General features: G+C 58.2%; 51 protein-coding genes, 1 tRNA gene, 1 other RNA gene and 3 pseudogenes (2 of these 56 only partly in view). 24 read left to right on the top strand and 32 right to left on the bottom strand.

Annotated elements, in window-relative coordinates:
- Both AC0L7L_RS03005 and AC0L7L_RS03000 read right to left on the bottom strand, forming a co-directional pair.
- A protein-coding gene (locus AC0L7L_RS03005; protein WP_473511843.1) for an ATP-binding protein crosses the window boundary here: on the bottom strand, positions 1 to 1,971 show its 5' portion. It extends 222 nt beyond the left edge of the window; the window shows 1,971 of its 2,193 coding nt (coding positions 1–1,971); its start codon is at positions 1,969 to 1,971; its stop codon lies off the left edge, out of view.
- Positions 1,972 to 2,030: 59 nt separating this feature from the next.
- The gene (locus AC0L7L_RS03000; RefSeq protein ID WP_272210217.1) at positions 2,031 to 2,267 is read right to left on the bottom strand and encodes a helix-turn-helix domain-containing protein; all 237 of its coding nucleotides are present in this window, start codon (positions 2,265 to 2,267) and stop codon (positions 2,031 to 2,033) included.
- Between the two features lie 205 nt (positions 2,268 to 2,472).
- Here AC0L7L_RS03000 and AC0L7L_RS02995 point away from each other — a divergent pair, with 205 nt between their 5' ends.
- On the top strand, positions 2,473 to 2,673 hold the full coding sequence (locus AC0L7L_RS02995; protein WP_272210215.1) for a hypothetical protein: 201 nt from the start codon (positions 2,473 to 2,475) through the stop codon (positions 2,671 to 2,673).
- A 779-nt stretch (positions 2,674 to 3,452) separates the two neighbouring features.
- Here AC0L7L_RS02995 and AC0L7L_RS02990 read toward each other — a convergent pair.
- From AC0L7L_RS02990 to AC0L7L_RS02975, 4 genes are all read right to left on the bottom strand, one after another.
- A complete protein-coding gene (locus tag AC0L7L_RS02990) occupies positions 3,453 to 4,676 on the bottom strand; it encodes a tyrosine-type recombinase/integrase (RefSeq protein WP_473511839.1) in 1,224 nt (407 codons plus the stop codon).
- Between the two features lie 66 nt (positions 4,677 to 4,742).
- Complete coding sequence (locus AC0L7L_RS02985) at positions 4,743 to 4,952, bottom strand: hypothetical protein (protein ID WP_272210213.1); 210 nt, start codon at positions 4,950 to 4,952, stop codon at positions 4,743 to 4,745.
- Between the two features lie 128 nt (positions 4,953 to 5,080).
- The gene (locus AC0L7L_RS02980; protein ID WP_473511837.1) at positions 5,081 to 5,362 is read right to left on the bottom strand and encodes a helix-turn-helix transcriptional regulator; all 282 of its coding nucleotides are present in this window, start codon (positions 5,360 to 5,362) and stop codon (positions 5,081 to 5,083) included.
- Positions 5,363 to 5,461: 99 nt separating this feature from the next.
- Positions 5,462 to 6,775 carry a tyrosine-type recombinase/integrase gene (locus tag AC0L7L_RS02975; protein WP_473511834.1) on the bottom strand — a complete coding sequence of 438 codons (1,314 nt, stop codon included), beginning with the start codon at positions 6,773 to 6,775 and terminating at the stop codon, positions 5,462 to 5,464.
- A gap of 131 nt (positions 6,776 to 6,906) precedes the next feature.
- Here AC0L7L_RS02975 and AC0L7L_RS02970 point away from each other — a divergent pair.
- Positions 6,907 to 6,980, top strand: a tRNA-OTHER gene (locus AC0L7L_RS02970).
- 163 nt (positions 6,981 to 7,143) lie between these two features.
- Here the strand turns inward: AC0L7L_RS02970 and AC0L7L_RS02965 are convergent.
- Positions 7,144 to 7,566, bottom strand: a complete 423-nt coding sequence (locus tag AC0L7L_RS02965; protein WP_272210211.1) for a hypothetical protein — start codon at positions 7,564 to 7,566, stop codon at positions 7,144 to 7,146.
- A gap of 29 nt (positions 7,567 to 7,595) precedes the next feature.
- Positions 7,596 to 7,994: a hypothetical protein gene (locus tag AC0L7L_RS02960; RefSeq protein ID WP_473511831.1), complete on the bottom strand. Its 399-nt coding sequence runs from the start codon at positions 7,992 to 7,994 to the stop codon at positions 7,596 to 7,598.
- 148 nt (positions 7,995 to 8,142) lie between these two features.
- On the opposite strand from AC0L7L_RS02960, the gene AC0L7L_RS02955 reads away from it, so the two are divergent.
- Positions 8,143 to 8,964, top strand: coding sequence for an AraC family transcriptional regulator (locus AC0L7L_RS02955; RefSeq protein ID WP_272210209.1), 822 nt, complete (start codon positions 8,143 to 8,145; stop codon positions 8,962 to 8,964).
- Entirely contained in the window at positions 8,921 to 9,817 is an 897-nt protein-coding gene (locus AC0L7L_RS02950; RefSeq protein WP_473511827.1) for a diguanylate cyclase domain-containing protein, read from the top strand. The genes AC0L7L_RS02955 and AC0L7L_RS02950 overlap by 44 nt, the downstream gene beginning before the upstream one ends.
- Before the next feature lie 185 nt (positions 9,818 to 10,002).
- Here the strand turns inward: AC0L7L_RS02950 and AC0L7L_RS02945 are convergent.
- From AC0L7L_RS02945 to AC0L7L_RS02925, 5 genes and pseudogenes are all read right to left on the bottom strand, one after another.
- Positions 10,003 to 10,802: pseudogene (locus AC0L7L_RS02945) on the bottom strand (TIGR00282 family metallophosphoesterase).
- A gap of 156 nt (positions 10,803 to 10,958) precedes the next feature.
- On the bottom strand, positions 10,959 to 11,519 hold the full coding sequence (locus AC0L7L_RS02940; protein ID WP_473513752.1) for a 5-formyltetrahydrofolate cyclo-ligase: 561 nt from the start codon (positions 11,517 to 11,519) through the stop codon (positions 10,959 to 10,961).
- Between the two features lie 61 nt (positions 11,520 to 11,580).
- Positions 11,581 to 11,742: non-coding RNA, 6S RNA (ssrS, locus tag AC0L7L_RS02935), on the bottom strand.
- A gap of 106 nt (positions 11,743 to 11,848) precedes the next feature.
- Positions 11,849 to 12,214, bottom strand: a complete 366-nt coding sequence (locus AC0L7L_RS02930; RefSeq protein WP_272210205.1) for a cell division protein ZapA — start codon at positions 12,212 to 12,214, stop codon at positions 11,849 to 11,851.
- A gap of 22 nt (positions 12,215 to 12,236) precedes the next feature.
- Positions 12,237 to 12,518, bottom strand: a complete 282-nt coding sequence (locus AC0L7L_RS02925) for a DUF4164 domain-containing protein (protein WP_272210204.1) — start codon at positions 12,516 to 12,518, stop codon at positions 12,237 to 12,239.
- A 564-nt stretch (positions 12,519 to 13,082) separates the two neighbouring features.
- On the opposite strand from AC0L7L_RS02925, the pseudogene tkt reads away from it, so the two are divergent.
- The 3 genes and pseudogenes from tkt (at position 13,083) to AC0L7L_RS02910 (ending at position 17,513) form a co-directional block, all read left to right on the top strand.
- Positions 13,083 to 15,066, top strand: a pseudogene (tkt, locus tag AC0L7L_RS02920) (transketolase).
- A gap of 246 nt (positions 15,067 to 15,312) precedes the next feature.
- On the top strand, positions 15,313 to 16,314 hold the full coding sequence (gene gap, locus AC0L7L_RS02915) for a type I glyceraldehyde-3-phosphate dehydrogenase (protein WP_272210203.1): 1,002 nt from the start codon (positions 15,313 to 15,315) through the stop codon (positions 16,312 to 16,314).
- 194 nt (positions 16,315 to 16,508) lie between these two features.
- Positions 16,509 to 17,513 carry an LLM class flavin-dependent oxidoreductase gene (locus AC0L7L_RS02910; RefSeq protein WP_272210202.1) on the top strand — a complete coding sequence of 335 codons (1,005 nt, stop codon included), beginning with the start codon at positions 16,509 to 16,511 and terminating at the stop codon, positions 17,511 to 17,513.
- 62 nt (positions 17,514 to 17,575) lie between these two features.
- Here AC0L7L_RS02910 and AC0L7L_RS02905 read toward each other — a convergent pair whose 3' ends face one another.
- Both AC0L7L_RS02905 and AC0L7L_RS02900 read right to left on the bottom strand, forming a co-directional pair.
- Complete coding sequence (locus AC0L7L_RS02905) at positions 17,576 to 18,322, bottom strand: YebC/PmpR family DNA-binding transcriptional regulator (RefSeq protein ID WP_272210201.1); 747 nt, start codon at positions 18,320 to 18,322, stop codon at positions 17,576 to 17,578.
- Positions 18,323 to 18,444: 122 nt separating this feature from the next.
- A complete protein-coding gene (locus AC0L7L_RS02900) occupies positions 18,445 to 19,254 on the bottom strand; it encodes an MBL fold metallo-hydrolase (protein WP_473511821.1) in 810 nt (269 codons plus the stop codon).
- Positions 19,255 to 19,453: 199 nt separating this feature from the next.
- Between AC0L7L_RS02900 and AC0L7L_RS02895 the strand changes: the two genes are divergently transcribed.
- A complete protein-coding gene (locus AC0L7L_RS02895) occupies positions 19,454 to 20,263 on the top strand; it encodes an ion transporter (RefSeq protein ID WP_272210198.1) in 810 nt (269 codons plus the stop codon).
- Positions 20,264 to 20,296: 33 nt separating this feature from the next.
- On the opposite strand, the gene ppx is transcribed toward AC0L7L_RS02895, so the two are convergent.
- The 4 genes from ppx to AC0L7L_RS02875 all read right to left on the bottom strand — a co-directional run bounded on the left by ppx (position 20,297) and on the right by AC0L7L_RS02875 (position 26,025).
- Positions 20,297 to 21,820: an exopolyphosphatase gene (ppx, locus tag AC0L7L_RS02890; protein ID WP_473511819.1), complete on the bottom strand. Its 1,524-nt coding sequence runs from the start codon at positions 21,818 to 21,820 to the stop codon at positions 20,297 to 20,299.
- A gap of 11 nt (positions 21,821 to 21,831) precedes the next feature.
- Entirely contained in the window at positions 21,832 to 24,018 is a 2,187-nt protein-coding gene (locus AC0L7L_RS02885) for an RNA degradosome polyphosphate kinase (protein ID WP_473511817.1), read from the bottom strand.
- Between the two features lie 181 nt (positions 24,019 to 24,199).
- Entirely contained in the window at positions 24,200 to 24,895 is a 696-nt protein-coding gene (gene hdaA, locus AC0L7L_RS02880; RefSeq protein ID WP_473513750.1) for a DnaA regulatory inactivator HdaA, read from the bottom strand.
- A 2-nt stretch (positions 24,896 to 24,897) separates the two neighbouring features.
- Positions 24,898 to 26,025, bottom strand: coding sequence for an AI-2E family transporter (locus AC0L7L_RS02875; protein ID WP_272210190.1), 1,128 nt, complete (start codon positions 26,023 to 26,025; stop codon positions 24,898 to 24,900).
- 322 nt (positions 26,026 to 26,347) lie between these two features.
- Between AC0L7L_RS02875 and purM the strand changes: the two genes are divergently transcribed.
- Together purM and purN are read left to right on the top strand one after the other, a co-directional pair.
- The gene (purM, locus tag AC0L7L_RS02870) at positions 26,348 to 27,421 is read left to right on the top strand and encodes a phosphoribosylformylglycinamidine cyclo-ligase (RefSeq protein ID WP_272210188.1); all 1,074 of its coding nucleotides are present in this window, start codon (positions 26,348 to 26,350) and stop codon (positions 27,419 to 27,421) included.
- Positions 27,418 to 28,068: a phosphoribosylglycinamide formyltransferase gene (purN, locus tag AC0L7L_RS02865; RefSeq protein ID WP_473511813.1), complete on the top strand. Its 651-nt coding sequence runs from the start codon at positions 27,418 to 27,420 to the stop codon at positions 28,066 to 28,068. The genes purM and purN overlap by 4 nt, the downstream gene beginning before the upstream one ends.
- Positions 28,069 to 28,078: 10 nt before the next feature.
- Here the strand turns inward: purN and AC0L7L_RS02860 are convergent, their stop codons facing one another.
- Positions 28,079 to 28,726 carry an MBL fold metallo-hydrolase gene (locus AC0L7L_RS02860; RefSeq protein ID WP_473511811.1) on the bottom strand — a complete coding sequence of 216 codons (648 nt, stop codon included), beginning with the start codon at positions 28,724 to 28,726 and terminating at the stop codon, positions 28,079 to 28,081.
- 158 nt (positions 28,727 to 28,884) lie between these two features.
- Here AC0L7L_RS02860 and AC0L7L_RS02855 point away from each other — a divergent pair, with 158 nt between their 5' ends.
- The 3 genes from AC0L7L_RS02855 (at position 28,885) to AC0L7L_RS02845 (ending at position 31,552) form a co-directional block, all read left to right on the top strand.
- Positions 28,885 to 29,424, top strand: coding sequence for a MarR family winged helix-turn-helix transcriptional regulator (locus tag AC0L7L_RS02855; protein WP_473511809.1), 540 nt, complete (start codon positions 28,885 to 28,887; stop codon positions 29,422 to 29,424).
- The gene (locus AC0L7L_RS02850; RefSeq protein WP_272210186.1) at positions 29,405 to 30,100 is read left to right on the top strand and encodes a response regulator; all 696 of its coding nucleotides are present in this window, start codon (positions 29,405 to 29,407) and stop codon (positions 30,098 to 30,100) included. Before AC0L7L_RS02855 ends, AC0L7L_RS02850 begins: the two co-directional genes overlap by 20 nt.
- A 105-nt stretch (positions 30,101 to 30,205) precedes the next feature.
- Positions 30,206 to 31,552 carry an ATP-binding protein gene (locus AC0L7L_RS02845; protein WP_473513748.1) on the top strand — a complete coding sequence of 449 codons (1,347 nt, stop codon included), beginning with the start codon at positions 30,206 to 30,208 and terminating at the stop codon, positions 31,550 to 31,552.
- A gap of 4 nt (positions 31,553 to 31,556) precedes the next feature.
- On the opposite strand, the gene AC0L7L_RS02840 is transcribed toward AC0L7L_RS02845, so the two are convergent.
- The 4 genes from AC0L7L_RS02840 to AC0L7L_RS02825 all read right to left on the bottom strand — a co-directional run bounded on the left by AC0L7L_RS02840 (position 31,557) and on the right by AC0L7L_RS02825 (position 33,910).
- A complete protein-coding gene (locus AC0L7L_RS02840; protein ID WP_272210184.1) occupies positions 31,557 to 31,898 on the bottom strand; it encodes a tRNA-binding protein in 342 nt (113 codons plus the stop codon).
- 15 nt (positions 31,899 to 31,913) lie between these two features.
- Positions 31,914 to 32,735, bottom strand: coding sequence for a pyrroline-5-carboxylate reductase (gene proC, locus AC0L7L_RS02835; protein WP_473511804.1), 822 nt, complete (start codon positions 32,733 to 32,735; stop codon positions 31,914 to 31,916).
- A gap of 1 nt (position 32,736) precedes the next feature.
- Entirely contained in the window at positions 32,737 to 33,237 is a 501-nt protein-coding gene (locus tag AC0L7L_RS02830; RefSeq protein ID WP_272210181.1) for a type III secretion system chaperone family protein, read from the bottom strand.
- Between the two features lie 409 nt (positions 33,238 to 33,646).
- Entirely contained in the window at positions 33,647 to 33,910 is a 264-nt protein-coding gene (locus AC0L7L_RS02825; protein WP_473511798.1) for an accessory factor UbiK family protein, read from the bottom strand.
- A gap of 181 nt (positions 33,911 to 34,091) precedes the next feature.
- On the opposite strand from AC0L7L_RS02825, the gene lgt reads away from it, so the two are divergent.
- The 6 genes and pseudogenes from lgt (at position 34,092) to AC0L7L_RS02795 (ending at position 40,146) form a co-directional block, all read left to right on the top strand.
- Positions 34,092 to 34,946: a prolipoprotein diacylglyceryl transferase gene (lgt, locus tag AC0L7L_RS02820; protein ID WP_272210179.1), complete on the top strand. Its 855-nt coding sequence runs from the start codon at positions 34,092 to 34,094 to the stop codon at positions 34,944 to 34,946.
- A 2-nt stretch (positions 34,947 to 34,948) separates the two neighbouring features.
- A complete protein-coding gene (locus tag AC0L7L_RS02815) occupies positions 34,949 to 36,049 on the top strand; it encodes a class I SAM-dependent methyltransferase (protein WP_473511796.1) in 1,101 nt (366 codons plus the stop codon).
- Between the two features lie 54 nt (positions 36,050 to 36,103).
- Positions 36,104 to 36,922: a peptidoglycan editing factor PgeF gene (gene pgeF, locus AC0L7L_RS02810; protein WP_473511794.1), complete on the top strand. Its 819-nt coding sequence runs from the start codon at positions 36,104 to 36,106 to the stop codon at positions 36,920 to 36,922.
- A 45-nt stretch (positions 36,923 to 36,967) separates the two neighbouring features.
- Positions 36,968 to 38,120 (top strand): annotated as a pseudogene (locus tag AC0L7L_RS02805) (M24 family metallopeptidase).
- 91 nt (positions 38,121 to 38,211) lie between these two features.
- Entirely contained in the window at positions 38,212 to 39,075 is an 864-nt protein-coding gene (locus tag AC0L7L_RS02800; RefSeq protein WP_272210173.1) for a hypothetical protein, read from the top strand.
- Positions 39,076 to 39,213: 138 nt separating this feature from the next.
- On the top strand, positions 39,214 to 40,146 hold the full coding sequence (locus AC0L7L_RS02795; protein WP_473511791.1) for a ribose-phosphate pyrophosphokinase: 933 nt from the start codon (positions 39,214 to 39,216) through the stop codon (positions 40,144 to 40,146).
- Here the strand turns inward: AC0L7L_RS02795 and AC0L7L_RS02790 are convergent.
- Positions 40,143 to 42,224, bottom strand: coding sequence for a putative bifunctional diguanylate cyclase/phosphodiesterase (locus AC0L7L_RS02790; RefSeq protein ID WP_473511789.1), 2,082 nt, complete (start codon positions 42,222 to 42,224; stop codon positions 40,143 to 40,145). The genes AC0L7L_RS02795 and AC0L7L_RS02790 overlap by 4 nt on opposite strands.
- A gap of 273 nt (positions 42,225 to 42,497) precedes the next feature.
- On the opposite strand from AC0L7L_RS02790, the gene AC0L7L_RS02785 reads away from it, so the two are divergent.
- Positions 42,498 to 43,139: a 50S ribosomal protein L25/general stress protein Ctc gene (locus AC0L7L_RS02785; protein WP_272210171.1), complete on the top strand. Its 642-nt coding sequence runs from the start codon at positions 42,498 to 42,500 to the stop codon at positions 43,137 to 43,139.
- 198 nt (positions 43,140 to 43,337) lie between these two features.
- On the opposite strand, the gene AC0L7L_RS02780 is transcribed toward AC0L7L_RS02785, so the two are convergent.
- The 5 genes from AC0L7L_RS02780 to AC0L7L_RS02760 form a co-directional block, all read right to left on the bottom strand.
- A complete protein-coding gene (locus tag AC0L7L_RS02780) occupies positions 43,338 to 44,039 on the bottom strand; it encodes a substrate-binding domain-containing protein (protein WP_473513747.1) in 702 nt (233 codons plus the stop codon).
- Positions 44,040 to 44,074: 35 nt separating this feature from the next.
- On the bottom strand, positions 44,075 to 44,365 hold the full coding sequence (locus tag AC0L7L_RS02775) for a LacI family DNA-binding transcriptional regulator (RefSeq protein ID WP_473511786.1): 291 nt from the start codon (positions 44,363 to 44,365) through the stop codon (positions 44,075 to 44,077).
- A gap of 128 nt (positions 44,366 to 44,493) precedes the next feature.
- Positions 44,494 to 45,714, bottom strand: a complete 1,221-nt coding sequence (locus tag AC0L7L_RS02770; RefSeq protein ID WP_272210168.1) for an NAD(P)/FAD-dependent oxidoreductase — start codon at positions 45,712 to 45,714, stop codon at positions 44,494 to 44,496.
- 167 nt (positions 45,715 to 45,881) lie between these two features.
- Positions 45,882 to 46,988: a TRAP transporter substrate-binding protein gene (locus AC0L7L_RS02765; protein ID WP_272210167.1), complete on the bottom strand. Its 1,107-nt coding sequence runs from the start codon at positions 46,986 to 46,988 to the stop codon at positions 45,882 to 45,884.
- A gap of 12 nt (positions 46,989 to 47,000) precedes the next feature.
- Positions 47,001 to 47,255 (bottom strand): hypothetical protein, encoded by a 255-nt coding sequence (locus AC0L7L_RS02760; protein ID WP_272210166.1) that lies wholly within the window; start codon positions 47,253 to 47,255, stop codon positions 47,001 to 47,003.
- A gap of 199 nt (positions 47,256 to 47,454) precedes the next feature.
- Here AC0L7L_RS02760 and AC0L7L_RS02755 point away from each other — a divergent pair, with 199 nt between their 5' ends.
- Genes AC0L7L_RS02755 through AC0L7L_RS02740 form a run of 4 tightly spaced genes read left to right on the top strand, consistent with a single transcriptional unit; the run spans position 47,455 to position 51,110 of the window.
- A complete protein-coding gene (locus AC0L7L_RS02755) occupies positions 47,455 to 48,081 on the top strand; it encodes a TetR/AcrR family transcriptional regulator (RefSeq protein ID WP_473511783.1) in 627 nt (208 codons plus the stop codon).
- A complete protein-coding gene (locus AC0L7L_RS02750; RefSeq protein ID WP_473511781.1) occupies positions 48,078 to 49,040 on the top strand; it encodes an HlyD family secretion protein in 963 nt (320 codons plus the stop codon). The genes AC0L7L_RS02755 and AC0L7L_RS02750 overlap by 4 nt, the downstream gene beginning before the upstream one ends.
- Positions 49,040 to 49,975, top strand: coding sequence for an ABC transporter ATP-binding protein (locus AC0L7L_RS02745; RefSeq protein ID WP_473511779.1), 936 nt, complete (start codon positions 49,040 to 49,042; stop codon positions 49,973 to 49,975). The genes AC0L7L_RS02750 and AC0L7L_RS02745 overlap by 1 nt, the downstream gene beginning before the upstream one ends.
- Positions 49,965 to 51,110: an ABC transporter permease gene (locus tag AC0L7L_RS02740; protein ID WP_272210160.1), complete on the top strand. Its 1,146-nt coding sequence runs from the start codon at positions 49,965 to 49,967 to the stop codon at positions 51,108 to 51,110. The genes AC0L7L_RS02745 and AC0L7L_RS02740 overlap by 11 nt, the downstream gene beginning before the upstream one ends.
- 73 nt (positions 51,111 to 51,183) lie before the next feature.
- On the opposite strand, the gene rpoC is transcribed toward AC0L7L_RS02740, so the two are convergent.
- Both rpoC and rpoB read right to left on the bottom strand, forming a co-directional pair.
- Positions 51,184 to 55,392, bottom strand: coding sequence for a DNA-directed RNA polymerase subunit beta' (gene rpoC, locus AC0L7L_RS02735; RefSeq protein ID WP_473511777.1), 4,209 nt, complete (start codon positions 55,390 to 55,392; stop codon positions 51,184 to 51,186).
- A gap of 191 nt (positions 55,393 to 55,583) precedes the next feature.
- Positions 55,584 to 57,671: the 3' portion of a DNA-directed RNA polymerase subunit beta gene (gene rpoB / locus AC0L7L_RS02730; protein ID WP_473511775.1), read on the bottom strand. 2,055 nt of this gene lie beyond the right edge of the window; 2,088 of the gene's 4,143 nt are visible here — the last part of the coding sequence; its start codon lies beyond the right edge, outside the window — the gene reads right to left on this strand; it ends in the stop codon at positions 55,584 to 55,586.

Here is a 57,671-nt window from a genome sequence, read left to right as displayed (position 1 = left end):
AACCACTATTGCAGGCCCCTCTTCAAAATAGTCGGTTGTTCCGATGTAGATCGCCCGCCTCTTTCTATCTTCGGAATTCTCCGGCCATTTTACCTGCAACCAATAGATCGCATTGTCGATCAAGTTAGAGAGTGCGCCAAGAATCATTCCGAATGAAACATTGACTTCGAAATCGTCCTGTTCAGCAACGAGCGGCGGGCAGGAGAAAACAACATCGTGGGCGACAAAACGGTTGTCGTTGAGGAGCTTCGACTCTCGCAAGATCGTCTTTATGCGCTGCTTCTTCTTTTTATCTTTTCGCAAGAGCGTCGAAAAGCCATCTAGTAGCTGGCTGAGGTGCTCGGCCCGGCTCAAAAGCTCGTCAGCCGGTGCCTTCCTCCGAATATCGTTTGTCAGGCCTTTGACACCCCGATCAATTTCGTGAAACAGGATTCCCAGATTCAGACCAGCATTACCAGAATGGGTCATCACCTCCTTCATTTCGTTGAACTTGCGCTCTATTGCCTTCAGGTGATTGCCCAGAGCTTCCGACAATTTTCGTTTTTCAAGCTCATCCCTCAGCGCGTTTATCGGGTCAGTAAGGTCCCCGATGGCTTTTTCTGAAGGTGTCTTGAGAATGGATTTTATGCGCTCTTTATCTTCCTGGCGAAGATTCTCAAATTCGATAAGCGCGCCAAGAACAATAGCCTTGAATTTTGCATAGGCTTCATTTTCAACGAAACCCTCTCGGTTGGTCTTCTCAATCAAGCCATGTTGCGGATTTCCGCTAGCCTCCAGCGAGACGTCAACTGCCCCGAGAATGATATTATTGCTTATGCGCCTCGTAGGAATATTGACTCGCCTCTGGTCCAATCCGAGCCAGTCATCACCTGCGGCCCGCTCGCCGTAATTGTACACGCGGACACCGTCGCGAAAGACGCGAACCCCACCATTTTCGTCCAGAAATTCGTTGAGCGATGCAGCCTCGGCCATAAACTCGAGGACGTCTCTATCTCGGTCGAATCCGTAAAACTCCCCAATCACAGGGCCAAGCTGCTCCAATGGCCCATTATCGGTCTGAAGCTTGGTGAACTCAGAATCAGCAACTGTTCGTTTAGTGAACTTGCCGTTTTCGTCGGTCGTTCCGAACAGTCTCTGATCGTGGGGAGCTAGTTTGAGGCGGGCGTCCGCTTCAGACTGTTTCTCGTTTCCTTCAATCTTAATTCCAGGCAATGGTCGAAAATTGTATGACCACTCGTACTTGCCGCGCTCGTATAAGAACACGAAGCGCCACATTGCTCGATCAAGGAAGTCCGGAGTGTCAAGTAGTCCTGCAAGCCAATCCTCGTGGTCTGGAACGGAGAGCGATACCAAAAAACTTTCTGGTGACTTGGTAGGAGATGAGATCGATTTTACATTTCTCCAAAGTCGTCGAATATCACCTCGTTTCCACGTCTCCCTCAAACCAGAGATGGTAATCTGAGTGCCGCTTGATGAAGCATCAAATTGCGGATCGGCGCTTTCAATGACCGAGACCGGCGCTTGGTCCATGTAACGGTGTTGAGAATACGAATCCCAATCTACTTCGACCGTAAATTCTGGGCCATCTTGCTTCCTGGTTCTAAGCTCGATGCGTGTACCCAGCTTATGGACCGCAAAACGCCCCACACCTTTCTCACCTAGTGGAAGGCGGAAATAGCGGGCACTGCGCTTATTTTCTTTCCGTTGCCGTTCCCGATAGTCCGCGCCTGGCTCAAGCCAAACCTCTTCAATGGTCTCGCGATCCATTCCTTCGCCATCGTCCCGAATAACGATTCGAGCGTCGGGATTGTCGAGATCATAAAAATGAATATCCACCTTCGAAGCATCCGCATCGTAAGCGTTTTTGACAAGTTCAAAAACAGCTAGACGAGCGCTTCCAATCAGTTGATCCCCCAGCAACTGAAGTAGCCGCGCTCTGGGTCGGAAGGTTGGGTTAGCTGTTTTGTCCATTTACTACTTCTTGCTCATTATTTTCCGAACCACAAGCAAACTAAAGTCTTTTGGCATTCTCACGCGGCCTCAACCTTTTTGAGCGCATTGTACGGGTCAAATCCGAGTATTTCGGCGAACTCCAAAAATTCCACCACGTCCACCCTTCGTTGTCCGCTCTCCAGTCTAGCTATAAACGACTGATACTCGCCAAGCTTTTCCGCAAGCTCGGTTTGGGTGACACCTGCCCGTTCGCGCGCTTCGATCAGGTAGGCAATCAGTGCCCTGTGCCGCGCGCTCCCGAGTGTCTTTACCACCTCGCCTACCCCATCTGATTCCCGATGGGGTCTTCAGTTATATCTGATTTTCAGTTATCTTAAATTCAGATATTCCGAGGGCTTTTCTATGGACTGGATCCAGGTGACAATTTGGGTGGTCTGCCTTTCCCCGATCTGGGGCGCATTCGCATGGGCTTTTTGGGAAGGGTCCATCCGGCCCGGCCTGGTCCCACGCAACGAGATCATGACTGAAGCTGATAGGTTGTGGGCAATCGATGATGATCGCGCCTTTGATGTGGCCTGCTCGGAAGAACACGCTGCATGGTACCGCTCCAACACTTTCGAGCAAGGCCGCTGGCGGCGGATAAGGCGCGAAATCATGCGCCGGGAACGCGCAAGGGGCACCACGTTTCGAAAGGTGCATCACGCTGCTGACTTTCAGTGAAAGCTGATGCCTTCCGGTTTGGACGTTCTATCCTCACCGGAAGGCTGATGCCGATTTCTCCCAATCGGCAAGGGTTGGGCTTTGCCTGTCCTGTCGAGCTTTCCTTGGAATACTTTCCTGCATTCTTATCCTGTTATTCTCTGCTGGATTATTGCCTGTTACCTGATCCGTTTCATGCTCGGGAGCATGAAGTAGATGCTTGGGTTGGGGTGCCGGTCCGTTACCCTGTTACTCCGCACCGATGACTGAGGCCGGCGACAACCTCGGTGGAGAGACGAAAATGGGAGTCGCATGGTGCGCACATCTCGCTCTCATGTAACGTCCATACAGACTCGATAGTCGGCACCAAATGCTGTGACTCAGGTTAGGCGAATAGATTCCGATGAATTTCACCGCAAAAACTCCCGCCCCCGAAGTCTTCGGGGCGCGCCAGCCAACTACGTGTCCTCGCCTCATATTTCTAATCCGTTTTGCCTACAGGTGGCCTTTAGAAGCGACGGGCAATGCCGACTTGCCCAGACAAAGTGGCAATGGAAGCGACCGTGTTTCCTGCCCAGGTCGTCTGTTTCTTGCCTGTTTCCTTCGGTTCCCGCCGAGAGCTGCTTCCCGGCCTTGTGGTGGTGTGACAGGCTAGTGCGCCATGTTTCTTGTTTCCCCGGACATGATTCTCGGCTACGGGCGGAATATCTTTGGCCGTGAGTCAACAAGCGTGAAAATGGCGCAATCGGTGTTTCCCGACTGCGCCATGCTGTTTTCTCCATTGGATCGGGCTGTCGGCGTTAAATCCAATCATCCATGTCTCGGATCGGTCGAGCACTCCTCCATGTCGGCAATTGCCGCATGAGATAGGAGGTCCATTCTGGCAGACCGCCCAGTTCCTTCACCATCGCATGGACCCCGCGCCGCACGTCGCCCATACCGAACCGCTTCTTGAACTCGCAAAGCTCGATAAGCTGCTCATGGATTTCCTGCCGATAGTTGAGGCAAGCGTCCTTGTGCAAGGATGCAGGCGAGGGAAAGAATGGCCCGGAAATATTCCGGTACGCGTCTAGCAGCGCCAAGGCTTCCGGCGTGAGAGACACACTTCGAAATGGTCTCCGTCGCCTAACGAAACCACCGCTGTGCTCCACGTGCCAAATGCCGCGTTTCCAGTCGATATCGCCCCCGCGCATCTTTCGCACATACTCGATGGGTTCACCGGTCAGGATCACCAGTCGAACCATATCCTGCCACGGTTGACCCAATTGCTCGGCTTCGATGTAGATCGCGCCAAGTTCATGCTTGTCCAGATTGCGCTTGGAGCGGACGGGTGGAATTTCGAGCTTGTGGTGGTGCAGCGGATTGATTTTCAAGAGACCGCGACGCACCGCCCAGCCGAGCAGCGCCTTGAGCGACTTGTGAAAGTTGATCCCGCGACTTCGCTGGTCCAAGGTAATCGTTTCAGCCAGAACAATCCATTCTTCGCGTGAGACGCCCGAGAAAGGCCGGTCACCAAATCGCGGTTCGATGTGGCTGTAGAAATAGCCCTGTACCGTCTTGAAGTGATCGGAATCGGCGGGTGAATGATCGCCGAAATACTCTACCAGCGCTTTGCTGATCGGCAGACTTCGGCGCAGCTTTGGCTCGGCGACCAGCGACGGTGAGGATGCCTCCCATTCCGCTTTGACCCGCGCTTGTTTGACCGTGTAGTCGTCTGTGCTGCCTAGCCGGATTCGGCGGGAATTTTCACCGTCTGACGCTTGGCCGTAAAAATAGAAGGTCTTTCCACCAGTCGGTTTGATCCGAACAGCGAGACTTCGATTAATGGTGTCGAACATCCACTGTTCGGTCTCAAGGCTCCGAGCCTGCGCTACAAGCTCGTCGGTCAGTTCCAGCGATGCCCCGTGAGATCGGTATTTGCGATGCCGAGCGACGGCAGGCTCGCCATCGCGTTCCGCGTCAATAATAGCTGCTGTGTCAGGGTCTATATCGTCGTAGGGAAGCCCATCAGGGTACAGAGTCATGACCTGCCTCCCCACATGGTAGCCGTGGAATGGTGCCGCCGGTCAATGCCAGCGGCACCAATGGCGTCAGCCCTCGCGGACGTGGGCGACTTCGGCCTCCAGGTATCCCGCGATCTGCGGGATGCTAGCGGTCGTGTAGACCGAGGGACCGGATTTGAGGTAGACGATGCCGCCTTCAGCACCGTTCGGGCGACCTCCGGCGATTTCGCTCCGGCGTACCAGTGCCCCGCCGCCTTTTGCCGGAATGAGAATGAAGTCGTTGGTTTCGTGTTCCATGACATGTGTCCTTTCAATGGGTTGGTGTCATGGTGAGGCACAGCGGCCTTCACCTCTAATAACAAACCAGACCCACCAGTGGTGTCAACTAATTGTTTTTGTTCAGAAAATTTTCCTTTTTGCATAGTTCAAGCCTCCTCAAACGGCATGCCGAGGCCGGATTTCTGGTAGGAGAATGCCGTTCTGCGTCGCGCTCGTTCGCTGGAGTTTTCGAAGGGGCCTTCGAGGCGCTGAAAGGTCCAAGCCTCCAGGGCGTCTGCTCGATAACGCACGGCACGACCGAATTTCCAGTAACGGGGGCCTCCGCCGGTTACGATAAGTTTGGCCAGCCAGTTGGGTGAGCAGGTGAGGCCAAGCTGTTCTCGAACGAATCTGGCCGCTTGAATGCGGGTAAGATAAATGGGTCTCATCATGTTTCTCCGTTTCTCAAAGTTGCCGGAGACGCCCTCCGGTAACTGTAGATACCGGCGTTCATGATTTGTCCCACAAAATCCGGGTGAAATATTATTCTAGCTGTCGGCGGGCGGCTTTTGCGGTGCCGCACTCAAAGCGCTCATGATGGTGTCCGCGATTTGTTCTGACGTCCTTTTCAATGGATCGTCGCCCAAATGCGCGTAACGCTGCGTGGTGGCGGTCGACCTGTGACCTAGCAGCTTGCCAAGGATAACCAACCCCATGCCGCTTTCGGCTCCAATCGACGCGTAGGTGTGCCTGAGGTCGTGCAGCCGTAGACCCTGAAGCTCTGCATGTTCGGTTATGCGCTGCCAAGGCCGTTGCAGATCGGCACGCGGCTTGTCGGGATTGTTGCCCGCGATAACATAGCAGCTCGAACGTTTGAGGCCCGAAAGGATTTCGATAGCCGCTCTTGGCACTACAATCTTTTTCTGGCCTGTTTTGCTGTCTGGAAGATTGAGAATGCCGCGCTCGAAATCCACTTCTTGCCATCGCAAATGCAGGATTTCGCGCAGGCGGCAACCGGTCAGCATCAGCAGCCGGATCGCGGCGATGACATGCGGCGAAAATATCTCCCGCTGGTTCTCGGGGCGTTTCGGTCGGTGCTTTGCCTTTCTGCCTTCTTTGAACTTCCAAGGCAGGCCCTCGGTTTCCGCAAGCTTCAAGGTTTCGCCAAGTCGGCGAAACTCCTCGGGCTTCAAAAAGCGGTCGCCTCTTCCGTCCCTATAGAGCTGCACACCCCGGCAGGGATTGTCCTGTACATAGTCGCGCCTGACCGCGTAGGTGAAGATGCCGCCTAGCAACCGCACGGTCCGCGTGGCTGTTCCTCGGCCTCCCTTCACAATCGACCGGCCCCGCTTCCCTGTCTTTTTCTCTCGGGCTGTCTTGCCCTGCGCAACATCACGCAAGAAGCGCTCAATGTCTGCGCGGGATACAGCGCCAACGCGCCTTCGACCGAGGAGGGGCCTAATGTGAGCTTCGATCCGGCTGTTGTCGCTTTGAATGGTGGTCGGCTTTTTGTGCTCGACGCCCTCCTGCATGTACTCGTCGCACAATTCGGAAACCGTCATTTCCGCTCGCTGCTTCGCGCGTTCGGCGGCAACGTCCTCGCCAAGCTGTGCCTTGGCCAAAATCTTCGATGCCTCCACACGCGCCTGATCGACGGTCAACTTTCCATAGGTGCCAATGGTGACTTTGCGCGGGACAGCGTTTCGGCCACCAGCGCGATACATGACGATAAAGGTCTTGTGCCCGTTTCCTCGAACCCTGCACCCAAAGCCCGATAGCTTTCCGCACCACTCCACATAGTCCTTCCCTGTCGCGGGCAGGCCATCGACAACCTGTTTGGTCAAGCGCGGTTTTGGCATCATCTGTTCTCTCGGGTAGCACCGGGGTAGCACATTGGCGGTAAAGCCGAGAAATCTCGAAAGTACCGCCCACCCAAAAGAAACACTATTTTTACAGCTAAATCAATATGTTAGGTAAAGACCAGATATGATGGGTAAAGTCGGGAAATAAGAAAATTTCACCCTCCGAAGGCAGAGGTCACAGGTTCGAATCCTGTCGGGTGCGCCATTCTTCTTTAAAAATGAAGACGCTGAACGGTCTGCGAAAGCAGGATGCCGCACAATATAGATGTGTTGCCGGGAGATCGCATGGCGCGTCAGCCCTCCAATTTTCGTGGTTTGGAGTCACACCCTCTCCTCCCCCATCTCTCGGGGATGGCGCAGGATATGGATCAGCGGGCATCGTTGGGCCAGGCAGTTGCAGACCCGGCGTACTCCGGCAGCAGTTTTCCGGCGATCTCCATGGCCTCCTCGCGGGTCGTGGCGAGCCTCAACGGATAGCCCCAGAATTTGGCAAAGGCCACACCGAAAGTCTTGAATGCCATACGCTTGGCGGCGTTCGGCTCAATCACGATCATCGCCAGCACGAGTGTCCGCAGTTCGGCCTTGTGTTTCTTCATCCACAGCGCGGTGCGCTTCTTTTCTTCCTGGCTGTGTTCGTGCTCTTCGCTCGGCGCGTTGTCGGTCAGGATCACGAACGGCGCGCCATGCTTAAAGCTCTCCTCCAACACGTCGAAGTCCTCGTCGTGGTCGTGATCGGGCGCTTCGTCATAGCTCATCCAGACGAGCGGGAAGTTGGTATTGTCCAAAGGCATGGTTCGTCTCCTTGCCGGGATGGATGGTTTCAATTCGAGCGGATGTGCCGCCACGACATGATCAGCGCGACCACACCCGGAAGCGTGACTGCCAACAGCTCCAGGGCAACGAGATGGCCGCCGTCTCGCAAGCCATCGAATACGCCGGTGAGCGTGCTCATGGCGAAAAGAAGACCGCCGAGAACGAGCATGGCCCAGTCGGTCGCGCGCCTTGCGGCAAGCGCCAGCAATGGCGGGACGACCCAGGCGCCGTAAAAAATGGATACGCCCCATAACGCGGCGGGGCCGAACGTAGCGGCCTGCATCGTCCCGCCGCTACCGACGTAGGCGTTCAGATAAGAGAAGCACTGGATCGCGACGAAGATTGCGGCACCGACCGCTGGGACGAGCCATGCGAGTGCGAGCTTAACTGGGTTATGTTCGATCACGTCAAAACTCCTATCCGAATGTGCGCGATTGGGCAGTTGAGCGCGCCTATTCTGCCCGAAAGTAATAAGTCAGTCGGCGAATGGCGTCATTGCGCAAGCTGGCCATTATATGTTTTAATCCGGCCAAGTGAAAATGCCGAGGATTTTGATGCATCTGGACGTCCGTAGCGATTGGCTTTCCTATGTCGATGAGGTTCCTCGCGCGCTCGTTGCGACCAACGCTGTCGCCAATCTTGAGGCCCTGGAGCAATCGCCGCGGCACCACCATCAGAAGGCGCAACTGCTTTTCACGGTCCGCGGCGTCATCAACTGCGAGGTTGAAGACGCGGTCTGGATCGTGCCGCCGCAATGCGCCGTGTGGATCCCCGGCGGGCTGCCCCATACTGTTTTTGGCTCGGGCGAGGTGGAGTGCATTTCGCTCTTCATCGAACCTCCTGAAGCTCCGAACCTGCCGAGCGAATGCTGCACGATCACGGTGTCGGGCTTTTTCCGTCATTTACTGATGCGGGCTAACGCGCTTCCGGAACTCTATGACGTTGACGGTCCGGACGGCCGCATTGTGTCCGTCATCTTCGATGAGCTGGCTGCGGCACCGGTCGAAGACCTTCGCCTCCCGATCCCCGGCGATCCGCGCCTGAAGAAGCTCACTGACCTGCTAATTGCGACGCCTGAGGATCATGCAACCGTCGCGGAGTGGGCCTCCCGCGTCGCGCTCAGCGAGCGCAGCCTGAGCCGCCTGCTGGCCAAAGAAGTGGGCGTGAGTTTCGGCCGCTGGCGCCGGCAGTTGCATGTTATCCTCGCCTTGCGACAGCTGAGCGCCGGCCAGACAGTCCAGGCCGTCGCGATGGATCTCGGCTATGAAAGCGCCAGCAGTTTCGTGACCATGTTTCGAAAGATGGTCGGCAAGCCGCCAAGCCGCTATCTGCTTGAGCGGCTTGGGCCTGCACTTCACAATCATCGAGGGCATTAGAGAGCTAGCACTTCACGACCCGCTGACCGGCCTCCCCAACCCGATGAACCTCAACGATCAAGTCGACCGCGCGCGTTCAGGGACGGCTTCGGGGCCAGTTGCTCTGCTCTATCTCGACCTCGACCTCGACAGGTTCAAACAGGTCAATGACACCCTTGGTCACCCTGCCGGTGATGCACTGATGTGTGACTTCGCGGCGCGCTTGAACGAGATCGCCAGGCCGGATGATCTGGTCGCCCGGACCGGAGGCGACGAGTTCAATGTCATGCTCTGCGGCAGAGGGGGCATTGAGGAAATTGACCGCCTCTGTCAGGCCATGATCGACGCGGCGCGCAGACCGTTCGAGATTGACGTCAGCAAGGTTTTCGTAGGCGTCAGTATCGGTGCAGCCGTATCGCCGCGAGACGGCCAAGAGCGGGTCAACCTGCTGCGAAAGGCAGACATTGCGCTCTACTACCCAAAGACAACCGGGTGCGGCCGGTATTCCTTTTCTCAATCGAGATGGATCTGCGTTTGGCCCTGCACACCGGCGACCAGTTGTCCGTGCACTATTGATGATTTCGGAACAGTTTTTTCATCGCTCGGACGCCTGCAAACCCTCAATGTCGATCAGATCAAGATCCACAGAAATTTCGTAAGGGGGCTTGGACGCCGGGGCGACGACGAAGCGATCATTCGCGCGATCGTCGATCTCGCGCACGCCAAGGGGCTCAAGACAACGGCTGGAGATGTCGAAACACGCGAACAGGATGAAAGCCTGACCAGGATCGGTTGCGACAGCCTACAGGGCTTCCTCTACTCAAAACCGCTGCCACTGGACGAGATCAGCAAACAATCAGAGCACATACTCTGAGCCTACAGCTGCAGCCATTGTGCACTACCGACTGATCAGCCGAAGCAGGGTGCCAAACCGACCATCCGCGTGAGCGGCGTGCCACCAGAGCCGTTCTGTGTTTAACGGAAGCGCGGTCGCGCTCTATCGTTTAGTTTCGCCGCATTTCGCGAACGTCAGGTGTCTCCACCGGACTGCCAGATACTCTAGAGCCAGAATTCCGGGACAGTTTCGGAAAGCCGCGGACCAAGCCGCAAGGGCGCGATCTTTTCGGCCAGGCCGGTCGCGTCGGAAATTTCGACGCCGACGCCGCAGATCGTGGCGGGGCCGGTCGCCGCCTCGAAACGGGATTTGTTCATCTTGGAAACAAATCGGCTCAGCGGCTCTTCCTTGTCCATGCCAAGAGACGAATCATAATCGCCACACATCCCGGCATCCGACATATAGGCGGTTCCACCATTGAGGATCTGGCAGTCGGCGGTCGGCACATGGGTGTGGGTGCCGACGACGAGGCTCGCCCTTCCATCAACAAAATGGCCGAAGGCCTGCTTCTCGCTGGTCGCCTCGGCGTGAAAATCGAAAATCACGGCATCGACCTGATCCTTGAGCTGGCAGGCCGCCAGAATGTCCTCGCCAGCTTTGAAGGGATCATCGAGTTCGGGGTGCATAAACACCCGCCCCATGATGTTGGCAACCAGCACGCGCGCGCCATTACGGGCATACTGGATGCTCGCCCCCTGCCCGGCGTTCCTGCAGGATAGTTTGCGGGGCGCAGGAACTGTTCATGCCGGTCGGCAAAAATGATCGCGTCTTTCTGGTCCCACACATGGTTGCCGGTGGTCACCACATCGGCCCCGGCATTGACGGTTTCCTGAAAGATGGCCTCAGTGATGCCGAAGCCGCCGGCGGCGTTCTCGCCGTTGACGATCACGAAATCGAGTTTCAGATCGCTGATCAGCCCCGGCAGGCGGTCCCATACCGCCTTGCGGCCCGTCTTGCCGACCATGTCTCCGAGAAAAAGCAAACGCATGAAAAATCCAATCTGTCCCGTGCGGCGCATGCCGGATCCATCGCTGCGCCGGCATATTTCATGACAGGCTCTAACGCTCCATCGCCGTGATGCAAATGTTTTTTTGTCGAAATCATCCGGGAAACCCGGGTTTCACGCCTCTTTGCCGGTCCACCGAAAGCCACTCTCGGTAATGATTGCATTGAGAGGCACGTCATGCGGCTCGGCGGGAACTGACGGCACTTTCTGCATGTTGAAAGCGATACCGACAAGCAGAGGGCAGATCTGACGCGCATGCAAGCGTTCAATGGCCCGGTCATAATGACCGGCGCCATAGCCAATGCGATTACCGGCTTCATCAAACACCGAAAGCGGCATCAACAGGATATCAGGGTCAACTTGCCGCGCTTTATTGCCGGGCGCCAGTGTTCCAAAGCCACCCGGTTCAAGATCCTCGCCCGAGCGAAAAGCGCGGAAGACGATTGTTTCCCGATCAATGACAGCAGGAAGCGCAAGCGATGCGCCGGCCTCTTCCAAGAGGGCCATTAGGACGCCGACATCAACTTCGGAACGGATGGGGTGGTAGCCGGCAACACATTTTCCGGAAATGTCAGGCCCGAGAGCCTCTGCGCCATGAGTGGCGAGGGCGAGGCTCTTTTCGCGACGCTCATCAAATATAAGCCCATCGCGCAGGGCAAGAATTCTGTGGCGCATGACCGGCTTGCTGTCTGGCAGGTCGTTCACAAGCGCTCCTGACTGCTTGCGTCAAAAAAATATGCGGTCCACGGCGACCGATGGAATCTGTTGGATCCTGGGCGCCTACATAAGTAGGTGGGCGCCATATAACCAAGCCCACGAGCGAGGTCAGGGACAGCTCCCTTAGGATCAAGTAAGGCCCCGGGGATTCGTTGATTCCTGTCGAGAAGCGCAGACCGTAATACCTATATAGGCTTCTCGCCGTCCACCTGCCAGAGGGAAAAACGCTTCACCGCTACGATTTCTGATCGCGCGCCAGCGCAAGCAGCCAAATGGCTGGAAAAAAGCTATTTTTCGACGCCGGAAACCTTTTTGGAAAGGCTCGAAAGCCGCTCGGCAAGGTTTTCCAATACGCTCGCCAATTCATCTTCGTGGGCAGCCTGTGCACTGTCCGCCGAGCCCGCTTTTGTGCGCAGATCATTGAGCTCTGCGGCATTGGCATCAACAAGAGCCTGGAGATCGTGCAGTTCATCCATGATCATGATGCCAGCCATAACCGTCAGCCTGAGGTCGCCAATCTCGCCAAACTGGCCGCGCAGATTGCCGATATAGGAATCGAAACGGTCCGCGAGGTCGACGAGGTGATCCTCCTGCCCCGCTTCACAGGCCATTCGATAGGCCTTGCCATCGATATTGACGGTGACTTGCGCCATATGCCCCTGTTCCTCTTGCCGCCTATTTCTCGTGATCGAGAACAGAGCGGATCGTCTCCATCGCCGTCACCAGCCTGCGGGAGACCTCGCGGTTCACCTCTTCCAGCCGGTTGGCCCGAAACTGCGCCTGGTCAAGCTCACGCGCAAGCCCGGCTCGATCCTCATGGACAATACGAACCTCGTTTTCGAGATCTTCACGGTTCTGAAGCTTGTCGGCACGGGCATCCACGGCGTTTTCCAGCCCCGAAAGCGCCTTTTCCAGCGCCTGAAGCGCATTGCCGAGCCGTCCCGTTTCCGCCACCATTGACTTTCCTCCCGAAGAGAGAGACGCGCATTGCTTGAATTATCGCGAACCCTGCCACCATCTAGTGCAAAACAGGCTTTTCGAATCGTCAAGATGCCCGAAATTTCATTATGATCTTAGGGAGTGTTAACAGCCGACGTCAACTGAGAGACAGCATTGTCAAGTGGAAACTCGGCCCCCGGACTCGTTCATCAGGGGGCGTCAGGGTCCGCAAAGCCGCGCGCAAGCTTTCGAACTGCGCTGACCCGCCCCGATTTGTCATAAAACAATGAAACGGTAATAAACCTCATATATCAATCGATTTAGAGACACGATAAACGCTGGAAAGAAGCATTGAATGCACCATATTACACCATGGCTGGTTAAGCTGTGGCGGCCCCATTTGAAATGGTGTAGTGTCCACGCGTTTTCGGGCTCGAGGTCCGTCGGGGCGCTTTCGTATTTGCCGCCTTGATTGGTTCGGGTAACTCTGTAATTTAACCGGCATCACTGCCGCCCGGCCGCATGAGCCGGGATTTCCAACGCACCACGTAATCCCTCAGAATCAAGAAAAGCGAAGAACACATGACTTCTCTTGAAAAACACAACCGGATGGCCAACGCGATCCGTTTCCTCTCCATGGACGCCGTACAGAAAGCCAATTCGGGACATCCCGGTCTGCCGATGGGCGCAGCCGATGTCGCGACGGTGCTGTTTACGCGGTTCATGCGTTTCGATCCCAAGAACCCGAACTGGCCCAACCGCGACCGCTTTGTGCTGTCTGCCGGCCACGGCTCCATGCTGCTTTATTCACTGCTTTACCTCCTCGGCTACGAGGATATGACGCTTGATGACCTGAAGAATTTCCGCCAGCTCGGCTCCAAGACCGCCGGTCACCCGGAATACGGACACGCTTCCGGCATCGAGACGACCACCGGTCCGCTCGGCCAGGGCATCGGCAACGCCGTCGGCATGGCAATTGCCGAGCGCAAGCTTGCCGACGAGTTCGGCGAAAAGTTGATGGATCACTACACCTATGCACTGTGTGGTGATGGCTGCCTGATGGAAGGTATCAGCCAGGAAGCGATCACGCTTGCCGGCCACCTGAAGCTTAGCAAGCTGATCCTGTTCTGGGACAACAACTCGATCACCATCGACGGTGCTGTTTCGCTCGCCGATCTCGACTGACCAGCATGCCCGCTTCCGTTCGGCCAACTGGCACACGATCGACATTGACGGCCACAATCCGGATGAAGTCGCTGCCGCTATTGAGGAAGCACAGAAGTCCGACAAGCCGACAATGATCGCCTGCAAGACGACCATCGGTTATGGTGCACCTAAAAAGGCCGGGACCAACAAGGCCCATGGCTCGCCGCTCGGTGACGAAGAAATCGCCGAAACCCGCAAGGCCCTTGGTTGGGAATATGCGCCCTTCGAACTGCCGGAAGACATTCTGGACGCATGGCGCGTTGCAGGACTGCGCTCCACCAAGGCTCGCGTCGAGTGGGACGAGCGCCTGAACGGCACGAAGGCCGAAATCAAGGCCGAGTTCAACCGCCGCTTTGCCGGCGAACTGCCGGGCTCCTTCGACCGTACGGTACAGAAATACAAGCAGAAGCTGGCGGACGAAAAGCCGACACTGGCTTCGCGCAAATCTTCGCAGAATGCTCTCGAGGTCATCAACGGTGCGATCCCGGAAACGCTCGGCGGCTCTGCCGACCTGACCGGCTCGAACAACACCGATACCAGCCAGACACCGTCGATCACGCCCGACGATTTTTCCGGCCGGTTCCTCCACTGGGGCATCCGCGAACACGCCATGGCTGCCGCCATGAACGGTATCGCACTCCACGGCGGGTTGATCCCCTATTCCGGCGGCTTCCTGATCTTCTCGGACTATTGCCGTACCTCGGTGCGACTGGCCGCGATCATGGGCATCCGTGTCATTCATGTCTGGACGCATGATTCGATCGGCGTCGGCGAAGATGGTCCGACCCACGAACCTGTCGAACAGATGGCTTCGCTCAGGGCAATCCCGGGCCTTTTGATGTTCCGTCCGGCAGATGCCATGGAAACGGCCGAATGCTGGCAGCTTGCACTTGAAAGCCAGCATGCCCCTTCAGGCATCGCGCTGACCCGCCAGAACCTGCCGGCCGTTCGTCTCGACTATTCCGAGAAGAACCTCTGCGCCACGGGTGCCTATGATCTGATCCCGGCCAATGAAGCCGAAGTCACAATCTTCGCCTCCGGCTCGGAAGTCGGTCTGGCTGTCGAAGCCCAGAAGATGCTTGACGGCAAGGGCATCACCACCCGCGTCGTTTCGGTGCCGTGCATGGAACTGTTCTTTGAACAGCCGGAAGACTACCAGAAGGCCATCATCGGCAATTCGCCGATCAAGGTTGGCGTCGAAGCCGCGATCAGAATGGGCTGGGACACCTTCATTGGCAATGACGGCATCTTCATCGGCATGAACGGCTATGGTGCATCCGGCAAGGGTCCCGACCTGTTCAAGCACTTCGGCATTACCGCTGAGGCGGTTGTCGAGGCGGTCGAGAACAAGCGCGCCTAAGCGGCTGATACAATGAACCGAGCAGCCCGGCCTGTTGCCGGGCTGTCTCTTGTCGAAAAGAACAGCATTTTGCCAGTCGGATGCTGAATTTCCGGCGAAAAATGTCTATATCAGGGCTGCCAGCTTACCGGTGCGCGATGGCCGATGCGCTAACAGTCTCTAAATGGATTGCTCAGCCGCCCCTAGAACGCCATCCGGCGGCTCTGCGTTTTGTAAAACTCTACTCGCGAATAGGGAGTCCCTACCATGACAGTTAAAGTTGCCATTAACGGCTTCGGTCGTATCGGCCGCAATGTTCTGCGTGCCATCGTCGAATCGGGCCGCAAGGACATCGAAGTCGTGGCCATCAACGATCTCGGCCCGGTCGAAACCAATGCTCATTTGCTGAAATACGATTCCGTTCACGGACGTTTCCCGCACGAAGTGACCGTCAAGGGCGACACCATCGACGCCGGCCTTGGCCCGATGCGCGTCACCGCGATCCGCGACCCCAAGGAACTGCCCTGGAGCGATGTTGATATTGCGCTGGAGTGCACCGGCATCTTCACCGCCAAGGAAAAGGCAGAAATGCTGCTGGCATCGGGTGCCAAGCGCGTTCTGGTTTCCGCCCCTTCCAAGGGCGCTGACAAGACGATCGTCTATGGTGTCAACCACAACACGCTGACGAACGACGATCTGATCGTCTCCAACGGTTCGTGCACCACCAACTGCCTGGCACCTGTTGCCTATGTAATGAGCAAGACGTTCGGCATCGAACGTGGTTACATGACCACGATCCACTCCTACACGGGTGACCAGCCGACGCTCGACACGATGCACAAGGACCTCTACCGCGCCCGTGCTGCAGCGCTGTCGATGATCCCGACCTCCACCGGCGCGGCAAAGGCCGTCGGTCTGGTTCTGCCAGAACTGAACGGCAAGCTTGACGGCTCGTCGATCCGCGTTCCCACGCCGAACGTCTCGGTCGTCGACCTGAAGTTCGTTCCGAGCAGGGACGTCACAGCGGAAGAAATCAACGCCGCGATCAAGGAAGCGGCCGAAGGCGAACTGAAGGGCGTTCTCGAATACTCCGACGAGCCGCTCGTCTCGCGCGACTTCAACCACGACCCGGCCTCCTCGATCTTTGCCGCCCAGCAGACCAAGGTTCTGGAAGGCAAGCTCGTGCGCGTGCTGTCCTGGTACGACAATGAATGGGGCTTCTCCAACCGCATGGCCGACGTGGCCGTTGCCATGGGCAAGCTTCTCTGAGCAAGAAAAAGGGATTTCGGATAGCCGGGACCAGCAGCAAAGCTGCAAAAGGCCCGGTGCTTGGAACCGGACAACAGAAAGGCCCGCCGATCCGTACGGCGGGCCTTTTTTTTGCATCGGCAGCCATTCTTTGCAAATCAGATGATTAATTCCTAAGTGTGGTTCAACCCCACTCTCCGGAACAGGATTTTCCGATGACTGCATTTTCGATTCTCGACCTCTGTCCCGTTGTTGAAGGCGGCACGGTTTCAGAGGCACTGGACGCCACCCGCCAGATGGCGAAACAGGCTGAAGCATCGGGCTTCACCCGCTTCTGGCTGGCCGAGCACCACGGCATGACCGGCATTGCCAGCGCGGCAACCTCACTGGTCATCTCAGAGGCGGCGCGCGCGACGGAAACGATCCGGGTCGGCTCAGGCGGCATCATGCTGCCGAACCATTCGCCACTGGTGATTGCCGAACAGTTCGGCACGCTGGAGGCGCTTTATCCCGGTCGCATTGATCTCGGGCTCGGCCGGGCACCCGGTACCGACATGAACACCGCCAGGGCGCTGCGTCGCAATCTGGAGGCCGGGGCCCAGACATTCCCCAATGACATCGTTGAATTGCAGACGCTGATGGACGACCCGGAAGAGGGCCAAAGGCTGATCGCAAACCCCGGCGCCGGTGCAAAGGTTCCGCTCTATGTTCTTGGCTCCTCTACATACAGCGCACATCTGGCTGCAGCCCTTGGCCTGCCTTACGCCTTCGCCTCGCATTTCGCGCCGGACATGCTGTTCGAAGCGCTCGATATTTACCGGTCCCAGTTCAAGCCCTCCGCCCAGCTCGACAAGCCCCATGTCATCGTCGGTGTCATGGGGGCGATGGCCGAGACGGATGACGAGGCCGAGTACCATTTCACCTCCGCGCTGCAGAGCTTCGTGGCGCTTCGCCGCAATGCCCGCGGCAAGACCCCGCGACCGGTGAAAAGCATGGACGGCCTCTGGAGCGAAATGGAGAAATTCTCGGTCGAACACACTTTCCAGTTCGCCGTTGTCGGCGGTCCGGAAAAGGCGCGCGCCAAGATGGAAGGCTTCATCGCCGACACCAGGGCCGACGAAGTGATCATCTCCGTGCCGGTGCACTCGGTGGAGGCACGACTGAAATCGGTGGCGATGTTCGGGGAGCTGCGCAACAGCCTCGCAAAGGCCGCCGCGTGATACCAAAAAGCCGCCGGCATTTTCGCCGGCGGCTTTTTGATCAGATTGGTTGTCGCGAAAGATCAGGCAGACAGCTTGGCCATAACCTCGTCATCGACCTCGAAGTTCGAATAGACGTTCTGGACGTCATCATCGTCTTCCAGATTGTCGATGAGACGCATCAGTGAGGTTGCGCGGTCTTCGTCAACGGGGATGGTGTTTTGCGGCTTCCAGATCGCCTTGACGCTTTCGGCTTCGCCGAGCGCCGTTTCCAGCGCGGAAGATACCTCGTTGATATCCTCGAAGCCACAGTAGATTGTATGGCCGTCTTCGTCGAAAACAACATCCTCTGCGCCAGCCTCGATGGCAGCTTCCATGATGGCGTCCGCATCGCCGGCTTCAGGCTTGTAGACGATTTCACCGACACGATCGAAGGAGAATGCGACCGAGCCGGTTTCGCCCATTGCGCCGCCAGCCTTCGAAAAGATCGAACGCACGCTCGACGCTGTCCGGTTGCGATTATCGGTCAGCGCCTCGACGATCACAGCAACACCGCCGGGGCCATAGCCCTCATAGCGGACCTCATCATAGTTCTCAGCATCGCCGCCTGACGCCTTCTTGACGGCGCGCTCGATGTTGTCCTTCGGCATCGATTGTGATTTGGCGTTCTGGATCGCCAGACGCAGGCGCGGGTTCATGTCCGGATCGGGCGCGCCCATTTTCGCGGCGACGGTAATTTCACGCGCAAGCTTCGAAAACATTTTCGACCGCACCGAGTCCTGCTTGCCCTTGCGGTGCATGATATTTTTGAACTGTGAATGGCCCGCCATGAGCTCCGCCCTGTCTTTATCGTTCAATGGATAGAATGGGCGCCTTATAAGGGCGAGAGGCTTCCGGTTCAAGCCCAAGAGCATGAAGCGGCCGGAAGTGTCGTGGCGAAAACCGGCCAAACCTACCAGACGCCGTCCAGCAGCACGATCTTCGGCGGGCTTGACAGCGTTCGAAGCGAGAGCGTCAGCGAACGGCTGTCTGAATAAACGACCTCGAAGCCTTCGCCCATCATATCGGCAAAGCTGCGGACGCGCGGGCCGGTACGGTGCATCGGCAGCACGATCGAGGAATACAGCCGCTCGATCACGTTGCGCATGCTTTCCGCCCCCAGAGTGAGGCCCCCGTCCACGGGCACCATGACCACATCAAGCCGACCGATCTCCATGATATGGCTGTCGGTCAGTTCATGATGCAAATGGCCAAGGTGCCCGATGCACAGGCCCGCCACCTCAAAGATGAAAATCGAATTGCCGTCTTCCTCAAAACTGCCCCAGGCACGGATATCGGTTGTGACGTTGCGAATATAGGTATCGCCGATGACAAGGTCGTGGTCGGCAGCCTCGCCCGGGCTATCACCCCAGCCGTGCAGGATCAGGCCGATCTCCGGATCGGGCGACAGGGTGAAGTGGCTCTCATGCGCCTTGTTCATGGTCGCGACATCCGGCGGACCGCCGGGAAGCAAAAAGCCGGAATAGTCAGTGGCGATCCTGACCCCGCCCGGCGTCTCGATCAGATAGGTCGAATGGCCGATGAAGGTGATCGTCACCTCCGGCGCTTCGTAGGCAATGGGAACAAAGCTGGCAAACTTCACGTCGGGCAGCCGCGCGGCTATCGCCTGGCACTGGCTGACCGGCGGGCGCGATTGCGCAGCCGCATTCGCTGCTGCGAGCACCAGAACTGCAGGAACGAGCATCGCAAGTTGACGAAGCATTGCCATTCCCCCGTTTTTGAGGATGACGGCAGAATGCGGGAGAACGTCCGAAAGGTCCATGTGAGGGCTCTGCAAACGCGTTCACACATTCGTGATGACAGTTGGCCCAGGCCTGCAAGCGCAAAAGCCCGGCAAGTCTTGCCATGTTGCCGGCCTTTCCCCATCTCGGTTGCCGGAGACAAACGGAGATCGAGACAATATGCGTGACAAGGTGCTGGCTTTGACGACGTCCCGTAACTGGGAGGCCTTTATTCTGACGGTCATCATCATCAACGCGATCACGTTGGGGTTCGAAACATCCGAGACTGTGATGCAGAGCTTTGCAGGGCCTGTCCTGCGCTTTTTCGACCGCACAGTTCTCATTATCTTCGTCATCGAAATCGCGCTGCGTCTTTATGCAAACCGGCTGCGCTTCTTCCGTGATCCCTGGAGCCTGTTCGATTTTTCGATCGTCGCGATCAGCGTGATTCCTGCTAGCGGCCCGCTGCAGGTGCTCCGCGCGCTGCGCATTCTGCGCGCCCTGAGGCTGCTTTCCATGATCCCGTCGCTGAAGCGCGTGATCGGCGGCCTCGTTGCCGCCCTTCCCGGCATGGGATCGATCATCGTGCTGATGGCGCTGGTGTTCTATATCTTCGCCGTGATCGCCACAAAACTCTACGGCGAAGCCTTTCCGGAATGGTTCGGCTCGCTCGGTGCCACGATTTATTCGCTGTTCCAGATTATGACACTGGAAAGCTGGTCAATGGGCATCGTCCGCCCGGTGATGGAGGTCTATCCCAATGCCTGGCTGTTCTTCGTACCCTTCATCCTCTCAACAGCCTTTACAGTGCTGAACCTGTTCATCGGTATCATCGTCTCGGCCATGCAGAAGGAACACGAGCAGGAACTGCTCGAGGAAAACCGCCAGGCGCGAGAGCCGGAGATGCAAATAATCTTGTCGGAGCTGAAGGCACTCAGGCAGGAGGTGGCATCGCTGAAACAGACGAAAACCACAACCGCGCCGGAATAAGGCCCGTTTCGCGAAAAGCCTCGCGTTGCGGTCTTAAACCGTCGCAATCGCCAAATTCTTACCAGTCAGTTTGGAAAGTTGCTGCAGGCGGCCTTCGACGCGTTCTCCGATGAAATCAGCATATTGCGCCGGCACCACCAGTTCGAGATCCACATCGCTGTCCTTCTTGCCCGGCAGGAAATCCAGCGCGCCGACGATCCCCGGCATCGAGGCGGAGAACAGATAGGCGACACGCAGCAGCCCGCCGAGCAATTTTGCCCTGTCGAGCAGTTCCGGCGTGGCGATGGTGCCGAGACCATTGGTATGATCGTCGTCACGCAAGCCTTCAAAGCGGTAATAATTCGCAAGCGCGACGAAGGCGCGTCCGGGATGGGTAATGCCGGTGACCGAGGAATGTGCGATCACGTTCAAAGATTGCGGCCCGCGGAAATCGGGGTGCGCGCGCCAGCTGATATCGGCAAGCAGACAGGCTGCCTGACGGTAACGCGCCTCTTCCGGTGTTTCCTCAATACCGAAGCGCCGCAGCATCAGCCCCGTCCATGCGGCAATCTCGTTGGCATGCTTGGGCGAGCGTGCGCGCAAAAGCGCAAGCTGCCGTGATGCCACCAGAAGCGGATCCTGCTGCTGATCCTCGCTGCTCAGCAGCGAATAAAGCAGACCCTCACGCACACCTTGCGCGGAAAAACAGATCGATTTCGGCTCCATGACGCTCAGCACCTCGCGCATGGCAACAGCACCGAAAGGCAGCAACATACGACGGTTTTTCGAAACCGCCTGCCAGGCCTCGTCCTTCTGATCCTCGTCCTCGCCGATCCGGTCGAGGAAATTCATCATCTCCTCATAGCCGAGCTCATAGCCCTGCATCATGGTCAACGGATAATCTGTCATTTCCATGTGCAGACGGGCGATGTTACGCCATGTGCCGCCGACCGCATAAAAGGTCCGGCCGCGTCCCTTTTCCAGAAAGCCGACCTTCTTGACCTGTTTTTTCGCGAAGTTACGCGCCTTGGTCAGCGAGCCTTCCGACAGCTCGGAAAGACGAATACCGCCGAGCGGCAGGGTGATGCCGTCACCATAGGTCTTGTCCTTGATGTCGATGAGCTCCAGCGAACCGCCGCCAAGGTCACCGGCAATGCCGTCGGGCTCGTAAAAGCCGCTGATAATGCCGTATGCGGAATAAAGCGCCTCTTCCCGGCCGGTGAGAACCCGGATCTCCATGCCGAGGATTTCTTCGGCCGATGCGATGAAGGCTGGTCCGTTTTCGGCCTCGCGCGCAGCAGCGGTGGCCAGCACATGCATGGTGCCCGAACGGGCCTGTTCGGCGAGCGCCTTGAAACGTTTGAGCGCTCTCAAGGCACGCTCAACGCCTTCCTCGTTCATCTTGCCGGTAGCGGCGATGCCGCGTCCGAGGCCGCACAGGACCTTTTCGTTGAAGAGGACCGTCGGCGCACGCGACAAGCCCTCATAGATAACGATACGAACCGAGTTTGACCCGATATCGACCACGGAGACAGGGTTTATGCCTGGAAGGCGCCCCTGTGCTTCTGACTCGACCATAAAATACCGGCTTATTTATTGTGGCCAGACAAAAGCCCGGCGATGAGCTTTGGCGCACTCGATTTCAAAGCTTCACCGCGGCCCGAAAGGCTCGGATTGGTCATGAAGTACTCCTGCGCGTTGAACGGTTCCTCGCCCTCGCGCGGCTCCACCCGACGTGAGGTTCCGTCGGGCAGTATCTCGTAGCTCTGCTGGTTGTCAATGATATTGCCCAGCATGATCTGTGAAAGCACCTGCTCATGCACAGTCGGATTGGTCAGCGGCACGATGGTTTCAACGCGCCGGTCGAGATTGCGCGGCATCAGATCGGCCGAGCCGACATAGACATGTGCATTCTCCGACGGCAGACCGTGGCCATTGCCGAAGCAGAAGATCCGAGAGTGCTCCAGGAAGCGGCCGACGATCGATTTGACCCGGATATTTTCCGAGAGTCCCGGCACCTGGGGACGCAGGCAGCAGATGCCGCGCACCACGAGATCGATCTTCACACCCTCGCCGCTGGCCCGGTAGAGCGCATCAATGATCTTGGGATCAACCAGCGAGTTCATCTTCATCCAGATCGCGCCCGGCAAACCGTTGCGAACGTGCTCGATCTCTTCCTCGATATGTTCGAGGATACGCGGGCGCATGGTGCGCGGCGAGACTGCGAGCCGCATGTTCTGTTCAAGTTCACCATAGCCGGTGATGAAGTTGAACACTTCCGCAACATCATGGGCAATCTTCGGATCGCAGGTGAAATAGGAGAGATCGGTATAGATCTTGGCCGTGATCGGATGGTAATTGCCGGTCCCCATATGGCAGTAGGTTCTCAGATTATTGTCTTCGCGGCGAACCACCAGCGACAGTTTCGCGTGGGTCTTCAACTCAATAAAACCGAAGACCACCTGGACGCCGGCGCGTTCCAGATCGCGCGCCCAGCGGATATTGGCCTCCTCGTCAAACCGCGCCTTCAGCTCCACCAGCGCCGTTACCGACTTGCCGGCTTCGGCCGCATCGATCAGCGCGCGTACGATCGGGCTATCATTGGAGGTGCGGTAAAGCGTCTGCTTGATCGCCAGAACATTCGGATCACGCGCGGCCTGGATCAGGAACTGGACCACAACATCGAAGGATTCGTAAGGATGATGGACCACGAAGTCCTTTTCGCGGATCGCTGCAAAACTGTCGCCAACATGTTCGCGTACGCGCTCGGGAAAACGCGGATTGAACGATTTGAACAGAAGGTCGGGGCGCGGCGCCTTGGTGATTTCAGACAGCGTATTGAGCGCCAGAAGCCCCGGCAGAACGGCAACGCGGTCTTCGGGAACGCTGAGTTCATGGATCACGAAATGGCGTAGAGATGCCGGCATCTCGCTGTCGGTTTCGATCCGGATCACCGATCCGCGACGCCGCTGCTTCAGCGCCGTTTCGAAGTAGCGCACCAGATCCTCGGCCTCTTCCTCAAGCTCGATATCGCTGTCGCGGATAACGCGAAATGTACCAAGCCCCTGCACCTCGTACCCCGGATAAAGCCGGTGGATGAACAGGCCGATCACGTCTTCCATGGTGATGTAGCGGATCGTGCCGTCCAGATCGGGCATGCGCACGAAGCGGTTCATAGAGGGCGGCAGGCGCAAAAGCGCATTCATCGGATCACGGCCATGGCGGCTGACAAGCTGCAGCCCCATGGTGAAACCGAGATTGGGAATGAAGGGGAACGGATGGGCCGGATCAATGGAAAGCGGGGTCAGAACCGGGAATATGCCGCGCTCGAATTCATTGGTGAGCCAGGCGCGATCCTCATCCGACAGCACGGAGGGGCGAATAATCACGACGCCTTCATTGGCCATATACTGCTGCAGCACAGCAAGCGCGGCCTGCTGTTCCATCTGCAGATTGTCTATTTCGCGCAGGATATCGGAAAGCTGCTCGGCCGGTGTCTTGCCGTCTGCCGACAGCATGGTCACGCCCTGGCGCACCTGGCCTTCCAGACCGGCGACCCGGACCATGAAGAATTCGTCGAGATTGGCCGCCGAAATCGACAGGAAGCGCACACGCTCCAGAAGCGGGTGGGCCGGGTTCAGCGTTTCCTCAAGAACACGCCGGTTGAACTGCAGCCAGGAAAACTCGCGGTTGATGAAGCGCTCGGGGCTCCGGATCAGGTCTTCGGCTCCGTTGAGATCGTTCACACCATCCACACGCGACAAAATATTTTCCATGGTTTCAGCTTTTCCCTCTCATTGGCTAAGACACGGTCACGCATCACCGCAACGATGGCGTCACCACCTGCCGAACTATCCGACTTTGGCAACGAAACTGTGACACGACACCAGAATCACCCAGTTTATCAGCGCTTGCAAGCAGGACAATGTGAATTTCGCTTGCGTTTGAATGCTAAAGCTACCGCTGGGCATTTTCGCGTTCAGAGAGCACTTCAGCGGCCAGCGCACGCGTGATCCGGCGCCCGCGTGCCAGCGCAAACCGGTCGATCTGGTCGACGATCTGGCAAGCGGCATCGAGAGAGCGTTCCATACGCGACACAAGATACGCGACCACCCGCTGATCAACTTCCAGTTGACGGTCGGAAAATAGTTTGAAGATGATCTGGCGAAGCAGTTCATCATCCGGCGCTCCGATTTCGACCAGCGTTGCCGCCTGAAGCCGTGAACGAAGATCGGCAAGCGCGACATTCCAGAGGCCCGGCGCCGAACGCGCCGTGATCAGCAGACTTCCGCCATACTGACGGACGGTGTTGATGAGGTGGAAGAGCCCGGTCTCGTCAAACTCCGCGCGATCCGCGTCCTCGAACAGAAAGGCGCCCTGCCTGTAGGGCACAGAACGCCCCATGCGCAAACTGTCGGTCACGTCACGCGCCGTGCTCACACCCTTCCATATGGTGGCAAGATGGCTCTTGCCGGAACCCGGCGGACCGCTCAAGATCACGACCGGCGCGCGCCAGTGAGGCCAGCAGTCAACGAGATCAACCGCCGGTGCAATCGAGGCGGAGACCAGCAAATGCTCGCGGCCGGCCGCCGAATCGTGGCTCAGGGCGAGCGGTAGTTGCAGGATGTCGGGCTTTTTCGTCACGGCTTCCAGGCTCAGCTCTCTTCTTTCTGCACCGATGTCGTCTCTTCGGTGTGATGCTCGATACCGTCCCAATAGAGATCGCTCGTCAGATAGCGGTCGATTGCAAAGCGCACTAGAACACCCACCGCCGCTGCTACCGGCACCGCCACAAGCAGACCGACAAAGCCGAACAGCACACTGAATGCAAACAGCGCGAACATCAGCCAGACGGGATGAAGACGTACGCTGCCACCGACGAGCTTGGGCTGCAGGATATTGCCCTCAAGAAACTGCCCCAACAGGTAAATGCCGAAGATCAGCGCGATCATCCAGAAGTCCGGCCAGAACTGAAACAATGCGACGCCCATCGACAAGACGAGACCCGAGGTCGATCCGAGATAGGGAATAAAGCTGACGAATCCTGCGAAAAGCCCGATCAGGGCGCCGAAATTGAGCCCTGCGAGGCTGAGCGCTGCGGCATAATAGATGCCGAGGATCAGGCAGAGCGACCCCTGTCCGCGCACAAAACCGGAAATGACGCTGTTGATCTCGCGCGCCAGGTAGCGCACGTCGTCGACCTGTCCGCGCGGGATCCATTGGTCGACCTTGGCAATCATCCGGTCCCAGTCAAGCAGTAGGTAAAATGCAATCACCGGCGCCAGAACCACAAAGGAGACGACGTTGACGACCGCCATCGACGAGCTCCAGATGCTGCCGAAGAGCGTGCTGGCAATGGAGGCACCGCCGGACAGCATCTTGCCAACATTCTCGCTCAAATCCGTGAGCTGGTTGTTCCCCCAGTCCACAAGTTTGCTCAGCTGCGTCGTCTGGACGAGGTGCTCCAGCTGCGCAACATATTTCGGGAATTGCTGAACCACATCGGACGCCTGCGATACGATCAGCGGAATGAACAGCAGAAGAACCACAATGACGGCGAGCAGGAAAAACAGCATGATTGCCGTCGTCGCCCACAAGCGGTTCATGCCGAGTTTCTCCAGCCGGTCGGCAACCGGATCAAGGAAATAGGCCAACGCCATGCCCGCCACGAAGGGCAGCAGAATGCTGCGGAACACATAGAGGAAGAGCGCCACAAAGGCCGCGAACAGGAGCCAGAATATCACCTGTCTGCGAAGGCCCGCGCCGCTGATGCGTCCTGTCATCTACCACACTCCCGTTGCCGACCCGCTCCGGAACGATGAAGCGATTGCCAGCATTGTTGAAAAGCACGGGCCAAACGCCGCCAGCAGGGACATCCGCCACGCTCCGTTTGTTGGACATTGCGCCTTCAGCGTCAAGTCTCAACGATGAGGGTCCCGACGGGCCTCCCCGATATCCACCGGCAAAAAACCGACTTTCCACCCTGCTCCATGGCCCGAAGACAGGGCTTTTTGTCGATATCGGCACCGGCTTCCCGCCTCTCCGCTTGCATCGAACCGAAACCCGTGCAATGCCCACCTTTCGAATTTGCATGAGGATTTCCCCATGAGCGAGAACCGCAAAAACGGACTGACCTATTCCGATGCCGGCGTTGATATCGATGCTGGTAACCTTCTGGTCGAAATGATCAAGCCGGCCGTCAAATCGACGCGCCGTCCAGGCGCCGACAGCGAAATCGGCGGTTTCGGTGGCCTGTTCGACCTGAAGGCGGCGGGTTTTACTGACCCTGTACTGGTTGCTGCCAATGACGGTGTGGGCACCAAGTTAAAGATCGCCATCGAGGCAGGCAAGCACGACACCGTCGGCATCGACCTTGTCGCCATGTGCGTCAACGATCTGGTCGTGCAGGGCGCCGAGCCACTTTTCTTCCTCGATTACTTCGCGACCGGCGCGCTGGACCCGAATGAAGGCGCGACCATCGTCGAGGGAATTGCGGAGGGCTGCCGGCAGGCCGGCTGCGCGCTGATCGGCGGCGAAACCGCCGAAATGCCGGGCATGTATTCCAAAGGTGATTACGATCTCGCCGGTTTCGCTGTGGGCGCTGCCGAACGCGGCGCACTTCTGCCAGCGGCAAATCTTGAAGACGGCGATGTGATCTTCGGCCTTGCGTCCTCCGGCGTGCATTCCAACGGGTTTTCGCTGGTGCGCCGCGTTGCCGAAATGAACGGCCTCGGCTGGCAGGCCGCAGCGCCCTTCGCCCCGGGTAAGTCGCTTGGCGAAGCCTTGCTGGAGCCGACCCGCATTTATGTAAAACCGCTTCTGGCCGCGATCCGCGAGACCAGGGCGATCAAGGCCCTTGCCCACATTACCGGCGGCGGCTTTCCCGAAAACATTCCGCGCGTTCTGCCGAAGACACTTTCCGCCGAAATCGATCTTGAAGCGATTTCCGTACCGGCAGTCTTTTCTTGGCTTGCGCGCGCAGGCGGTGTGGCGCCGGCTGAAATGATGCGTACGTTCAATTGCGGTGTCGGCATGATCGGCGTGTGCAAGGCCGAAGATCTTGATGCGGTTCTTGAGGTTTTGACGCGCGAAGGCGAGACCGCATTTGCGCTCGGCCGGATCATCACCCGCGAACGCGGCATGGACGGCACGGTCTACAAGGGCATGATCAATCTATGACCAAGAAGCGCGTCGCCGTTTTCGTCTCGGGAAGCGGCTCGAACATGGTCAGGCTCGCCGAAGCCGCCAAGGCGGATGATTTTCCCGCCGAAATCGTGGCGGTGATCGCCGACAAGCCGGATGCGATGGGCCTCGATAAGGCCCGCGCACTTTCGATCCCCGCCTATGCGCTGCCGCGCAAGGATTACGACAGCAAGGCCGGCCATGAACAGGCAATGCTCGACCTGCTTGCAGACGTTCGGCCCGATTTCATATGCCTTGCCGGTTTCATGCGGCTGCTTTCAGCCGACTTCATTCGCGCCTATCAGGGCCGTATCATCAATATTCATCCCTCGCTGCTGCCGCTGTTTCCCGGCCTCAACACTCACCAGCGCGCCATCGACGCCGGCATGCGTGTCGCGGGCTGCACCGTTCATTTTGTTACGGAAGGCATGGATGAAGGGCCGATCATCGGCCAGGCCGTCGTTCCGGTTGTGCCCGGAGACGAGGCCGCGAGCCTTGCCGCACGCATTCTGACCGTCGAGCACCGGTTGTACCCCGCTGCGCTGCGCCGCCTTGCCACAGGCAGTGTACGCATGGAAGACGGACGGGCAGTCTTTACCGGCAACGCCGGGTTCGACGATAGCCAGACCATCCTCGCGGGCTGAAGCACGTTTTTCAAAGCCCCTGAATGAAAGGATTGGTGCGTCGTTCTTCACCGATCCGGCCACCGGGACCGTGGCCACAGATGAAACCGACATCGTCACCGAGCGGCAACAGCTTGTTGCGGATCGAGTTCAGAAGGGTTTCGTGATCGCCACCCGGCAGGTCGGTGCGGCCGATCGAGCCATGGAACAGAACATCGCCGACATGGGCGAATTTCTGTCGCCTGTTGAAGAAGATCACATGTCCCGGCGAATGGCCGGGGGTGTGAAACACCTCGAATTCATGCTCACCGAAACTGAGCGTTTCCCCTTCCGTCAGGAAACGGTCGGGATAGGCATTACGGACCATGCCCGCCATCCCGAATTTCAACGCGCTTTCCTCAATCGCCTCCAGAACAGACTTGTCATTCTCATGCGGGCCAATGATTTCAAGGCCCAGTTGCTCCTTCATGTCCATCGCCCCGCCTGCGTGGTCGAGATGTCCATGGGTCAGCCAGATCGCCTGAAGCTTGATGCCGTTTTCCTCGATGGTCTGCACAATCACTTCGGCATCACCGCCCGGATCTACGAGGACGCCCTCCCGGCTTTCCAGATCGAACATCACGGTGCAGTTCTGCTGCAAGGGTGTGACGGGAATGATCCCGGCTTGAAGCTGTGCCATGGTATGCTCTTCTTGTCCCTTTTACTCGATCCGGCGCTGCGGCTTCCATTTCACGGTGAACCGCTCTAAACCTATTGCAACACCTATGTCAGACTTGATTTGATTGCAAAACCCCTGCCGTCCGGGAAATGCAAAACGGCGAAAGGACGCAAGCTTCAGTGTCGAAAAGCCATGCGACAAGAACGGATGAATTCACCGGTCCGGACCGTGATGAAGGCGAAGCGGAGTTCGAGATCGTCGAACTGCTGTTCTTCGCCTACCGTGATTTCATCTCCGATCCGGACGCCATCCTTGATGAGATCGGCTTTGGCCGCGCGCACCACCGCGTTGTGCATTTCGTCGGCAGCCGGCCGGGCATGAGCGTCGCCGATCTGCTCGAAACACTGGGGATCACCAAGCAGAGCCTCGCCCGTGTTCTCAAACAGCTGATCGACGGCGGCTATGTAGGCCAGACCACCGGCCCCGAAGACCGCCGCCAGCGCCGCCTGTTTCTTTCTTCAAAGGGTGAAAGCCTGCGCCAGCAATTGCTTGCACCGCAGCTGGAACGCATTGCATGTGCGCTGAAAGACCTGCCGGAAAGCGAACGGGGGCTGTTAAGCTTTTTCTGGCGCGGATGTGCAATGCCGACCCCGCAAACCGCTGCGGCGCCCTGCTCTCAGCCAATGACGGGAGTAACCCATGACCAGGGAGATTGCTGACGATGCAGCACATCTGCTGATCGTCGACGACGACACCCGCATCCGCACGCTTTTGAAACGCTATCTCAGCGAACAAGGCTACCGCGTTTCAACCGCCGGGAGTTCGGCAGAAGCCCGGCGCAAGCTTGAAGGGCTCGACTTCGACCTTCTCGTGCTGGATGTGATGATGCCGGGCGAGGATGGCGTGTCGCTGACCCGGGATCTCAGCAAAATGCGCCCGATACCGGTATTACTGCTGACCGCCAGGGCCGAAGCCGATGCCCGTATAGAAGGGCTTGAGGCTGGTGCCGACGACTACCTCGCCAAGCCCTTCGAGCCACGAGAGCTCTTGCTCCGTATCAGTAATATCCTGCGCCGCTCCCAAGCCCCCAAAACGATGGCAATCGAGCAGATCATGTTCGGACCCTTCACTTTTTCGCTGTCCCGCCGAGAGCTGAAACAGGGCGCAACGCCCATCCGTTTGACCGAGCGCGAGCAGGACATCATGGCCATGCTGGCGCAGAAGGCAGGCGAAACCGTCGCGCGCTACGACCTGGTCAGCTCCGACACAGAGATCAACGAACGCACGATCGATGTGCAGATAAACCGGCTCAGGCGCAAGATCGAGAGCGATCCGGCCAATCCGCGTTACCTGCAGACGGTGCGCGGCATCGGCTACCGGCTGAACCGGGACTAACAGGGTGTGTCCTTGAGACATCTGCGCCAAAGCTTGAAGAATATCTGCGAGAACGTCGCCGAGAGCCTGCGTCAGGCATTCCGTGCGCTCGCGCGGCTTCCGGGCCTGCGTCATCTATTCTGGGCCTACAAGATCGTCGGCCGCTGGACGCATCACCGCCTGCCGCGCGGTCTTTTCGCACGTTCGCTGCTGATCATCATCATCCCGATGCTACTGCTTCAGGCGGTTGTCGCCACGGTCTTCATGGAGCGCCATTGGCAGATGGTGACCCGCCGGCTCGCCGATGCTGTGACCGGTGACATTGCTGCAATCATCGATCTCATCGACACCACCGATGCCGACTATCAGGAAGAAATCGTGTCGATTGCCGCGCGCGACATGGGGCTGAGGGTCGCTATCGAACCCGGAGGCAAGCTTCCGCCGCCGCTGCCAAAACCGTTTTTTGGCCTGTTGGATCAGGTGCTGGCGGAGCTGATTTCAACCAAGATCGGCCGCCCCTTCTGGATCGATACTCTGGGCGATTCGCGGGTGGTTGAAATCCGCATCAAGCTTGAAGCCGGGATCCTGAGAATTTTTGCCCGTCGTTCGATGACCTATGCCTCGAACACCCACATCTTTATCCTGTGGATGGTCGGCACTTCTCTTGTACTGATCGGCATCGCCACACTGTTTCTGCGCGGCCAGATCCGTCCTATCCTGAAGCTGACACGTGCCGCAGATGATTTCGGCAAGGGGCAAGTCTCGTCACAACCCTTTACGCCGCGCGGCGCGATTGAAATCCGGCGCGCGGGTCTTGCCTTTATCCTGATGCGCGAACGGATCGAACGCCAGATCGAGCAGCGCACCACCATGCTCAACGGTGTCAGCCACGACCTGCGCACCATCCTGACGCGGTTCAAACTGCAGCTTGCTCTGATCGGCGACAGTCCCGAGGTCGAGGCACTCAATCAGGATATCGAGGAAATGCAGAAAATGCTGGAGGGCTATATCGACTTTGCCCGGGGCGATGCCGAGGAGACCACCGGAACGGCAAGCCTGTCAGCGCTTTTCAAGCGCCAGCAGGAGGATTTTGAGCTTTCCGGCAAGTCACTGCAATATGTCGTCGTCGGCGATGACGCGGTAACCGTGCGCCCAAACGCCTTCGCCCGGCTTGTCGGCAATCTCGCCTCCAACGCCAAGCGCCACGCCAGCCGCCTGGAGATTACTGCCAAGCACGGTGCCAAATGGCTGTCGATTTCGTTTGACGATGATGGTCCCGGCATCGCCGAGGATATGCGTGAGGAAGTGTTCAAACCGTTCCTGCGGCTCGACAATGCGCGCAACCTGGACTCGTCTGGCACCGGCCTCGGTTTGGCGATCGCCCGCGATATCGCCCGTGCCCATGGCGGCAATGTGGTACTTTCTGAAAGCCCGCTCGGCGGGCTTCGGGCATCAATTCACATTCCGTGCTGATGGTTCAGTGAAGCTTCGCGCCGTTTTCGACCGGTTTGTCGACGGCGGCAAGGACAATATCGCCATTGTCGTCCGCCATGCCGAGTGTCAGGACTTCAGAGCGGAAAGGCCCGATCTGGCGCGGTGGAAAATTCACCACCGCCATCACCTGCCGGCCGACGAGCGTTTCGGGCGTATAGTGCACCGTGATCTGGGCGGAGGATTTCTTCACGCCGATCTCGGATCCGAAGTCGATCTTCAGCTTGTAGGCAGGCTTGCGGGCTTCGGGAAAGGCTTCTGCCGCGATGATCGTGCCTGCGCGGATATCGACCTCCAGAAAGTCGTCAAAGGTAATCTCGTTCCTCATAACAGCACTCCCGGCTCAGCCCGCCAGTTCCTTTGAGCGCTTGCAGGCCGCTTCAAGGGCACGGTCGAAAATCGGCTGCAAGCCCTCTTCGGCCATCAGATGCTCCAGCGCGGCAGCAGTCGTGCCGCCCGGGGACGTCACATTCTTGCGCAGTGTGCCGGCATCGTCCTCCGACCCATCCATCAGCGCCCCCGCACCCGTCACCGTGCCGCGTGCAAGCCGCATGGCGAGGTCTTTATCAAGACCGAGCTTACGCCCCGCTTCAGCCAAGCACTCGACCAGATAGAAGACGTAAGCAGGGCCGCTTCCCGAAATCGCGGTTACGGCGTCGATATCGGCTTCCTTTTCCACCCATTCGACCTGACCGACGGCTGCTAGCAGCATGTCTGCCTCTTCGCGTGCCGTTTCGCTGACGCGGCCATTGGCAAAAGCGCCAATGACCCCGCGCCCAACCATGGACGGCGTGTTCGGGATTGTGCGGATCATCGCAAGTTTTCCAAGGCGCTCCTCGAAATATTGAAGCGTCTTGCCGGCGGCAACGGAGACGACAAGAGTGTCCTCATCAATCACCGGCGCAAGCGTGTCGAGCACCGCATACATGACCTGCGGCTTGACCGCGAGAACCAGGATCTTCGCCTTGACATTGTCCGGCAGTGCCACCGTATGGCGGATGCCGCTACGATCCAGAAGGCTCTTGATGCTGTTGGAAGGGTTCGGATCAATCACTGTGATCGCTTCACGGCGGACCCCACCCGTAACCCAGCCGGACAGCATAGCCCCGCCCATATTGCCGGCACCGACCAAAACCAGCCCATCAATATCGCTGAGATCCGCCATATCAGGCCTCTCCAACCGTTTCGAACAACACCGCCTTCATCGCATCATCAGCAGACATGCCGGACCAGACAACGAACTGGAAGGCCTGGAAATAATTCTCGCAGGAGTCAAGACCGTTGGAAAGCGTACCCTCGACCTGCTGGTTGGTGGGCTCGGCACCGCCAGCCAGAAGCAGCGAGTGCCGGAACACCACCACATTCTCATACGGCCAGAAATCGAAATGGCCCATCAGCACCTGGGAATTAACGCGCGAGAGCAGGCGCACCAGTTCGGTCACCCGGTGGTCGGGAACGCGCAGATCGAAGGCGCAGGCAAGATGCAGCGCTTCGTGCTGGTTCATCCACGAGAACGACACGTGATAGTCGGCCCAACGGCCACCGACCGTCATCGCGATCTCGTCCTCTCCGGAACGCTCGAAACTCCAGTCATTCGTGGAAGCCACGAACTCGATCATGTCGACCGGATTGTTCAGACGTTCTATTTCCAAAAGACCAAGACCCATAAACCACCTTTTTCCGATCGCTGCCCGTTGGCTCCAGCCATTTGCGTGGCCGGCCTCCCCGCGATGCACGCACCGGGCTCCATTTCGAATCATCTATTAAAATCAGTGTATAATGCGCAAACGCCAACACCAGCCCCCGGGCTCTGCTTTCTAGTGATCTATCATTTTTGCGTTCCGAAAATGATTCAGGCCCACGACCTAAATGATTCAGTGAATTGCCTTTTTTAACCATGTCCACAGGCTGGATTTTTTTGGTGATAGTTTTGCCGGATGGTTTCAAAGGGCCTCTCAGAACCGAGCCGGACCAGTATCTGATGACAGCGATGTCTCCGACAATGCAAAAAGCAGATCTCGAAGAGACCTGCTTTGCTTATTCATAATCCGCTTTTTCAAAAGCCTCAGGCTTTGATTACTTCCCGGTCTTTTCGTTCAGCTTTGCTTCAAGCGCCTCGATGCGCGAACGCAGTTCGTCGTTTTCGTCGCGCGCCTTGATCGCCATATCGCGCACGGCATCGAACTCCTCGCGCTGGACCACGTCCATGCTGTTCAGCCAACGCTCCACCTGCGCTTTCACCGCGGTTTCGAGGTCCTTGCCTGCGCTCTGGACCGAGCCTGCGGCGTCGGTCATCAGTTTCGCCAGATCGTCGAGAATACGGGTGGTGCCGGATGTCATGTCGGTTTCTCCTGTCGCGATGCCGGGACGCACCATCTCGGTGCCTCTCCATGAGGTAGTGAGATCGGTTTGAAGGCGCAAGCCCGGCAGCGCACAATGTGCGGACTATTCGCCCTGCGGGAAGCTTGACCAGACCGCATTATGTCGCCATCTTCCCGCCGACCATAGAGGATTTCAAACCTTGCTGCCAGACCACATCATGCTCGCCGCCATGCCCTATCCCGCCATCGATCCCGTGGCGATCCGTCTCGGGCCGCTGCAGATACACTGGTACGGACTGGCTTACGTTGCGGGCATTCTGCTCGGCTGGCTCTATGCACGCTGGCTGCTGAAGAAAGACCAGCTCTGGCCTGCCGGAAAGCCGCCGATGCCACTGGCGCGGCTGGACGATTTCGTCACCTGGTCGGTGGTCGGCATCGTCGTAGGCGGCAGACTCGGCTACATGCTGTTTTACGCGCCCGGCGCATTCCTTTCCAACCCGCTGGTCGTGTTCAAGATCTGGGACGGCGGCATGTCATTCCACGGCGGCCTGATCGGGATGATCACCGTGATGGTGATCTTCTCGCGCAAGCACGGCATCAACACATGGTCGCTGCTCGACCTGATGGCGGCCGTCGCTCCGATCGGCCTGTTATTCGGTCGGCTTGCCAATTTCATCAATGGTGAGCTTTGGGGACGGGCCAGCGATGTTGCCTGGGCGATGGTGTTTCCCGGCGCCGGCCCGCTGCCGCGCCACCCGAGCCAGCTTTACGAGGCCGGCCTTGAGGGGCTCGCCATACTCGTGATCCTGTTCATCGCCACGCAGTTTTATCACACACTGAAGCGGCCGGCGCTGACGGGCGGTATCTTCATCTGCCTTTACGCATTGTCGCGCATTTTCGTGGAGTTCTTCCGCGAACCGGACCCGCAGCTTGGCTATCTTTTCGGCGGCTGGCTGACCATGGGAATGCTGCTTTCCCTGCCAATGCTGATCGCAGGGCTCTGGGGCATCTGGTATTCCGGCTGCATGGCAAGGCGTAAAGACACGGGCAAATGATCGTGACCACGCCGCTTGGCAACAAGATCAAGACCATGATCGAGACCGGCGGTCCGATGCCGGTCAGTACCTATTTCACCCTCTGCCTCGCTGATCCCGACCATGGCTATTACCGCACTCGCGATCCTCTGGGTCGCAGTGGTGACTTCACCACGGCGCCCGAAATCTCGCAGCTTTTCGGCGAACTCATCGGCATTTTCCTGATCCAGGCCTGGCAACAACACGGCCGCCCGCAACAGACCGTACTGATCGAAGGCGGTCCCGGGCGCGGCACGATGATGGCGGATGTTCTGAATGTCATCGCGAAGCTTTCACCCGATCTTTACAACGGGCTCAGCGTAACGCTGATGGAAACCAGCCTACCATTGCGCGCGCGGCAGGCTGAAACGCTCAAATGCCACGCCGACCGGATCGGCTGGATTGACAATCTCGTCGAAGCGCCGGAAGGCTTCACCCTGTTTGTCGCCAACGAGCTGTTCGACGCCATCGCAACCCGCCAGTTCGTTAAGGCCGGATCAGGCTTTTTCGAGCGCGTGGTGACACTTGACGACAAAGGCGCGCTGGCCTTCGGTGTGTCCCCGGCCCTGCTTGACCCCGCCGGGCTTCCCGAAAACTGGAAAGTGCAGCCCGACGGCGCGATCTTCGAGCCTGCACCGGTGCGCGAAGCACTGATGGCAACGCTTGCCGAAAGGCTTAAAAAAGAAGGCGGCAGTGCACTGATCATCGATTACGGCCACCTAAAGAGCGGGTTCGGAGACACGCTGCAGGCCGTCCGCGACCATGGCTTCGATCCGCCGCTTGCCCATCCGGGCGAAGCCGACCTTACCAGCCATGTGGATTTCGCCGCCCTTGCCGGAGTGGCACAGCATGAAGGGCTTCAAGTCCACCCGATGATGATGCAGGGCGCCTTTCTGGCAGGTCTCGGCCTCGGTCCCCGGGCCTCTGAGCTTGGTCGGGGAAAAGACACCGGCACCCAGCAACAGATCGTCGCAGCTGCCCGCCGGCTCGCAGGTGAAGACGCTGATGAAATGGGTAATCTTTTCAAGGTATTGTGCGCATCAAGCCATCATCTTCGACTTATCCCTTTCGACGTTGAGGATTGACAAACAGGCTCTCCGCGCACCACCATCCGCCAAAACATGCAACAGGATACTGCAATGCTTCAGCCCGGCCGAACAGCCGAGAGAGAGACAGCCCCTGCCCCGGTTCAAAGCCCGCTTCTCACTGCGCGGCTTTCCGAGACGGGTATTCGTCACGGCTTTTTTACACGCCGGGGCGGCACTTCGACTGGCATCTATGAAAGCCTCAACTGCGGCGCCGGATCCGATGACGCGGCTGAAAACGTCTCCGAGAACCGTGCCGAAGTCGCCGCATGGTTCGGCGAAAACGTTGCCCGTCTTGTCAACCTCCATCAATGCCATTCGGCGGATGCGGTTGGCGTTGCGGCACCGTTTGCCGGAGAACGGCCGCGCGCCGATGGCCTTGCGTCCAGAACGCCGGGTCTTGTTCTCGGCGTGTTGACAGCCGATTGCGGCCCGGTGCTGTTCGCCGATCCGGAAAACGGCGTCATCGGCGCGGCCCATGCGGGCTGGCGCGGCGCATTTGGCGGCATTCTGGAGGCAACCGCAGAGGCGATGATATCGCTCGGTGCAAGACGGGAGGCGATTGTCGCCAGTCTGGGGCCGGCAATCAGTAGTAAGGCCTATGAGGTCGGCCCGGAATTCATCGACCGTTTCACAGAAGCCGACAGCACATTCTCGCGTTTCTTCTCGCCTGCCGAAACGGACGGCCATGCCCTGTTCGACCTTGCCGGGTTCATCGGCCTGAAACTTGACCGCGCAGGCATTGCGCACGACATCATCGGTCAGTGCACTTACGAGAACGAGCGGGATTTCTTTTCCTATCGCCGCTCAACCCATCGCGGCGAGCCGGATTACGGCCGCCAGATTTCGGCGATTTCGATTGCGGCTCAATGAGCCTCGTACTTCAACTGCGTGCGATGCACGCCCGGGGAGACAGATATGGCGCTGATTTTTGAAAGCGACGAATATGCAGACAGGCTGACGCGGCTGAAAAGCGCGATGGCGGCCAAGAAACTCGATGCCGTGCTGCTGTTCGCGCAGGAGAGCATGTACTGGTTGACGGGATACGACACATTCGGTTTCGTATTTTTCCAGTGCCTGGCTGTGACCGCCGACGGCAAGATGACACTTCTGACCCGCTCGGCCGATGTCCGTCAGGCTCGCCAGACCTCCAATATCAGCGATATCCGCATTTGGGTCGACCGTGGCCAGACAGACCCGAGCCGCGACCTTAAGGAAATGCTGGCCGATCTTGATCTGCTCGGCTGCCGTATCGGCGTCGAATACGACACCCACGGCATGACCGGACGGTCCGCCCATCTGCTGGATGAGCAACTGTCGACCTTCTGCCAGATTGAGGATCTCGTCCTATCTGGTCAGCAATCTGCGTCTGATCAAAAGCCCGGCCGAGATCACCTGCATCGAAAAGGCGGCGACCCTGTGTGACGACGCCTTCGATGCAGCGCTCCCCCTGATCAAACCCGGAGCGGATGAAGGCGAAATCCTGTCGGCAATGCAGGGCGCGGTGCTTTCCGGCGGCGGCGACTATCCGGCCAATAATTTTATCATCGGTTCTGGCGAAAGCGCGCTGCTCTGCAGGTCGAAATCAGGCCGCCGGACGCTTTCTGATAACGACCAACTCACCCTCGAATGGGCCGGCGTCTGGGCGCACTATCACGTTGCGGCGATGCGCACGGTCGTGATCGGCGAGCCTACAGACAGACACCACGCGCTTTATGGTGCGGGCAAGGCTGCCCTTGAAGCCATCGAGGAGCTTTTGCGTCCGGGGCACAGTTTCGGCGATGTTTTCGACAAACATGCCGAGATCATGGACAGCCGCGGCCTGTCGCGCCACCGGCTGAACGCCTGCGGCTATTCGCTTGGCGCGCGGTTCGCGCCGTCATGGATGGAACACCAGATGTTCCACGCCGGGAACCCCAACCCGATCCTGCCTTCGATGTCGCTGTTCGTGCACATCATCATTATGGATTCCGACAGCGGCACGGCGATGACGCTCGGCCGTACCTATCTGACCGGCGAGGACGATCCAAGGCCGCTTTCGCGGCTCACCCTCGACCTTTACACAAAATAAAGCATGATGACCGCCATCGTTTGACAAGGCTGCGCCCTCTCCCGAAAATCACATGTATTTTCAAGGGAAAGGGCGTGGTCGAATGTTCCGGATGGCAGGCATTTTTATTGCTGCGGGCCTGCTTTCCGCCTGCTCCACCAGCGACATGCTGACAGTGTCGTCAACACCGCCGGCAACGGTTGGCGCTGCGGCCCCTCAAGCCTATCAGACTCCACCGCCGGTGGCCGAGACCGCTACCTCCCGCCAGAACCTGGCAACGCCCGCCAGCGCAGGCGGGCCGGCCGGTGCAGCAACATATGTCCAGCAAACCGCAACGGCCTATGACACCACGCCCGGTAGAGGTCGTCCACCGAGCACATTCGGCCAACAGGCACAACAACTCGGCCAAACGCAGCAAGCCGGCGTAGCGACACCTGCTGCCCAAGTGGCTTCGCAACCTGCACCGCAGGTGGCGGCATCACCGCAACAGGCCGCGTCTCCGACTCCCGTCGCCGCGCCTCAGCAGACCGCAGCGCTGACTGCCATGGCTCAACCCGCAGCAACACCACAAACCGCTTCAGCGCAAACAACCCCGGTTACGATCATCCAGTCAGTTCGCTTCCTGCCGATCATCGGCGCCCCCTCGGACAAGCTCGAACCGCTTTCCGCTCGCCTCGGCGACAGCGTACGCGCCGCCGGGCTGACCATAGTACCGATGGACCAGGCGACCGCAGACCTAAGCCTCAAGGGCTATTTCTCCGTCGTCAATCAGAATGGTGTGGTCTCGGTAGTCTATGTCTGGGATGTCATCGGACCTGACGGACTGCGCCTTCACCGCATTCAAGGCAGCGAGCCCTCGACGGATACAGGCTTCTCCGGCACCGATCCGTGGGATGGCGTAACTCCGGCCATGATGGCGGATATCGGACAGAAATCGGTCGGTTCGCTACTCGCCTGGCTCGATAGTCAGGGTTAAAACACCACGAACAGGCACCTGTGATGAAAGACAAGCCGGGAAAGTCGGCTGAATCCGTCACGATACCGTAACAACCACCTTGCATTCGCCGGGAAGCCAGTTAAAAAGCGGGCAGTGAGACGCAACGGGCGATATGACATGAAGGTTTTCGCGGGCAATTCCAACCGACAGCTTGCCGAAGCGATTTGCAACTATCTCAATGTCCCGATGGGCAAGGCGAGCGTAAGGCGGTTCGCCGATCAGGAAATCTTCGTTGAAATTCAGGAAAATGTGCGCGGCGAGGACGTTTTCGTCGTCCAGTCAACCTCGTTTCCGACCAACGACCACCTGATGGAATTGCTGATCATGATCGATGCGTTCCGGCGTTCATCGGCGCGGCGCATCACGGCGGTTCTTCCCTATTTCGGCTATGCCCGGCAGGATCGCAAACCCGGACCGCGCACACCGATTTCAGCCAAGCTGGTTGCCAATCTGATCACCCAGGCCGGCGCCAACCGCGTGATGACGCTTGACCTGCATGCTGGCCAGATCCAGGGTTTTTTCGACATCCCGACCGACAATCTCTATGCTTTGCCGATCCTTGCGCGTGACATCAAGGCGCGCCGCAATCTCGACAATGTCATGGTGGTCTCGCCCGATGTCGGCGGCGTTGTGCGGGCCCGCGCGCTTGCCAAGCGGTTAGACTGTCTGCTGGCTATCGTCGACAAGCGGCGTGAACGTCCCGGTGAATCCGAGGTTATGAATATCATCGGCGAGGTCGAAGGTCGGGAGTGTATCCTGATCGACGACATTATCGATTCCGGCGGCACGCTCTGCAATGCCGCCGAGGCGCTTTTGAACAACGGCGCGCTTTCTGTCACCGCTTACATTACCCATGGCGTGCTCTCGGGCGCAGCGGTGCAGCGCATCAGTTCATCCAAGCTTGAAGAACTGGTAATTACCGACTCGATCCAGCCGCGCGGCGAAATGGTCGCTTCGAGCAATATCCGCGTGATTTCGACGGCCGCACTCATCGGCGAAGCGATAAACAGGACCAGCCACGAGTCCTCCGTCTCGAGCCTTTTCGACTAGCTAGCCTGGTCTTGTGCCGGTTCAGGCGTGCTCTGCAATTCCGGCTTACCGAAAACACCATCCTCATTCACGATCGCGTCGATTTCACTGCGGGGCTTGGGCTTTCCGAAATAATAGCCCTGGGCGCTGGGACAGCCCTCGAGCCGCAAGAACTCCAGCTGCTCCTCCGTCTCGACACCCTCGGCCAGAACCTTGAGACCGAGGCTCTTTCCGATAATGACCGTTGAGCGGATGATCGCTGCCGACAGCGTGTCCTGGGGCAGGCCCGAGACAAATGAGCGGTCGACCTTGATCTTGTTGAAGGGAAATTGCTGCAACGTCGCCAGCGATGAATAGCCGGTCCCGAAATCGTCCATGGCGATCCTGACACCAAGCGCCTTAAGTCTGGCGAAGGTCTCATCCGCACGATGCACATTCTCGATAATGCCACTCTCGGTGAATTCCAGTTCAAGACGCTCTGCGGGTAGCCCCGTTTCCCTCAGGATGTCCGCCACCTTTTCAGGGAAGCGAATATCACCGAGTTGCTGGGCGGCAACATTGACGCCAACCTGATACGGCTGTTTCCAGCGTACCGCATCGGCGCATGCCTCGCGCAACACCCATTCTCCCAGCGTGCCGATGAAGCCGGTTTTCTCGGCAACAGGAATGAAATCATCCGGCGCAATCAGCCCATGATCCTTGTGAAACCAGCGCAGCAGGACCTCGAATCCGAAAATCGTACGGTCATCCGTCAGGTGCTGCTGCTGATAAAAAAGACGGAACTCGCCGTCCTCAAGAGCGCGTCGCATGTCGAGCGCCAGCGCATTCAGATGTCGCTCACCGTGATCCAGTTTTTCGTCGTAAAAGATAAGCTCTCCGCCCTTTCCACGCTTGGCGCGCTGCAGAGCTGCGTCGAGGCGGGCGATAAGCTCGTCAGCCACAGCACCATCGGCCGGACAGATCACACAGCCTGCATGAAGCACGATCTCTATCTTCTTGCCGCCCCAGACAAAGGGGCGCGTCAGCTCGTTCATCACACGGCGACAGACCTTCAACACATCCTGGCGGCGGCTGTAGCCACGCAGTAGAACTGCAAACTCGTCATTTCCGGTACGCGCAACGAAAGCATCAGCCGGCAGGACACTGACGAGACCCTGCGCCAGCATTCCCAGAATATCATCACCTGCAGCATTGCCGTGTACGACATTGATCTCCTTGAAGCCCTTGATGTCGAGAAAACCAAGCGCAAATGACAACCCTCTGCGTGTTTGCTCCAGCGATCTCTGCAGCTCCTCGATCAAAGCCCGCCGGTTTGGCAGCCCCGTCAAAGCATCGTGTGAGCTCGCCCGATGGAGCTGAGCGGAGACAAGCTCTTGGTTTTTGGCATCAAGCATCAGAAGCGCGAGGCCGAGGACAACTACCACGCTGACGGCCAGCGCGGTGAAAAACGTCATCGTCTGCGGCTGGAGCCCAGCATTGGGCCAGTGGACCGTACCATCAGGGACGACGGAGAGGCCGACCAGACTGATCATATGGACGGCGAAGATCGTGACCACCACGAAAGCCGCCCCGAGCGCCTTATTCCAACGCCAATTGGCACGAGCGATCACGGAACTGGAAATCAGGCCGCCAAGTGCGCCCAGCATGACCGCGGTGACGACATAACCTGGTGACCAGTGGAACCGCGCCGGTACATTGAAGCCGGCCATGCCGATGAAATGCATCAAGGCTACGCCCAGCCCGAAGACCAAACCGCCCGCCTCTATCAGCAGCGTCTTGCCGCCGCTGCAACCAACCAGCATAGCGAACGTTGTAGTGGCGATCGCAACGCCTAGCGACAGGAAGGTCAGAACCGGATCGAATGAGTACGGCAGATCCAGCCTGTAACCAAGCATCGCAATAAAATGCGTGCACCAGATTGTCATGCCACCAACAATGCCGGCAAGAACCAGCCACGGCCAGGAATACTCCAGCGACATGACGCGAACACGGACAACGAGGCTGACACCCAGGTAGCTGCCGATAAACGCAATGAAAAGCGCAGCAAAGAGCGAACGATGTGTATGGTCGACAACAACGCATGAAATGAGTGCGTCCAACTTGTCCCTCCGGGTATCTGGCCGTGAAATAGCCCCGTGACACTCATTAGTAGCGCTTGGGACTATGCCGGAACAACAACAAATTGTCCTCGATGACGATTGTATTATGACGTCTGCAACGGCGAACACGCTTGCCTTTTTCGCTTACCTCCTATATGGACAGCCCGTTCGCGCAGACACCCTTGGAGGCAGCGCGAATGAGGGCGTGCCCTCCGTTTTGCGGGCAAAAACAGAAGCCGGCAAAACGCTCCAGACAACCTGAAAGGAAATGCCATGAGCGATAACAGCTCGCTGCTCACGGCCGAAGCGCGCGAACGGGTCGGTAAGGGGTCCTCCCGTGAACTGCGCCGCAACGGCATGGTGCCCGCCGTCATTTACGGCGACAAGCAAGCCCCGGTTTCGATTGCGGTTTCCCGCAACGAAGTAACCAAGCGGATCTTTGGCGGCGGTTTTATGACCACCACCTTCACGATCGAAGTCGGCAAGAAGAAATACATGGTCCTCCCCAAGGACTACCAGCTCGACCCGGTCCGCGACTTCGTGATGCATATCGACTTTCTGCGGGTCTCCGAAAAGAGCACCGTTACCGTCGCTGTTCCTGTGCACTTCATCAATGATGAAACCTGCCCCGGAATCAAGAAGGGCGGCGTGTTGAACATCGTACGCCATGAGGTCGAGTTCAACTGCCCGGCGAATGCCATTCCCGACAGCATTACGGTTGATTTGGCAACAGCCGAGCTAGGCGAGTCGATCCACATCTCCTCCGTCAATGTTCCGGAAAACGTGCACCCAGTTATCACTGATCGCGACTTTACCATCGCCACGATTGCTGCTCCGGCCGGCCTGAAATCCGAAAAGGACGACGCTGAAGACGGTGCAGAAGCAACCGGAGAAGAAGGCGGCGCCGAAGAGTAAGCGCAGCCCTTTACCGACGCTCTTTGAAAGCCGCGGGCCTTGCCTGCGGCTTTTGCATACCCGGAGTTAGGCCATCATCATGGGGATCGGCCGCAAAGCGTTATCACCGCTCCAGCCTGAAAATGCGATCGGATTGGGCCACTGCTAGAATTGCGCGGTCACCGAAGGGAGCGTGTCGGTTGGTGAGGAGGCGTTACGTCAGCGACGCGTCGAGTTGCCATCAATGATCTCAAACGGCAGTTCAACGGCGGCATCCGGCCTCACGCCATCGGCCAGATAACGCATGATCATATCCGCTGCCTTGAAGCCGATTTCGTAGAGCGGCACATGCACGGACGTCAGGGGCGATTCCGCCATCTCGGCAAAATCCAAACCGTAATATCCACAAATGCCGAATTCCTCCGGCACGCGGACGCCCATCTGCTGGGCACCAAAATAGACCCCCATTGCGAGCCTGTCATTGTGACAGAAGACCGCATCGATTTGAGGCATGCGAGAGCGCAGGGCATCCACCAACTTCACCCCCTGCTCCATTGGATTGCCACCCTCGGCCTCGAAGACATAGGCCGGGTCGTAACGCCCGACTTTCAAAAGCGCGTCGCGATACCCCTCGAAGCGACGACGCGAACGGATGTCCTTTCCGCCACCGAGCAGAGCGATGTGTTCGTAACCTTTTGAGAGCAGATGATCCACTGCAGCAGCGGCCGCTTCGCGATTGCGGATACCCACTCCCATATCCAGCGGCTCAATGCTCGTATCCATCATCTGGACAACGGGACAGCCAAGCTCCGCGATCAACGGCTTGTTGACGGGAAATTCAGCAACGCTCTCCAAAATGATGCCAGCGGGGTTCTGGGCAACGAAAAGCCTCAGAAGCTTCGCCTCTTCCGCCGCGTTCAGCCCAATATTGGCAAACTGGGTCGTGACATCGCTGTTCAGAAAGCGATCCTCGACCCCGCGCGCGGCGTGAAAAAACCGCTCATCTCCAAAATAGGTGCGAGGACGGCGACGATACCACTGTGACGGCTTGCAAGCGCCCGGGCGGCAAAGTTCGGCACATAGCCGATCTCCTCCACCACATCCAGGATCGCTTCGCGTAACTTGTCGCTGACCTTGTGCGGCTCGCGCAGGGCGCGCGAAACGGTGATCGGACTTACACCCGCCAAGCGTGCGACATCGCTTAATGTAGTTCGTGACTTAGAGCCGCCCCTCAGCCGAAAAGACAATTCTTCAATCCCCTATTTCGCTGACCGGCATAGCTCCGGCCCTATATCAATCTATGGAATTCGCTTCCAAACCAAAATACAATGCCCCAAGTCCGGACCCAAGGCAAAGCACGATGTCGCGCTGACGGTCACCGACTGGTCAACGCCTTCAGGTCCGTCTGTGGATCCGCAATGGCATCGGGCGCAGGATTGATTCCCGCAGCCAGTAGCTTCTTAGCACAAACATAGGCACGCGCGTCGTTGATAGCGTCGACGGCCAGCAACTCCATCCCCTTGAAATACCAGATCGACTTGCTGCCCTCACGTGCACCGTCGCGCGTGACGACACGGTCATAGCCGCCATTGTAACCAGCTATCTGCAGCTTCACATCATACTGATCTGACCAGAACCAAGGCTCGGGTTCGTACGGCATGTGCGACCCCGTGAGAATTGCAGCAACCGCTTCGCCCTGATCAACCGCATTGGGAACGGATTCAAGGCGAATGCGCTCGCCCTTGAAGGGTAGCTCAACACAGTCACCGACGGCGAAAACCGCCGGATCGGAAGTCCGCCCGAACGCATCCACGACAATGCCATTGGCAACCGTCAGGCCCGCTTCCTTGGCAAGCTGGTCGTTCGGCGTCACGCCGATCCCAACCACAACCATGCCCACCTCGATCGTTGTGCCGCCGGACAGCACAGCACGCCTAACATGGCCGTTCTCGCCCTCCAGATGCACCAATCCGGTATTTTCCAGGATTTCGACCCCGTGTGAGCGATGTATTTCACCCATGATCGCTGCTGTTTCCGGCGCGGCGACGCGCTTCAGGATACGATCAGCCATTTCGATGACTGTGACATCAACATCAAATTTGCGCGCCACGGCAGCCGCTTCCAGGCCGACATATCCTCCACCAACGACCAGAAGCCTGGCTCCCGGCTTCATGACGGCTGCAAGCCGGTCCGCGTCTGTCTTGTCACGCATGACAAAGACACCGTCGAGCTCGCCACCGATATCCTTGGGCAGCCGCCGCGGTGATGCGCCGGTCGCAACGACCAGCGTGCCGTATTCAATCGTGGTGCCGTCCTGCATCGCCACGGTTTTCGCCTCCCGGTCGATCCGCTCGACGAAGCACTCCAGCCTGAGCTCGACGCCGTTTTCGGCGTACCAATCCATTGGCCGGAAAAGCAGCCGTTCAAACGCCATCTCACCAAGCAGGTATTTTTTCGACAAAGGTGGACGCTGATACGGCGGAACGGCTTCAGCGCCGATAAGGGTGATAGGACGGTGGTCCTTGAGTGCCCGGAGTTTCGCCGCAACGGCAAAGCCGCCCTGCCCAGCTCCAACAATCACAATCCTATCCGACACGCCTTACCCTCTTTTCCGTTTTCTTCATCGAGACGCCCCATGCGCTACGCTGTGGCGTCGAATCCGTCAATCATGTAACAGACTGCCACCATCCGCAGACCACGGCAAGAAGCCCGGCAGCAAGCTCCGGGCTTCTTGTAGCTCTGTTTGACAGCTTCTGGCGCGGTTCAGAGATTGCCCTTGCGCTGCTGAACCATCATGAACTTGTCGAAGGAGAACTCGGCAAGCTGCATCCAGAGATAAGCATCTTTCTTGAAAGCCTGCTGGCTGTCATAGATGCGCTTGAACCAGGCATTCTCCGCCGAGATTTCGGCAAAGGTTTCCTGAGAAACCGCATAGCAGGCATCGAGAATCTCGTCGCTGAACGGTTTGAGGATGGCACCCTCGGCAACCAGCTGGCGCAGCGCCTTCGGATTGCCGGCATCATAGCGAGCCAGCATGTCGAGATTGACCGCATCGCATGCATCGCGGAGGATCTGCTGATAGCTTGCTGGAAGTTCGTTGAACTTGTCGAGGTTGGTGAAGGCGTGGATCACCGGACCACCTTCCCACCAGGCAGGGTAGTAGTAATATTTGGCAACTTCGACGAGGCCGAGGCTGAGGTCGTCATAGGGACCGACAAACTCGGTGGCGTCGATCGTGCCGCGCTCAAGCGCTGAGTAGACGTCACCGGCGGCGATCTGCTGCGGTGTGACGCCGAGTTTCGCCATCACCTGTCCGGCGAGACCGGCAATGCGCATCTTCAGGCCCTTCAGGTCTTCAAGGGAGTTGATTTCCTTGGAAAACCAGCCACCCATCTGCGCACCGGTATTGCCGGCCGGACGGCCCCAGACGCCCTGTTCGGCAAAGAAGGCGTCAAACAGGTCATTGCCACCGCCCTGATAGAGCCAGGCGTTCTTAAGCCGGGCATTCATGCCGAACGGAACGGCAGTGCCGAGGCCGTAGGTCATGTCCTGGCCGATATAGTAGTAGGACGGCGTGTGGCACATTTCGATGGTGCCGTCGCGCACGGCATTAAGCACCTGCAACGGCGGAACCAGTTCGCCACCGGCAAAAACCTGAATGTCGAAATTGCCATCGGTCGCTTCGCGGACGCGATCGGCAATCCCGGTCGCGCCGGAATAGAGAATGTCGAGCGACTGCGGAAAGGCGGACGAAAGGCGCCAGTTGAGCTTTGGTGTTTCCTGCGCGATGGCAGGTGCGGCGAGTGCTGCCGGGGCAAGTGCGCCGGCCGAAGCAACGCCCGCCTTTTTGAAGAATGTGCGGCGATCCATTGGTGTTTCCTGCTACTTTGTCAAAGGATCGGCCCTCATCAGGCATAACGGCAAGTATGGCCGTGTGCCGGGCGATCCGTACCGGTGGGTACTATACATTTTCATTTCAACCTGCAAGCCCGAAAGCCCACCATATTGCTGCGTTGCATCATCACTGTATTTTTTGTCCGGAGATTGTTCGAGAATAAAAACTGAACGGGCAATGACTTGAAACAAAAGCGCATTGCAAAGCGGCGCGTAACCTGAGGGAATGTCGCTTTCGTCCATCGCCAATCCTGCGACCGTTTTGCCGCCTTGCCCATATGGCAGGCTGCCCGGGGTGAACCTGAACCGAGAGCCGTCCGCTTCTGCTACCAGGCGCCGTTCTCGCATGGCGAAACCCCATGCCCCTTATAATACTTGCATCCAGTGACCTTTTCCAATATGACTGACTGGTCAGTCATATCTTAGTGAACGTCGAAAACCCATGAACACGCCACCTAAGCGCAAGTCTCTCGCCCCCGAAGTGCGCCGGAATTCCATTCTGGACGCCGCCCTTGCTGTCTTTTCCGAAAAAGGCTTTGCCAATGCCCGGATCGAGGACATTGCCCGACGCGCCGAAATCGGCAAGGGTACGGTCTATCTGTATTTTCCGGACAAAGAGAGCCTGTTCAAATCGCTGATCAGCGATGCACTCGGCCCGCTTCTGATGGCAGCTTCGTCGACGTTTGAAGAAACCGACTTAAGCCCGCGCGAAACCCTCGGCATCTTCTTTCAGCTGCTGAAGACCGAAATCCTTGCCACAGAAAAGCGCGACCTGGTGCGGCTGATGGTAATGGAGATGCGGAATTTCCCAGACATTGCCGAATTTTACCATAAAAACATCATCCGCTCCGGACTGACACTGATTGTCCGCGTTCTGGAGAAGGCCCAGAAGCAGGGCGAACTGCGCTCTGTTCATGTGCTCAAGGCACCGCAGGTCATTTTCGCACCTGCCCTCCTATCGGTGGTCTGGGATGCCAATTTCGCCCGTTATGGCGACCTCGATCTCGATGCCGCATTCGATTTTTATCTGGATACGCTGTTCAAACCTGCTGAAGGGGAAGCCCCATGAAGCGCATTCTGATCGCCATCATTCTGCTCTCTGCCGCAGCTGGGTTCGGTTATTCCATTTTCCGGCCTGTCCAGAACCATGGCTGGCTGGGCTGGATAGAGGCGGACACGCTTTACATCGGTGCCGCCAATACGGCGCGACTGACACAGCTAACGGTGAGCGAAGGCGATATGGCCGATCAAGGCCAAACGCTGTTCACCCTTGAAGCCGACGCCGAGAGGGCCACTGTTGAAACCACAAAGGCCAACCTCAAAAAGGCAAGAGCCGCACTTGCGCTGGCAAAGGCGCCGCAGGACCGGCAGGAACAGCTCGACGCGCTGGAAGCATCGCGCAAGGAGGCAACGGCGGCTCTCGAATACACGGAAAAATCGCTCACCCGCGCCAAATCTCTATTCGAACAACAAAGTGGCACAAAGGCAAATCTGGATAATGCCGTCAGTGCCTATGCACAGGCCAAGGCCGCGCTCGACAAGATTGAAGCGCAGATCGCGCTTGGTAAGCTGCCCGAGCGCGTCCAGCAGATCGAACAGGCGGAACAGAGCGTTGCCGCAGCAGAATCCGAGCTTTCGGCAGCACACGCCATGCTCGCGCTCAAGACCGTTGCAGCGCCGGCTGCCGGCAGCATCGAGAAGATCTACTACCGCACCGGCGAAGTGGTGCCGGCGGGGCGCCCGGTCGTCTCGCTTCTGCCACCGGACAACATCAAGATTGAATTCTTCGTGCCCGAGCGCGAACGGGCTTCGCTGAAGGTCGGCGATCACGTCAGCGTCACTTGTGACAATTGTTCGCCTCAGAACGCCACTATTTCCTTCATCGCCCGAGACGCCGAATATACCCCGCCGCAAATCTTCTCGCGCGAGGAGCGGGCCAAGATGGTCTATCGCCTCGAAGCCCGACCGACAGACCCTGCTGCCCTGCCCGTGGGGCTTCCCGTCAACATTCAGGCGGAGAGCAACTGATGTCTGCAGAAGACAATGTGATCTCGGTTCAGGATCTGACCAAAAGTTTCAGCGGGCGCACCGTCGTCGATCATCTGACCATGAATGTCCGCAAGGGTACAATTCATGGCTTTCTCGGGCCAAATGGGTCAGGCAAGACAACCACCATCCGCATGCTCTGCGGTCTTTTGACACCTGACAGCGGTTCCGGCACATGCCTTGGCTATGACATCATCCGCGACGGCGAGCGCTTGAGACGGCATGTCGGCTACATGACCCAGCGTTTTTCGCTCTACCAGGACCTTACCATTCGGGAAAACCTCGATTTCGTTGCCCGCATCCATGGGCTCACCAAACCGAGTCAAAAGGTTTCCGACGCTATCGAAAGGCTCGGGCTAGGCGGGCGTGAGAAACAGCTTGCTGGCAATCTCTCCGGCGGTTGGAAACAGCGCCTTGCACTCGGCGCTTGCACGCTCCCCGATCCCGACCTTCTCCTCCTTGACGAGCCGACGGCCGGTGTCGACCCCAAGGCGCGCCGCGAATTCTGGGCGCAGATTCACGCCCTCGCCGCAGGGGGGCTCTCCGTTCTGGTCTCCACCCATTACATGGATGAGGCCGAACGCTGCCACGAGATCGCCTACATGGCCTATGGCAAGCTGATGGTGACAGGCACGGTGAAGGAGGTGGTCGCCGCCTCAAACCTGGAAAGCTACCTGATTACCGGCGCCCACGTGCACGAGCTTCAGGCAGAACTGGAAACCGCAGAAGGCGTCGATCTGGTGGCGCCGTTCGGCTCTTCGCTTCATGTCTGCGGCCATGACCGGGCAGCGCTTGAGCGCGCGATCCAACCCTATCGGGACCGACCCGACACCCAGTGCCGCCCGGGCGAAGCGACCCTGGAGGATGCCTTTATTTACATGATGAATGCGTCGAAGGATAATTTCAATGACGGGTGACAGGGCGCAACCCTTGGCGTCCGTCAGGCGTTTCTGGGCGATGACGGTCAAGGAATTTATCCAGATGACACGTGACCGGCTGACCATGGGCATGATGATCATGCTGCCGATCATGCAGTTGCTGTTGTTTGGCTTCGCCATCAACACCACGCCGCACCACCTGCCGACCGCCGTCATGCTCAGCGAAAGCACCAATGCCTCGCGCGCCATTCTGGCATCGCTTGAGAACACCGATTTCTTCGATATTACCGGGATTGTCACCAGCGATGCGGAAATGGACCGGGTGCTGGAATCCGGTGAGGTGCTGTTTGTCGTCGAAATACCGCCGGATTTCGAGCGCGACCTCAGGCGCGGGCTTTCGCCTTCCCTGCTGGTGGCGGCGGACGCGACGGATCCTGTTGCCGCTTCGTCCGCTCTCGGCGCGCTTTCGGGCATCGTTTCGACATCGCTGGCGGGCCTTCACGGCATCACCATCGCAGAACCGCAGAAGCCGGCGTTCAACATCATCCAGCACCGCCGCTATAATCCGGCGGGCAAGTCGACACTCAATATCGTGCCCGGCCTGCTTGGCACGATCCTGACGATGACGCTTTTGATCTTCACCGCCCTTGCCGTGACCCGCGAGATCGAGCGCGGCACGATGGAAAACCTGCTCGCCATGCCGATCCGGCCGATCGAGATCATGTTGGGCAAGATCATGCCCTATGTCTTTGTCGGCGCTTTTCAGGCCGCACTGATCATCGCCTCGGGCCTGTTGATCTTCGACGTGCCGATCCTTGGTGACCCGTGGTCACTGGCACTTCTGACCCTGCTTTTCGTCATCACCAATCTTTCAATCGGCTACACATTCTCCACCATTGCCAAGAACCAGCTTCAAGCCGTTCAGATGTCGATGATGTTCTTCCTGCCGAGCATTCTGCTCTCGGGTTTCATGTTCCCCTTCGACGGCATGCCGCGCTGGGCGCAATATCTCGGCGAAGCCCTGCCGCTTACGCATTATCTTCGCATCGTGCGCGCCATCATGCTGAAGGGCGCTGATATCACCGTGCTCGGCTTCGACAGCGTCATGCTGGCGGTGATCGCGCTCGTCGCCATGGCCATCGCCGTCAGCCGGTTCAACAAGACGCTGGACTGACACGCCCTCTCCCGAAAACCAAAAAGGCCCGGCGCTTTCGCACCGGGCCTTTCTTCAGTCATTGTGGCTGGGCTTATTCGCCCGGCTGAGGCTCTTCGTTCATGGAAGACAGCATCGGGGTTGCCTCGTCGGCGCCGGAAGCCTTGCGGCGGGCGTCGACGATGAGGTCGTCTCGCGTGGAAGCAATGCGGCGAACCTGCCCCATGGCACGTCCCGTACCGGCCGGGATCAGACGGCCGACGATGATGTTTTCCTTCAGGCCCTGCAGCGTATCGACCTTGCCGGCAATTGCAGCTTCCGTGAGAACCTTGGTGGTCTCCTGGAAGGACGCAGCCGAGAAGAAGGACGGCGTCTGCAGCGAAGCCTTGGTGATCCCGAGCAGCACCGGCTCGCCTTCGGCGGGCCGCTTACCCTGAGCCACCAGTTCCTCGTTCATATCGTCAAAGGCAATCGCCTCGATGATATCGCCGGTAATCTGGCCGCTGTCACCCGAAGCGGTGATCTCGATCTTCTGCAGCATCTGGCGAACGATCACCTCGATGTGCTTGTCGTTGATGATCACGCCCTGCAGACGATAGACTTCCTGGATCTCGTTAACGAGATAGGACGCCAGCGCCTCGACGCCCTTGATCGCAAGGATGTCGTGCGGAGCCGGGTTACCGTCGAGGATGTAATCACCCTTTTCGATATAGTCACCGTCCTGAAGGTGGAACGGCTTGGCCTTCGGAATGAGATATTCCACGGGCTCGACACCGTCCTCTGCAGGCTCGATCTGGATGCGGCGCTTGTTCTTGTAGTCGCGGCCGAAGCGGATCGTACCGTCGATCTCTGCGATCACGGCATGGTCCTTCGGACGACGGGCTTCGAACAGTTCCGCAACGCGCGGCAGACCACCGGTAATATCCTTGGTCTTGGCGCTTTCCAGCGGCGAACGCGCAAGCACGTCACCCTGGCTGACCTTCTGGCCCGGTTCGACCGACAGGATCGCATCCACCGACAGGGGCAGGCGAGCCTCGGTGCCACGCGCAAGCTTCATGACTTCGCCGTTCTCGTCCTTGATGACGATTGCCGGCTTCAGATCAGCACCGCGCGGCGTTGAACGCCAGTCCATGACCGAACGCTTGGTGAAGCCGGTGGCTTCGTCCGTCGTTTCGGTGACAGACAGGCCTTCGACGAGGTCTTCGAACTCGACCGTACCGGAAAGTTCCGTCATCATCGGGCGGGTATAGGGGTCCCACTCGGCAAGACGCTGGCCACGGCGGACCGCGTCACCGTCATCGACGAACAGCTTCGAACCATAGGCGACCTTCTGCGAAGACCGCTCCTGATCGCGCTGGTCGAGGATCTGGACCGCCATGTTGCGGCCCATTGCCACCAGAACGCCGTCGGAATTGCGCAGAACATTGCGGTTCTTGATGCGCACCTTGCCCTCGTAGGACGATTCCAGGAACGACTGGTCAACCACGGTCGCCGTACCGCCAAGGTGGAAGGTACGCATGGTCAGCTGGGTACCGGGTTCACCGATCGACTGAGCGGCAATGACGCCGACAGCCTCACCGAGGTTGACCGGTGTGCCACGGGCAAGGTCACGACCATAGCAGACCTGGCAGACGCCGGTCTGGACTTCGCAGGTCAGAGCCGAACGGATCTGCACCGACTGGATACCCGAAGCTTCGATCTTGACGACATCCGGCTCGTGGATCTGTCGGCCGGCCTCAACGATCAGCTCACCGGTGACCGGATCCTCGATGTCGACCAGAGCCGCACGCCCAAGCACACGCTGACCGATGGAAGCCACCACCTGACCGGCATCGACGATCGCTGTCATGGTCAGGCCCTTGTCCGTCCCACAATCGGCGGTGTTGACGATGCAGTCCTGTGCCACGTCGACGAGACGACGGGTCAGATAACCCGAGTTCGCCGTCTTCAAAGCGGTATCGGCAAGACCCTTACGGGCACCGTGCGACGAGTTGAAGTACTCGTTCACGGTCAGGCCTTCTTTAAAGTTTGAGATGATCGGCGTTTCGATGATCTCACCGGAAGGCTTGGCCATCAGACCGCGCATCCCGCCAAGCTGACGCATCTGGTTCTGCGAACCACGCGCACCGGAATGGCTCATCATGTAGATCGAGTTCATCTGCTTCTGGCGACCGGTTTCCGGGTCGAATTCGACGGCCTTAATGCGCGCCATCATCTCTTCGGTAACCTTTTCAGTCGCCTTACCCCAGGCGTCGACAACCTTGTTGTACTTCTCGCCCTGAGTGATCAAGCCGTCATTATACTGCTGCTCGTATTCCTTCACCAAGGCTTCCGTCTCGGCGACGATTGTGTGCTTGGCATCAGGAATGACCATATCATCCTTGCCGAAGGAAATACCGGCGCGGCAGGCATGACCAAAGCCAAGGCTCATGATCCGGTCACAGAAGATAACCGTGTCCTTCTGCCCGCAGTGACGGTAGACCGTATCAATCATCTTGGAGATGTTCTTCTTGGTCATTTCCTGATTGCAGGTCTCGAACGGCACGTTGACGTTTTTCGGCAGAAGCTCGCCAATGATCATGCGGCCGGGCGTGGTCTCATAGATGTTCGAGACTTCGTTGCCGTCCTCATCGACCGTCTTGAAACGACCCTTGATCTTGGAATGCAGCGTGACGACCTTGTTTTCAAGTGCATGGTGCAGTTCGCCCATATCGGCAAACGCCATGCCCTCGCCCGGTTCATTCTGATTCATGATCGAAAGGTAATAGAGACCGAGAACCATGTCCTGCGACGGAACGATGATCGGAAGACCATTGGCCGGATGCAGAATGTTGTTGGTCGACATCATCAGCACGCGCGCTTCCAGCTGCGCTTCGAGCGACAGCGGGATGTGAACGGCCATCTGGTCGCCGTCAAAGTCGGCGTTGAAGGCGGTGCAGACCAGCGGATGAAGCTGGATAGCCTTGCCTTCGACCAGGATCGGTTCGAATGCCTGAATGCCAAGACGGTGAAGGGTCGGCGCGCGGTTCAAAAGCACCGGATGTTCGCGAATGACCTCATCGAGGATATCCCAGACTTCCGGACGTTCTTTTTCAACCAGCTTCTTCGCCTGCTTGACGGTCGAGGAATAACCCTTGGCATCAAGACGAGCATAGATGAACGGCTTGAACAGTTCGAGCGCCATCTTTTTCGGCAGGCCGCACTGGTGCAGCTTCAGTTCCGGACCGGTCACGATGACCGAACGGCCGGAATAGTCCACACGCTTGCCAAGCAGGTTCTGGCGGAACCGGCCCTGCTTGCCCTTGAGCATGTCCGAAATCGACTTCAGCGGACGCTTGTTGGCCCCGGTGATGACGCGGCCGCGACGACCGTTGTCGAACAGCGCATCGACGGATTCCTGCAGCATCCGCTTTTCGTTGCGAATGATGATGCCCGGCGCGCGGAGCTCAATCAGACGCTTCAGGCGGTTGTTACGGTTGATCACACGACGATAGAGATCGTTGAGGTCCGACGTCGCGAAACGACCGCCATCCAGCGGCACAAGCGGACGCAGATCAGGCGGGATCACCGGAACGATCTTCATGATCATCCATTCCGGGCGGTTGCCGGAATCGAGAAAATTCTCAACGATCTTGAGCCGCTTCATCAACTTCTTCTGCTTCAGATCCGACGTAGTGTCGGCAAGCTCTGCACGCAGATCGCCCGCGATCTTTTCAAGATCCATGCCGGCAAGCATTTCATAGATCGCTTCTGCACCGATATTGGCAGAAAACTGGTCTTCGCCGAACTCATCGACGGCCAGCATGTATTCCTCTTCCGACAGGAGCTGATTTTCCTTCAGGTCCGTCAGGCCTGGCTCAGTGACGATGTAGTTTTCGAAATAGAGAACGCGCTCGACATCCTTCAGCGTCATGTCGAGCAGCGTCGAAATGCGGCTCGGCAGCGACTTCAAGAACCAAATATGGGCAACGGGTGCGGCCAGCTCGATATGGCCCATGCGCTCACGGCGAACACGCGACAGCGTGACTTCAACACCGCATTTTTCGCAGATAATGCCTTTGTATTTCATGCGCTTGTACTTGCCGCACAGGCACTCATAGTCCTTCATCGGACCGAAAATGCGCGAGCAAAACAGGCCATCACGTTCAGGCTTGAATGTACGGTAATTGATCGTTTCCGGCTTCTTGATTTCGCCATAAGACCAGGAAAGGATCTTTTCCGGGCTGGCGATCGAGATCCGGATCGAATCGAAGACCTGGGCCGGTGCCTGCGGATTGAAAAGATTCATGACCTCTTGGTTCATGCCTGTCTCCTTGACTGGGCGGCATCGCCCTTGCTGACAGAGAAATCCGGCCAAACCCCGATGCCGGTTTTCTGTCTCTTAAAACGGTTCTAGCCGCGAAATGCGGCAAAATGACATTGCATGCTTACCAACCAGCCTGCCGTGTCATTGGTGCGCCCGGCTTTTGGCGGCGGGCGCACCGTTTTTGTTCTCTATTCCGCTGCGTCCGGTAGTTCGTCTGCTTCTGCACCGGACTCTTCAGCACGGTTTTCAAGCTCGACGGAAAGGCCAAGCGAGCGCATTTCCTTGACGAGAACGTTGAAGCTCTCCGGAATACCGGCTTCGAACGTATCATCGCCACGGACGATGGCTTCATAGACCTTGGTACGACCGGCAACGTCGTCCGACTTCACGGTCAGCATTTCCTGCAGCGTGTAGGCGGCACCATATGCTTCAAGCGCCCAGACCTCCATTTCGCCGAAGCGCTGACCACCAAACTGCGCCTTACCGCCCAGCGGCTGCTGGGTCACGAGCGAGTACGGACCGATCGAACGGGCGTGGATCTTGTCGTCGACAAGGTGGTTGAGCTTGATCATGTACATGTAGCCCACGGTCACCTTGCGGTCGAACGGCTCGCCGGTACGTCCGTCATAGAGCACGGACTGACCCGACGGATCGTAACCCGCCCATGACAGCATCTCGGAAACATCACCCTCATGCGCACCGTCAAAGACCGGCGTGGCGATCGAAACGCCGCGCTTTGCTTCATCGGCAAGACGCAACAGGGATTCGTCATCGAAATTCGAGACTTCGTCCTTGGCTTCCGATGCATAGACCCGGGTCAGCGTTTCCTTCAACGGCGCGATGTCGTTGTTTTCCTGATACTCTTCAAGCATCTCACCGATCCGCTTGCCCATGCCGGCACAACCCCAGGCCAGATGGGTTTCGAGGATCTGGCCGACATTCATTCGGCTCGGAACGCCAAGCGGGTTCAGCACGACATCGACATGGGTTCCATCTTCCAGGAACGGCATGTCCTCGGCAGGCAGAATGCGGGAAACCACACCCTTGTTACCGTGACGGCCGGCCATCTTGTCGCCCGGCTGGATCTTGCGCTTCACAGCAACGAAGACCTTGACCATCTTCATCACGCCCGGAGGCATTTCATCGCCGCGCTGGACCTTTTCGACCTTGTCCATGAACCGCTGCTCAAGGCGATTCTTGGATTCGTCGTACTGGCCGCGAAGCGCTTCGAGTTCAGCCTGCGCTTCTTCGTCCTCAACAGCGAACATCCACCACTGCGAACGCGGGTAAGCACCGATGACTTCATCAGAGAGCTGTGCGCCCTTCCTGAAGCCCTTGGGGCCGGCAATCGCCGTGTGACCGCGCAGCATGTCCGAAAGACGGGAATACACGTTACGGTCCAGGATAGCCTGTTCGTCGTCACGGTCCTTGGCAAGACGCTCGATTTCCTCGCGCTCGATTGCCATCGCACGCTCGTCTTTTTCGACGCCGTGACGGTTGAACACGCGGACTTCAACGACCGTACCAAAGGTGCCGGGCGGCATACGCATCGAGGTGTCGCGAACGTCGGAGGCTTTCTCGCCGAAGATGGCGCGCAGAAGCTTTTCTTCCGGCGTCATCGGGCTTTCGCCCTTCGGCGTGATCTTGCCACACAGAATGTCGCCAGGATGAACCTCAGCACCGATATAGACGATGCCGGCCTCATCAAGGTTCTTCAGCGCTTCTTCCGAAACATTCGGAATATCACGGGTGATTTCTTCCGGGCCGAGCTTGGTGTCGCGGGCCATTACCTCGAATTCTTCCAGATGGATCGAGGTGAAGACATCATCCGAAACGATCCGCTCGGAAAGCAGGATCGAATCCTCGTAATTGTAGCCGTTCCAGGGCATGAACGCGACCAGCGCGTTGCGGCCGAGCGCCAGATCGCCAAGATCTGTCGACGGACCGTCGGCGATGATGTCGCCCTGGTTAACGAAGTCCCCGACGCGCACCAGCGGACGCTGGTTGACGCAGGTGTTCTGGTTGGAACGCTGGAACTTCATAAGACGGTAGATATCAACGCCCGATTTCGAGGCATCCAGATCTTCCGTGGCGCGGATAACGATACGCGTCGCATCGACCTGGTCGACCACACCGCCACGTTTGGCACCAATGGCAGCACCGGAATCGCGCGCCACAACAGGCTCCATGCCGGTACCGACGAACGGCGCTTCAGCGCGCAGAAGCGGCACGGCCTGACGCTGCATGTTCGAGCCCATCAGAGCGCGGTTGGCGTC

The sequence above is a fragment of the Martelella sp. K41-7 genome, from assembly GCF_055808365.1.
This window is presented reverse-complemented; position numbering and strand designations above follow the sequence as displayed.

Coding starts and splice junctions, on each gene's coding strand:
- pgeF (WP_473511794.1), top strand. CDS start 36,104: ATGCTTCAGCCCGGCCGAACAGCCGAGAGAGAGACAGCCCCTGCCCCG.
- AC0L7L_RS02925 (WP_272210204.1), bottom strand. CDS start 12,518: ATGGTGGCGGAAACGGGACGGCTCGGCAATGCGCTTCAGGCGCTGGAA.
- AC0L7L_RS02755 (WP_473511783.1), top strand. CDS start 47,455: ATGAACACGCCACCTAAGCGCAAGTCTCTCGCCCCCGAAGTGCGCCGG.
- AC0L7L_RS02795 (WP_473511791.1), top strand. CDS start 39,214: ATGAAGGTTTTCGCGGGCAATTCCAACCGACAGCTTGCCGAAGCGATT.
- AC0L7L_RS02750 (WP_473511781.1), top strand. CDS start 48,078: ATGAAGCGCATTCTGATCGCCATCATTCTGCTCTCTGCCGCAGCTGGG.
- AC0L7L_RS02875 (WP_272210190.1), bottom strand. CDS start 26,025: ATGACAGGACGCATCAGCGGCGCGGGCCTTCGCAGACAGGTGATATTC.
- AC0L7L_RS02785 (WP_272210171.1), top strand. CDS start 42,498: ATGAGCGATAACAGCTCGCTGCTCACGGCCGAAGCGCGCGAACGGGTC.
- AC0L7L_RS02745 (WP_473511779.1), top strand. CDS start 49,040: ATGTCTGCAGAAGACAATGTGATCTCGGTTCAGGATCTGACCAAAAGT.
- AC0L7L_RS02765 (WP_272210167.1), bottom strand. CDS start 46,988: ATGGATCGCCGCACATTCTTCAAAAAGGCGGGCGTTGCTTCGGCCGGC.
- purN (WP_473511813.1), top strand. CDS start 27,418: ATGACCAAGAAGCGCGTCGCCGTTTTCGTCTCGGGAAGCGGCTCGAAC.
- AC0L7L_RS02840 (WP_272210184.1), bottom strand. CDS start 31,898: ATGAGGAACGAGATTACCTTTGACGACTTTCTGGAGGTCGATATCCGC.
- AC0L7L_RS02985 (WP_272210213.1), bottom strand. CDS start 4,952: ATGGAACACGAAACCAACGACTTCATTCTCATTCCGGCAAAAGGCGGC.
- AC0L7L_RS02900 (WP_473511821.1), bottom strand. CDS start 19,254: ATGCTTCGTCAACTTGCGATGCTCGTTCCTGCAGTTCTGGTGCTCGCA.
- AC0L7L_RS02800 (WP_272210173.1), top strand. CDS start 38,212: ATGGCAGGCATTTTTATTGCTGCGGGCCTGCTTTCCGCCTGCTCCACC.
- proC (WP_473511804.1), bottom strand. CDS start 32,735: ATGGCGGATCTCAGCGATATTGATGGGCTGGTTTTGGTCGGTGCCGGC.
- AC0L7L_RS02850 (WP_272210186.1), top strand. CDS start 29,405: ATGACCAGGGAGATTGCTGACGATGCAGCACATCTGCTGATCGTCGAC.
- AC0L7L_RS02965 (WP_272210211.1), bottom strand. CDS start 7,566: ATGCCTTTGGACAATACCAACTTCCCGCTCGTCTGGATGAGCTATGAC.
- AC0L7L_RS02830 (WP_272210181.1), bottom strand. CDS start 33,237: ATGGGTCTTGGTCTTTTGGAAATAGAACGTCTGAACAATCCGGTCGAC.
- AC0L7L_RS02905 (WP_272210201.1), bottom strand. CDS start 18,322: ATGGCGGGCCATTCACAGTTCAAAAATATCATGCACCGCAAGGGCAAG.
- rpoC (WP_473511777.1), bottom strand. CDS start 55,392: ATGAACCAAGAGGTCATGAATCTTTTCAATCCGCAGGCACCGGCCCAG.
- purM (WP_272210188.1), top strand. CDS start 26,348: ATGAGCGAGAACCGCAAAAACGGACTGACCTATTCCGATGCCGGCGTT.
- AC0L7L_RS02995 (WP_272210215.1), top strand. CDS start 2,473: ATGACTGAAGCTGATAGGTTGTGGGCAATCGATGATGATCGCGCCTTT.
- AC0L7L_RS02955 (WP_272210209.1), top strand. CDS start 8,143: ATGCATCTGGACGTCCGTAGCGATTGGCTTTCCTATGTCGATGAGGTT.
- AC0L7L_RS02760 (WP_272210166.1), bottom strand. CDS start 47,255: ATGGACGAAAGCGACATTCCCTCAGGTTACGCGCCGCTTTGCAATGCG.
- ppx (WP_473511819.1), bottom strand. CDS start 21,820: ATGGTCGAGTCAGAAGCACAGGGGCGCCTTCCAGGCATAAACCCTGTC.
- AC0L7L_RS02940 (WP_473513752.1), bottom strand. CDS start 11,519: ATGCGCCACAGAATTCTTGCCCTGCGCGATGGGCTTATATTTGATGAG.
- AC0L7L_RS02825 (WP_473511798.1), bottom strand. CDS start 33,910: ATGACATCCGGCACCACCCGTATTCTCGACGATCTGGCGAAACTGATG.
- AC0L7L_RS02885 (WP_473511817.1), bottom strand. CDS start 24,018: ATGGAAAATATTTTGTCGCGTGTGGATGGTGTGAACGATCTCAACGGA.
- gap (WP_272210203.1), top strand. CDS start 15,313: ATGACAGTTAAAGTTGCCATTAACGGCTTCGGTCGTATCGGCCGCAAT.
- AC0L7L_RS02980 (WP_473511837.1), bottom strand. CDS start 5,362: ATGAGACCCATTTATCTTACCCGCATTCAAGCGGCCAGATTCGTTCGA.
- AC0L7L_RS02930 (WP_272210205.1), bottom strand. CDS start 12,214: ATGGCGCAAGTCACCGTCAATATCGATGGCAAGGCCTATCGAATGGCC.
- AC0L7L_RS02740 (WP_272210160.1), top strand. CDS start 49,965: ATGACGGGTGACAGGGCGCAACCCTTGGCGTCCGTCAGGCGTTTCTGG.
- AC0L7L_RS02860 (WP_473511811.1), bottom strand. CDS start 28,726: ATGGCACAGCTTCAAGCCGGGATCATTCCCGTCACACCCTTGCAGCAG.
- AC0L7L_RS02990 (WP_473511839.1), bottom strand. CDS start 4,676: ATGACTCTGTACCCTGATGGGCTTCCCTACGACGATATAGACCCTGAC.
- AC0L7L_RS02895 (WP_272210198.1), top strand. CDS start 19,454: ATGCGTGACAAGGTGCTGGCTTTGACGACGTCCCGTAACTGGGAGGCC.
- AC0L7L_RS02910 (WP_272210202.1), top strand. CDS start 16,509: ATGACTGCATTTTCGATTCTCGACCTCTGTCCCGTTGTTGAAGGCGGC.
- AC0L7L_RS02975 (WP_473511834.1), bottom strand. CDS start 6,775: ATGATGCCAAAACCGCGCTTGACCAAACAGGTTGTCGATGGCCTGCCC.